At 47.7% G+C, this 56559-nt stretch carries 59 protein-coding genes and 3 pseudogenes (2 of these 62 cut by a window edge); 35 read left to right on the forward strand and 27 right to left on the reverse strand.

Translation table 11 applies throughout. The features are described from left to right. The 9 genes from G9F48_RS06085 to G9F48_RS06125 form a co-directional block, all read right to left on the reverse strand. A protein-coding gene (locus G9F48_RS06085; RefSeq protein ID WP_156735389.1) for a glycoside hydrolase family 1 protein crosses the window boundary here: on the reverse strand, positions 1 to 1119 show its 5' portion. Its footprint begins 282 nt before the window's first position; the window shows 1119 of its 1401 coding nt (coding positions 1–1119); the start codon lies at positions 1117 to 1119; its stop codon lies beyond the left edge, outside the window. A 29-nt stretch (positions 1120 to 1148) separates the two neighbouring features. Further along, positions 1149 to 2468, reverse strand: coding sequence for a PTS cellobiose transporter subunit IIC (gene celB, locus G9F48_RS06090; RefSeq protein WP_029972940.1), 1320 nt, complete (start codon positions 2466 to 2468; stop codon positions 1149 to 1151). Positions 2469 to 2486: 18 nt separating this feature from the next. Continuing rightward, on the reverse strand, positions 2487 to 2804 hold the full coding sequence (locus G9F48_RS06095; protein ID WP_156735390.1) for a PTS lactose/cellobiose transporter subunit IIA: 318 nt from the start codon (positions 2802 to 2804) through the stop codon (positions 2487 to 2489). Positions 2805 to 2818: 14 nt separating this feature from the next. Then, entirely contained in the window at positions 2819 to 3130 is a 312-nt protein-coding gene (locus G9F48_RS06100) for a PTS sugar transporter subunit IIB (RefSeq protein WP_003150851.1), read from the reverse strand. Between the two features lie 153 nt (positions 3131 to 3283). Further along, positions 3284 to 4582, reverse strand: coding sequence for an arsenic transporter (locus tag G9F48_RS06105; RefSeq protein ID WP_165409219.1), 1299 nt, complete (start codon positions 4580 to 4582; stop codon positions 3284 to 3286). 13 nt (positions 4583 to 4595) lie between these two features. Further along, positions 4596 to 4946: an ArsR/SmtB family transcription factor gene (locus tag G9F48_RS06110; protein ID WP_014306081.1), complete on the reverse strand. Its 351-nt coding sequence runs from the start codon at positions 4944 to 4946 to the stop codon at positions 4596 to 4598. Between the two features lie 102 nt (positions 4947 to 5048). Further along, positions 5049 to 5945, reverse strand: a complete 897-nt coding sequence (locus G9F48_RS06115; protein ID WP_165409220.1) for an ABC transporter substrate-binding protein — start codon at positions 5943 to 5945, stop codon at positions 5049 to 5051. Between the two features lie 16 nt (positions 5946 to 5961). Further along, positions 5962 to 6975, reverse strand: a complete 1014-nt coding sequence (locus tag G9F48_RS06120) for a FecCD family ABC transporter permease (protein WP_165409221.1) — start codon at positions 6973 to 6975, stop codon at positions 5962 to 5964. Further along, positions 6976 to 7974, reverse strand: a complete 999-nt coding sequence (locus tag G9F48_RS06125; RefSeq protein WP_224443738.1) for a FecCD family ABC transporter permease — start codon at positions 7972 to 7974, stop codon at positions 6976 to 6978. A 240-nt stretch (positions 7975 to 8214) separates the two neighbouring features. Between G9F48_RS06125 and G9F48_RS06130 the strand changes: the two genes are divergently transcribed. From G9F48_RS06130 to licH, 7 genes are all read left to right on the forward strand, one after another. Beyond that, on the forward strand, positions 8215 to 8805 hold the full coding sequence (locus G9F48_RS06130; RefSeq protein WP_032875710.1) for a DNA-3-methyladenine glycosylase: 591 nt from the start codon (positions 8215 to 8217) through the stop codon (positions 8803 to 8805). A 51-nt stretch (positions 8806 to 8856) separates the two neighbouring features. Then, on the forward strand, positions 8857 to 8991 hold the full coding sequence (locus tag G9F48_RS19915) for a hypothetical protein (RefSeq protein WP_369719122.1): 135 nt from the start codon (positions 8857 to 8859) through the stop codon (positions 8989 to 8991). Between the two features lie 146 nt (positions 8992 to 9137). Beyond that, entirely contained in the window at positions 9138 to 11093 is a 1956-nt protein-coding gene (licR, locus tag G9F48_RS06135) for a transcriptional regulator LicR (protein WP_156735393.1), read from the forward strand. Positions 11094 to 11191: 98 nt separating this feature from the next. Further along, positions 11192 to 11500 (forward strand): PTS lichenan transporter subunit IIB, encoded by a 309-nt coding sequence (gene licB, locus G9F48_RS06140; RefSeq protein WP_003150863.1) that lies wholly within the window; start codon positions 11192 to 11194, stop codon positions 11498 to 11500. A 15-nt stretch (positions 11501 to 11515) separates the two neighbouring features. After that, positions 11516 to 12874: a PTS cellobiose transporter subunit IIC gene (celB, locus tag G9F48_RS06145; RefSeq protein ID WP_156735394.1), complete on the forward strand. Its 1359-nt coding sequence runs from the start codon at positions 11516 to 11518 to the stop codon at positions 12872 to 12874. 18 nt (positions 12875 to 12892) lie between these two features. Further along, positions 12893 to 13225, forward strand: a complete 333-nt coding sequence (licA, locus tag G9F48_RS06150) for a PTS lichenan transporter subunit IIA (protein ID WP_003150867.1) — start codon at positions 12893 to 12895, stop codon at positions 13223 to 13225. Next, positions 13222 to 14550: a 6-phospho-beta-glucosidase LicH gene (gene licH / locus G9F48_RS06155; protein ID WP_003150870.1), complete on the forward strand. Its 1329-nt coding sequence runs from the start codon at positions 13222 to 13224 to the stop codon at positions 14548 to 14550. Before licA ends, licH begins: the two co-directional genes overlap by 4 nt. A 38-nt stretch (positions 14551 to 14588) precedes the next feature. Here licH and G9F48_RS06160 read toward each other — a convergent pair whose 3' ends face one another. The 6 genes from G9F48_RS06160 to G9F48_RS06185 form a co-directional block, all read right to left on the reverse strand. Next, entirely contained in the window at positions 14589 to 15680 is a 1092-nt protein-coding gene (locus G9F48_RS06160; RefSeq protein WP_032857213.1) for a branched-chain amino acid aminotransferase, read from the reverse strand. Between the two features lie 183 nt (positions 15681 to 15863). Further along, on the reverse strand, positions 15864 to 17042 hold the full coding sequence (dltD, locus tag G9F48_RS06165; protein WP_165409222.1) for a D-alanyl-lipoteichoic acid biosynthesis protein DltD: 1179 nt from the start codon (positions 17040 to 17042) through the stop codon (positions 15864 to 15866). Further along, positions 17043 to 17279, reverse strand: coding sequence for a D-alanine--poly(phosphoribitol) ligase subunit 2 (gene dltC, locus G9F48_RS06170; protein WP_003150875.1), 237 nt, complete (start codon positions 17277 to 17279; stop codon positions 17043 to 17045). 16 nt (positions 17280 to 17295) lie between these two features. After that, complete coding sequence (dltB, locus tag G9F48_RS06175; RefSeq protein WP_012118762.1) at positions 17296 to 18477, reverse strand: D-alanyl-lipoteichoic acid biosynthesis protein DltB; 1182 nt, start codon at positions 18475 to 18477, stop codon at positions 17296 to 17298. Continuing rightward, complete coding sequence (gene dltA, locus G9F48_RS06180) at positions 18474 to 19985, reverse strand: D-alanine--poly(phosphoribitol) ligase subunit DltA (protein ID WP_070082563.1); 1512 nt, start codon at positions 19983 to 19985, stop codon at positions 18474 to 18476. Before dltA ends, dltB begins: the two co-directional genes overlap by 4 nt. 15 nt (positions 19986 to 20000) lie before the next feature. Beyond that, positions 20001 to 20150, reverse strand: coding sequence for a teichoic acid D-Ala incorporation-associated protein DltX (locus tag G9F48_RS06185; RefSeq protein WP_003150882.1), 150 nt, complete (start codon positions 20148 to 20150; stop codon positions 20001 to 20003). Positions 20151 to 20593: 443 nt separating this feature from the next. Between G9F48_RS06185 and G9F48_RS06190 the strand changes: the two genes are divergently transcribed. From G9F48_RS06190 to G9F48_RS06200, 3 genes are all read left to right on the forward strand, one after another. Further along, positions 20594 to 21529, forward strand: coding sequence for a 1,4-dihydroxy-2-naphthoate polyprenyltransferase (locus G9F48_RS06190; protein ID WP_003150884.1), 936 nt, complete (start codon positions 20594 to 20596; stop codon positions 21527 to 21529). Positions 21530 to 21660: 131 nt separating this feature from the next. Further along, a complete protein-coding gene (locus G9F48_RS06195; RefSeq protein WP_102422064.1) occupies positions 21661 to 22293 on the forward strand; it encodes a GTP pyrophosphokinase in 633 nt (210 codons plus the stop codon). Between the two features lie 260 nt (positions 22294 to 22553). Then, complete coding sequence (locus G9F48_RS06200) at positions 22554 to 23414, forward strand: glycosyltransferase family 8 protein (protein WP_003150888.1); 861 nt, start codon at positions 22554 to 22556, stop codon at positions 23412 to 23414. 56 nt (positions 23415 to 23470) lie between these two features. On the opposite strand, the gene G9F48_RS06205 is transcribed toward G9F48_RS06200, so the two are convergent. Then, positions 23471 to 25216, reverse strand: coding sequence for a S8 family peptidase (locus G9F48_RS06205; protein WP_165409223.1), 1746 nt, complete (start codon positions 25214 to 25216; stop codon positions 23471 to 23473). 161 nt (positions 25217 to 25377) lie between these two features. Here G9F48_RS06205 and celB (G9F48_RS06210) point away from each other — a divergent pair, with 161 nt between their 5' ends. Then, positions 25378 to 26712: a PTS cellobiose transporter subunit IIC gene (celB, locus tag G9F48_RS06210; RefSeq protein WP_015387525.1), complete on the forward strand. Its 1335-nt coding sequence runs from the start codon at positions 25378 to 25380 to the stop codon at positions 26710 to 26712. Positions 26713 to 26739: 27 nt separating this feature from the next. On the opposite strand, the gene G9F48_RS06215 is transcribed toward celB (G9F48_RS06210), so the two are convergent. Further along, a complete protein-coding gene (locus tag G9F48_RS06215; protein WP_003150894.1) occupies positions 26740 to 27123 on the reverse strand; it encodes a VOC family protein in 384 nt (127 codons plus the stop codon). 94 nt (positions 27124 to 27217) lie between these two features. Between G9F48_RS06215 and G9F48_RS06220 the strand changes: the two genes are divergently transcribed. Beyond that, complete coding sequence (locus tag G9F48_RS06220; protein WP_165409224.1) at positions 27218 to 28405, forward strand: class I SAM-dependent rRNA methyltransferase; 1188 nt, start codon at positions 27218 to 27220, stop codon at positions 28403 to 28405. 184 nt (positions 28406 to 28589) lie between these two features. On the opposite strand, the gene G9F48_RS06225 is transcribed toward G9F48_RS06220, so the two are convergent. The 4 genes from G9F48_RS06225 to G9F48_RS06240 all read right to left on the reverse strand — a co-directional run bounded on the left by G9F48_RS06225 (position 28590) and on the right by G9F48_RS06240 (position 30854). Next, positions 28590 to 29351 (reverse strand): MerR family transcriptional regulator, encoded by a 762-nt coding sequence (locus G9F48_RS06225; RefSeq protein WP_165409225.1) that lies wholly within the window; start codon positions 29349 to 29351, stop codon positions 28590 to 28592. A 154-nt stretch (positions 29352 to 29505) separates the two neighbouring features. Then, positions 29506 to 29700, reverse strand: coding sequence for a YwbE family protein (locus G9F48_RS06230; RefSeq protein WP_003150901.1), 195 nt, complete (start codon positions 29698 to 29700; stop codon positions 29506 to 29508). Between the two features lie 105 nt (positions 29701 to 29805). Then, on the reverse strand, positions 29806 to 30486 hold the full coding sequence (locus G9F48_RS06235; protein WP_012118753.1) for a CidB/LrgB family autolysis modulator: 681 nt from the start codon (positions 30484 to 30486) through the stop codon (positions 29806 to 29808). Then, entirely contained in the window at positions 30468 to 30854 is a 387-nt protein-coding gene (locus tag G9F48_RS06240) for a CidA/LrgA family holin-like protein (RefSeq protein ID WP_007407725.1), read from the reverse strand. Before G9F48_RS06240 ends, G9F48_RS06235 begins: the two co-directional genes overlap by 19 nt. 106 nt (positions 30855 to 30960) lie before the next feature. On the opposite strand from G9F48_RS06240, the gene cidR reads away from it, so the two are divergent. The 6 genes and pseudogenes from cidR to G9F48_RS06270 all read left to right on the forward strand — a co-directional run bounded on the left by cidR (position 30961) and on the right by G9F48_RS06270 (position 35718). Next, positions 30961 to 31869, forward strand: a complete 909-nt coding sequence (cidR, locus tag G9F48_RS06245) for a cidABC operon transcriptional activator CidR (RefSeq protein WP_003150908.1) — start codon at positions 30961 to 30963, stop codon at positions 31867 to 31869. Position 31870: 1 nt separating this feature from the next. After that, complete coding sequence (thiM, locus tag G9F48_RS06250) at positions 31871 to 32689, forward strand: hydroxyethylthiazole kinase (RefSeq protein ID WP_165409226.1); 819 nt, start codon at positions 31871 to 31873, stop codon at positions 32687 to 32689. After that, positions 32686 to 33360, forward strand: coding sequence for a thiamine phosphate synthase (gene thiE / locus G9F48_RS06255; protein ID WP_003150910.1), 675 nt, complete (start codon positions 32686 to 32688; stop codon positions 33358 to 33360). The genes thiM and thiE overlap by 4 nt, the downstream gene beginning before the upstream one ends. Before the next feature lie 72 nt (positions 33361 to 33432). After that, positions 33433 to 33754 (forward strand): annotated as a pseudogene (locus G9F48_RS06260) (Efem/EfeO family lipoprotein); the annotation flags it as partial. Between the two features lie 18 nt (positions 33755 to 33772). Beyond that, positions 33773 to 35029, forward strand: coding sequence for an iron uptake transporter deferrochelatase/peroxidase subunit (gene efeB, locus G9F48_RS06265; protein WP_088056384.1), 1257 nt, complete (start codon positions 33773 to 33775; stop codon positions 35027 to 35029). An 86-nt stretch (positions 35030 to 35115) separates the two neighbouring features. Beyond that, positions 35116 to 35718, forward strand: a complete 603-nt coding sequence (locus tag G9F48_RS06270) for a DsbA family oxidoreductase (RefSeq protein WP_129093809.1) — start codon at positions 35116 to 35118, stop codon at positions 35716 to 35718. Between the two features lie 18 nt (positions 35719 to 35736). Here the strand turns inward: G9F48_RS06270 and G9F48_RS06275 are convergent, their stop codons facing one another. The 3 genes from G9F48_RS06275 to G9F48_RS06285 all read right to left on the reverse strand — a co-directional run bounded on the left by G9F48_RS06275 (position 35737) and on the right by G9F48_RS06285 (position 37470). Then, on the reverse strand, positions 35737 to 36411 hold the full coding sequence (locus tag G9F48_RS06275) for a glycosyltransferase family protein (protein WP_025649415.1): 675 nt from the start codon (positions 36409 to 36411) through the stop codon (positions 35737 to 35739). After that, positions 36411 to 37091, reverse strand: coding sequence for a class I SAM-dependent methyltransferase (locus tag G9F48_RS06280; protein ID WP_003150915.1), 681 nt, complete (start codon positions 37089 to 37091; stop codon positions 36411 to 36413). The genes G9F48_RS06275 and G9F48_RS06280 overlap by 1 nt, the downstream gene beginning before the upstream one ends. Positions 37092 to 37308: 217 nt before the next feature. Then, a complete protein-coding gene (locus G9F48_RS06285) occupies positions 37309 to 37470 on the reverse strand; it encodes an anti-repressor SinI family protein (protein ID WP_003150917.1) in 162 nt (53 codons plus the stop codon). 335 nt (positions 37471 to 37805) lie between these two features. Here G9F48_RS06285 and G9F48_RS06290 point away from each other — a divergent pair, with 335 nt between their 5' ends. The 5 genes and pseudogenes from G9F48_RS06290 to galT all read left to right on the forward strand — a co-directional run bounded on the left by G9F48_RS06290 (position 37806) and on the right by galT (position 40678). Further along, positions 37806 to 38429: a TetR/AcrR family transcriptional regulator gene (locus G9F48_RS06290; protein WP_003150919.1), complete on the forward strand. Its 624-nt coding sequence runs from the start codon at positions 37806 to 37808 to the stop codon at positions 38427 to 38429. 79 nt (positions 38430 to 38508) lie between these two features. Next, positions 38509 to 38895, forward strand: a complete 387-nt coding sequence (locus G9F48_RS06295; RefSeq protein ID WP_032857211.1) for a GtrA family protein — start codon at positions 38509 to 38511, stop codon at positions 38893 to 38895. Between the two features lie 52 nt (positions 38896 to 38947). Further along, positions 38948 to 39013: pseudogene (locus G9F48_RS20035) on the forward strand (galactokinase family protein); the annotation flags it as partial. Positions 39014 to 39051: 38 nt separating this feature from the next. After that, positions 39052 to 39147, forward strand: a pseudogene (locus G9F48_RS20040) (hypothetical protein); the annotation flags it as partial. Then, positions 39137 to 40678 carry a UDP-glucose--hexose-1-phosphate uridylyltransferase gene (gene galT / locus G9F48_RS06305; RefSeq protein WP_165409227.1) on the forward strand — a complete coding sequence of 514 codons (1542 nt, stop codon included), beginning with the start codon at positions 39137 to 39139 and terminating at the stop codon, positions 40676 to 40678. The pseudogene G9F48_RS20040 and the gene galT, both read left to right, overlap by 11 nt. Positions 40679 to 40694: 16 nt before the next feature. Here galT and G9F48_RS06310 read toward each other — a convergent pair whose 3' ends face one another. Next, on the reverse strand, positions 40695 to 40940 hold the full coding sequence (locus G9F48_RS06310; RefSeq protein ID WP_003150926.1) for a GlsB/YeaQ/YmgE family stress response membrane protein: 246 nt from the start codon (positions 40938 to 40940) through the stop codon (positions 40695 to 40697). Positions 40941 to 41442: 502 nt separating this feature from the next. Here G9F48_RS06310 and qoxA point away from each other — a divergent pair. Genes qoxA through qoxD form a run of 4 tightly spaced genes read left to right on the forward strand, consistent with a single transcriptional unit; the run spans position 41443 to position 45384 of the window. Further along, on the forward strand, positions 41443 to 42408 hold the full coding sequence (gene qoxA, locus G9F48_RS06315) for a cytochrome aa3 quinol oxidase subunit II (RefSeq protein ID WP_014306059.1): 966 nt from the start codon (positions 41443 to 41445) through the stop codon (positions 42406 to 42408). Between the two features lie 27 nt (positions 42409 to 42435). After that, a complete protein-coding gene (gene qoxB / locus G9F48_RS06320) occupies positions 42436 to 44385 on the forward strand; it encodes a cytochrome aa3 quinol oxidase subunit I (RefSeq protein WP_014419186.1) in 1950 nt (649 codons plus the stop codon). A 14-nt stretch (positions 44386 to 44399) separates the two neighbouring features. Next, positions 44400 to 45014 carry a cytochrome aa3 quinol oxidase subunit III gene (qoxC, locus tag G9F48_RS06325; protein WP_003150930.1) on the forward strand — a complete coding sequence of 205 codons (615 nt, stop codon included), beginning with the start codon at positions 44400 to 44402 and terminating at the stop codon, positions 45012 to 45014. 1 nt (position 45015) lies between these two features. After that, positions 45016 to 45384: a cytochrome aa3 quinol oxidase subunit IV gene (gene qoxD / locus G9F48_RS06330; protein ID WP_003150932.1), complete on the forward strand. Its 369-nt coding sequence runs from the start codon at positions 45016 to 45018 to the stop codon at positions 45382 to 45384. A 43-nt stretch (positions 45385 to 45427) separates the two neighbouring features. On the opposite strand, the gene ywcE is transcribed toward qoxD, so the two are convergent. Continuing rightward, positions 45428 to 45688 carry a spore morphogenesis/germination protein YwcE gene (ywcE, locus tag G9F48_RS06335; protein WP_003150937.1) on the reverse strand — a complete coding sequence of 87 codons (261 nt, stop codon included), beginning with the start codon at positions 45686 to 45688 and terminating at the stop codon, positions 45428 to 45430. Positions 45689 to 45942: 254 nt separating this feature from the next. Here ywcE and G9F48_RS06340 point away from each other — a divergent pair, with 254 nt between their 5' ends. The 4 genes from G9F48_RS06340 (at position 45943) to G9F48_RS06355 (ending at position 49847) form a co-directional block, all read left to right on the forward strand. Continuing rightward, entirely contained in the window at positions 45943 to 46440 is a 498-nt protein-coding gene (locus tag G9F48_RS06340) for a GNAT family N-acetyltransferase (protein ID WP_165409228.1), read from the forward strand. A 201-nt stretch (positions 46441 to 46641) separates the two neighbouring features. After that, complete coding sequence (locus G9F48_RS06345) at positions 46642 to 47829, forward strand: FtsW/RodA/SpoVE family cell cycle protein (protein ID WP_007407709.1); 1188 nt, start codon at positions 46642 to 46644, stop codon at positions 47827 to 47829. A gap of 103 nt (positions 47830 to 47932) precedes the next feature. Next, positions 47933 to 48682, forward strand: coding sequence for an oxygen-insensitive NADPH nitroreductase (gene nfsA, locus G9F48_RS06350; protein ID WP_021494748.1), 750 nt, complete (start codon positions 47933 to 47935; stop codon positions 48680 to 48682). A 163-nt stretch (positions 48683 to 48845) separates the two neighbouring features. Next, on the forward strand, positions 48846 to 49847 hold the full coding sequence (locus G9F48_RS06355) for an LLM class flavin-dependent oxidoreductase (protein ID WP_046560137.1): 1002 nt from the start codon (positions 48846 to 48848) through the stop codon (positions 49845 to 49847). Positions 49848 to 49888: 41 nt separating this feature from the next. Here G9F48_RS06355 and G9F48_RS06360 read toward each other — a convergent pair whose 3' ends face one another. Next, positions 49889 to 52300, reverse strand: a complete 2412-nt coding sequence (locus tag G9F48_RS06360) for a S8 family peptidase (protein WP_046560136.1) — start codon at positions 52298 to 52300, stop codon at positions 49889 to 49891. A 525-nt stretch (positions 52301 to 52825) separates the two neighbouring features. Here G9F48_RS06360 and G9F48_RS06365 point away from each other — a divergent pair. From G9F48_RS06365 to G9F48_RS06380, 4 genes are all read left to right on the forward strand, one after another. Next, the gene (locus tag G9F48_RS06365) at positions 52826 to 53140 is read left to right on the forward strand and encodes a hypothetical protein (protein ID WP_165409229.1); all 315 of its coding nucleotides are present in this window, start codon (positions 52826 to 52828) and stop codon (positions 53138 to 53140) included. Between the two features lie 23 nt (positions 53141 to 53163). Continuing rightward, the gene (locus tag G9F48_RS06370; RefSeq protein ID WP_003150954.1) at positions 53164 to 53994 is read left to right on the forward strand and encodes a PRD domain-containing protein; all 831 of its coding nucleotides are present in this window, start codon (positions 53164 to 53166) and stop codon (positions 53992 to 53994) included. A gap of 217 nt (positions 53995 to 54211) precedes the next feature. Further along, positions 54212 to 55594: a sucrose-specific PTS transporter subunit IIBC gene (locus G9F48_RS06375; protein ID WP_165409230.1), complete on the forward strand. Its 1383-nt coding sequence runs from the start codon at positions 54212 to 54214 to the stop codon at positions 55592 to 55594. Next, positions 55591 to 56559, forward strand: partial view of a sucrose-6-phosphate hydrolase gene (locus G9F48_RS06380; RefSeq protein ID WP_165409231.1) — the 5' portion only. 471 nt of this gene lie beyond the right edge of the window; only the first 969 of its 1440 coding nucleotides appear in the window; it begins with the start codon at positions 55591 to 55593; its stop codon lies beyond the right edge, outside the window. The genes G9F48_RS06375 and G9F48_RS06380 overlap by 4 nt, the downstream gene beginning before the upstream one ends.

A 56559-nucleotide genomic window follows, 5' to 3' on the forward strand; every position in this document is an offset into this window, starting at 1 on the left:
TCCCATGCCGTTCTCAGAAATAAAACATTCGATATTTCCGTAATGTTCTCTGAGATTGGTGAGAATGTCATAGATTCCTTTTTCGTAAATTTCCCACCCGCGGTGAGGGTTCATTTTCCGTCCGGGCATGACGTACGGATCGAAGAAACGCTCAGGCAGGAAAGGGGCATGTGGATTCGGAACATGTTCTTTTGCCTTGACGCGTCTCGGCTGGTAGTAGTTCACGCCTAACAGGTCAACCGTATGCTCCTGAATGAGGCGGAGATCTTCTTTCTCATAACGCGGCAGAAAGCCTTCCGCCTTGAGAATCTCGACAAGCTCCTCAGGAAATTCGCCCTTTACGGCGGGATCTAAAAATGAGCGGTTGAAAAAGGCATCGGCAATCCGGGATGCTTTCAGATCTTCAGGATGTGAGCTTCTCGGATAAGAAGGCGTGAGATTCAGAATGATTCCGATTTGTCCGTCCTGTTTCAATTCTCTGTAGGCTTTGACAGCCCTTGCATTCGACAGCAGGGTATGGAAGCCGGCCTGCACCGCTTCTTGAAAATTAACGTGATTCGGGTAGTGAAAGTCGTATAAGTAGCCGCCTTCAATCGGCACAATCGGCTCGTTGTGAGTGAACCATTTTTTCACTTTGTCACCGAATAGCGAAAAGCAGGTTTTGGCGTAATGTTCAAACGCGTCAACGGTGTCCCGGCTGACCCAGCCTCCCTTACGCTGAAGGGCAAGCGGCATGTCAAAGTGAAACAAATTGACAAACGGCTCAATGCGATGGGCAAGCATTTCATCGATGACGTCCTGATAAAACGCGACCGCTTTCTGATTGACCTCGCCAGTTCCGTCCGGAATCAATCTTGACCAGGAAATAGACAGCCGGAAGGAGTTGTGGCCGATTTCTTTCATCAGCCGGATATCCTCCTTGTATTGATCATAAAAACGTGACGTGTCGCCGGGGCCGACGCCGTTAAAAAAACGGCTCGGCTCTTTTTCATACCAGTAATCCCATATGTTTTGGCTTTTTCCGTCTCTGTCGGCGGCGCCTTCTGTTTGGGTGGCGGAGGCGGAAGACCCCCACCAGAATCCTTCCGGAAAACGATATTGAATATTTGATTCAGTCAATTGATTTCTCTCCCTTACTGCGATTTTGATTACATACTCATGCTGTCATCCCGGGCATGCTGCTCGGTCTCGGCTTCTTTTTCCTTTGCCATATTTAATTTGTCCAGCGCTTTAAGAAACGGGAACCAGATGACAAACACAATACAGAGGTTGACCAGTTGCATAATGCCGCCCATGACAGAATTGGTCGCCATAATCCCGTTAATGAAAAGGGGGACGGTCCAGGGCACGGTCACGCCGGTAGGAGGGGGCACGATCCCCGCCGACATGGCCAGGTAGGTGACGAGCGTGACAACCATCGGTGCGATCACCCACGGAATGATAATGATCGGGTTCATCACGATCGGCAAACCGAAAATAACCGGCTCATTGACGTTGAAAATGCCCGGCGCGAGACCGAGTTTGGATATCTGTTTCATCTGTTTGCTTTTCATAAAAAGCAAGATGGTGATCACTATGGCCAATGTCATTCCGGTTCCGCCCATTCCGACGGTGTAAATCTCCATAAACGGCTTAGAAATAATATGGGGAATCTCTTTTCCCGCTGTATACGCAGCCAAATTTTCGACCTGTAATGTATTCCAGATCGGGTCCATCACGGAATTGATAATGATCTGTCCGTGAAGTCCGAAAAACCATAAAATCTGAATAAAGAAAACAGCGATTAATGTAGGAATGATGCCGCTTCCAAGTCCGACAAGCGGGGCTTGGACCGTATGATAAATGACATCATGCAGATTGGTGTGAAAGATCTGGGTGACAGCCGCATTGATCAAGAGGAAGACGGTAAGCGTGATAAAAGCCGGAATCAATGCGGCGAACGATTTAGCAACAGCCGGAGGAACACCGGCAGGCATCTTAATCGTTAAGTTTCTCTGGACGATTCTTCTGTAGATTTCACCTGACAAAAACGCGGTCATCATGCCGAGAAACATCCCTTTTGCTCCAAGCCGGTCAACCGGAATGACGCCTGCGACCGCTTTGCCCGTTTCCGGTTCTAAGACGAACGGGGTGAGCAGCAGAAAAGAAACCAATGCGATCGCTCCGCCGAATACGGCCTCCACTTCGTAGCTTTTGGAAAGGTAATAGCCGATCCCGAAGACGACAAAAATGGACATAATCCCCATCGTCGCCGTCGAAGCGCCGCCAAATCCGGATTGAAAGACAGACAGGGCGGAGCTGCTCATGATTTTGTTTAAAAACGGCAGGTTCGTCAGCACGACGAACACCGAACCGAAAATGGTCAGCGGAAACGCCAGCATAAAAGCATCCCGTAAAACTTGCAAATAGCGGTTATTGTTTAATTTGCCCGCGATCGGAACAAGGAATTGGCTGATTTTCTCAAACACGTCTTCACCCCCGGCTTTTTATAAATTTTTTGATTGAAATAAGTCGAGCATTTCTTTGACGAGCTCTTTCATTGAAAGCGCTGACATTAAGTGATCTTCAGCATGCATAAAAAGCAGAGAGACATCCGTTTTGGTGCCGCCGGCTTCTTTTTGAATCATCTGAAAATGGATGTCGTGCGCTTTTCCCAGTTCTTCTTCAGCCTTTGTCAGAAAGGTGTCTGACTCATCTGGCCGGCCGTCTTTATAAGCGCGTATCGATTGAATAATACAGCTGCGGGCATTGCCGCTGTGAAGAATCAGCTGAAAACTGATCTGTTCATCCGTGTACGTTTCCATGCTTATCGCCTCCTTTATTTGTTCTCTATCAAGGCAACGGCCTGTTCGTATGCTTTTTTGCCGTCTCCCATGCCGTATGCCATCATATCAATCACATCAACGGTGATGTGAAGCGGGTCCGCCTCTTTTTGAAGCTCGCCTTTTAAAAAACTCATCTGCGGGCCGATCAGTACGACGTCTGCGTCTTTCATCGCTTCTTTTGCTTTATCCTGTCCGACTGCCCAAATCTCGGCCTCCTCACCGATGGAGCTGGCGTAATTCTGCATTTTCGTGACAAGAAGGCTGGTGGACATGCCTGAGCTGCAGGCTAATAAAATTCTTTTCATGAGGAATCCCTTCTTTCATAAAGTTAAAACGTTTTCATGAATATTATAATCTTTTGAAATTAAATGTCTATACTTTTAAAATATAAAAGTTTAACTTTTCGGATTTTTGACACAAAAAAACCTTTTAAGATTCAACTTAAAAGGTTTTTCACCTCAAGCGAGCCATAACAGCCATAAATAAAGTCCGATCAGGGTGATGAATAACGTCGGAATGGTTAATATCAGACCTGTTTTGAAATACATTCCCCAGGAAATTTTCACGTTTTTCCGGCTTAGCACGTGGAGCCATAACAATGTCGCCAGCGACCCGATCGGCGTGATTTTCGGCCCAAGGTCAGAACCGATAACATTCGCGTAAATCAATGCTTCTCTCATCAGCCCGTGAGTGTCCGTTCCGCTGATGGCTATGGCGTCAATCATCACCGTCGGCAGGTTATTCATAACGGAGGAGAGGATCGCAGCGATAAAACCCATTCCGAGTGTGCCCGCAAACAACCCGTGATCCGCCGCTTTCTGAATAAGCTGAGAAAGAAGATCCGTCAGTCCGGCATTCCGCAAGCCGTACACGACAACATACATGCCGACAGAAAAAAACACGATGGCCCACGGGGCGTCCTTGATGACTTGTTTCGCAGGGACGGCGGGGCTTCGCTGCGCCAGAATGAGAAAAATGACCGCGATGGAGCCGGCAACGAAGGAAACGGGTATCGACAGCAGCGCGCTGACGAAATACCCGATCAATAAAACGGCCAGGACAGCCCACGATAACCGGAAAAGGCGCTCATCCTTAATGGCGGATGCAGGATATTTCACAAGGCCGGTGTCAAACCGTTTCGGAATGTTTTTTCTGAAATAGAGATACAGCACCAAAATGCTGGCCGCCAGAGAAAAAAGGTTGGGCACCAGCATGCGTGATGCATATTCAATGTATCCGATATGAAAGTAATCGGCGGATACGATATTGACCAAATTGCTGACCACGAGCGGGAGCGAGGTGGTGTCGGCGATGAATCCTCCGGCGATAATAAACGGAAAAACCAGTTTTTCAGGTAAATTCAAAGCCCGCACCATCGCCAGTACGATCGGCGTCAAAATGAGCGCCGCTCCGTCATTGGCAAACAGGGCGGAGACAACAGCCCCTAAGACCGACACATAGAGAAACATCCGCAGCCCGCTGCCTTTGGCCGCCATGGCCATATGCAGCGCGGCCCACTCAAAAAAACCGATACTGTCAAGAATTAATGAAATGATAATAATGGCGATAAAGGCGAGTGTCGCATTCCAGACGATCCCCGTCACTTCCGCGATATCGTGCAGGCTGACTGCTCCGGCGATCAAAGCGAGGACCGCTCCGCCGCAGGCAGACCAGCCGATTGATATATGTTTCGGCTGCCATATGACAAACACAAGTGTCAGCACAAAAATCAGCGCTGATAAAACCGCAACTCCCAAGAATATATCCCCCTTACCGGCATGTAACAGTGACTTCTTTTTGCCGCAATGTCTGTAAAACTTCGTCCTTTTCATCTATCTGCTGCAGAATCGAGCAAACCAGCGCGTATTCCGGTCCGGACGGATGAATGGCATAGTACCGCCACTGGCCCTCGCGTCTTTCCCGCACAAGGCCGGCGTTCTTTAATTTCCGCAAGTGCTGGCTGATGCCGGGCTGACTTATATGAAAAATAGCCGTCAGCTCGCAGACACAATATTCTTTATCCTCCAGAAGCTTCAGCATCAAAAGCCTCGTCGGGTCGCTTAGAAGTTTGAGGCACTGGCTGATCCCTTCGGAACTTAAAGCATTATGCCGCCGTTCCATGCGCTCACTCCTTTTTTACACTATTATATAAGCGAATGTTTATATAAGTAAACGGTAATATAAAAAAGCCGGTCTTGCACTTTTCGCAAAACCGGCTCATGTTTATTTTTGGAACAGTTTTTTCGCTTCATCCATTGCTAATTTATTTCCCAGTGCCGAATAATCAAGCCAAGGCTGATCGGCAATTTTATAGACATGGTTTGCTTTCACGGCCTTAAGCCCTTTCCATACAGCGCTTTTTTGCAATTCTTTATAAGCTTGCTGTGACTTGTCGTCTCTGTTAACGACCACGAAAATCGCATCTGCGTTGTAATCAGGCAGCACTTCTTGAGAAATGACTTCATAAGGGCGGGAGGTGTTCATTTCTTTAATGCCGTCAGCCGGTTTCAGCTTCAGATCGTCAAACAGAATCGGTCCCATCGGGCGGCGTGTGCTGAAGACGCGAAGCTCTTTTGCGTTCACGCGGATCGCCATGACTTTGGCGTTTTTCCCTAATTCCTTATTCATCATGCATCTGACTTGTTTTGTTTCATCTTCGTAATCTTGAATAAATGTTTTCGCTTCTTTTTCACGGTTGACGATTTTTCCGATGTCTTTTAAATGATCGCGCCATGTGCCTTTATCAAGGTCGAAAACGTGTGTGTTTCCGATTTTCTTGTATTTTGACACATCTTTTCCCGCAAATTCTTTATCAAGATAAATGTTGTCTGGATTCAGCTCAAGTAAAGCTTCCATATCCGGGTCTGATGCAGGTCCGAGTTTTTTCGTGTCTTTCAGCTGATTTTTCACATGAGGGAGAAAATCTTTTAATTCTCCGCCCACGACGGAACCGGCAGGTGTAACGCCGAGAGCCAGCAGATCATTTGTCAGGTGAATGGACATCGAAGCGATTTTATGATCACCGGATTTCTTTTTTGACTCCGGCTGTGATGAATCGGATTGGCAGGCAGCCAGTAAGAAAATACACATGAAACTGATGAGCGCAATTGTTTTTTTCATGGGAATACTCCTTGTTTTATGATTTGATTTTCATGACGAGATAGAGAAAATACGGCGCGCCGATGGCTGCCGCAACCACGCCGGCCGGAATGGCATTCGGCTGAAACAAAGACCGGCCGATGGTGTCTGCCGCGACAAGAATGACAAGGCCGATTAATCCCGCAATCGGAATAATATGCTGATGCATGGTGCCGACGAGCCGTCTTGCCAAGTGAGGGGCGGCAAAGCCGATAAAGCCGATTCCGCCGGCCATCGCGACGCTCGCGCAGGACAAGCCGACCGCTATGGCGATCAGCATGATCCTTTTTCTCTGCACGTGTGCGCCGAGCCCCGCCGCTGCCTGGTCACCGAGCATTAAAATATTCAAAGACCGGGCGTTTAGCCATGCAAGCGGTGCGAGAATGCCGATCCAGGGCAATAGCGACCACACGTGAATCCAATCTCTGCCCCAGACGTTTCCCACCAGCCAGCGGGAAGCGAAGGTATAAGTTTCTTCATTCAGGCGCAGCGACATAAACAATGTAACGGCGCTGAAGCCCGCGGAAACGGCGATCCCGACCAACAGCATGCGGATCGTTAAAAAACCGTTCAGCCTGTCGTACGTAAGCACTACGATCAGCAGGGCGGCGAGTGTTCCGCCCGCAAACGTAAACAGCGGGATGAACATCGACGCCTGCGCCTCCAGGGAATGAAAGAATGTGATATACATCATCAAACCGAAGGAAGCGCCGGCATGCAGTCCGAGAATGCCCGGATCGGCAAGCGGATTTCGGGATACACCCTGCAAAACAGCGCCCGACACGCCTAAGCCGATGCCGGCCAGCATCGTCACCAGTATCCGGGGGAGCCGGTAATCGAATAAAACGGTTGTGCTTTGAAACGTGCCGTATCCGAACAGCGTTTTTCCCACGGTGAGGGGAGAAAGCCGGAATGAGCCCGTGTGCAGCCCGATCAGAATAATGCAAACGGCGATGACCAGCAGAACGAGACCTGCCGACGCCGCTTTTTTTGTTTCTTTCTGCACTTTCATTTATAAGTCTCTCCCTTCCTTGCGGGCAATATAAAGAAAGAAAGGGACACCGACAAGTGCGACCATGATGCCTATCGCCAATTCTCTCGGGGGACTGACCGTGCGTGAGGCCAAGTCGGCCAAAATCAAAAGAATCGCGCCGAGCAACGCGGACATCGGAATAATCAGCCTGTACGTAACGCCGACGATCTTGCGGGCGATATGAGGAATGACCAGCCCGACAAAGCCGATCGCGCCGGCAGCGGAAACAGACACACCGGCAAGAACGACGGCGATCATTAATCCCGCGGCACGCGTCAGAGCCGTGTTCACCCCTAAATTCGCCGCCACGTCATTTCCCATTGAGAGAAGGGTGACGGACCGGCCCATGAATGTCGCGAGAATGATGAAGACCGCAATCACGGGAACAAGGACTTGTAAATGAGCCCACTTGATCCCCGACACCCCGCCGGCGTACCAGAAGGCCAAATCCTGGCTTAAATCGTAATAAATCGCCACACCGGTACTGAGTGAATGTAAAAGCGCGGCCACGACCGCCCCGGCAAGCGTCACCTTTAAAGGTGTCATGCTGCCTTTTCCCGCCGCACTGATAAAGAAAATCAAGCCGGTGCTTGCCAGTGCTCCCAAAAATGACATCACCATCAGCAGGGCGTATGACAAATGAGGGAAAAAAGCAAAGCTGAGCGCAACAACAAACATGGCGCCCGCATTTACGCCTAAGACACCCGAATCGGCAAGCGGGTTTCTCGTGACACCCTGCATGAGGGCGCCGGCTGCGGCAAAAGCGGCTCCTGTAACGGCCGCGCCGAGCACTCTCGGAAGACGCAATTCATGAATGATCTGCTGGCCCGTCATGTTCGGATTGTAATCAGCAACAGCCGACCAAACCGTATGTAAAGTAATGTCTTTCGCGCCGAATGAGACGGCGAAAAAAATAGAAACAAGCAGCCCGATCACCGCGATCAGGAAGAAAACCCCGTTTTTTAAGATGCTGATCAGACGGCTTGCGGACGTGACAGAATCGCTCAAAAATCAATTCACCTACTTTTATGATCATTGTCCGGTATTTATTGAACATGAGAATCATTTTCATTTGAACCATCATATTATACCGGGCCGATTTTTAAAACGCAATAGAGTGTTCAACAATGATGCCTTTTTTCTTTCATGTTTATATTGTAAAAAAGAAGTGAAAAACGTGAAAGAGGAAATCGCTATATTCAGAAAGGGGGGAGACAAATGGCGGGAGAACGAAAGCCTTTGCCGATTGAATTTTACCAAAGGCCGTCAGTGGAGCTTGCTCCTTTATTGCTCGGCTGTCTCTTAGTAAAAGAGACGGATGAGGGAACGGCTTCAGGTTTTATCGTAGAAACGGAAGCTTATATGGGAGCGGATGACCGGGCGGCGCACAGCTTCGGCAACCGGCGCACGAAACGGACGGAAATTATGTTCCATGAGGCGGGCCGCATTTATACATACGTCATGCACACTCATACATTAATGAACGTCGTCGCCGCGGACATCGGCATTCCGCAGGCCGTGTTAATCAGGGCGGCAGAGCCTCATGAAGGACAGTTCCTGATGGAGAGCAGGAGACCGGGCAGACCCCCGAGAGAGTGGACAAACGGCCCGGGAAAACTGACGAAGGCGATGGGCATTTCAATGAACGACTACGGCGGCATGATCACGGAACCGCCGCTGTATATTACGGAGGGCTTTACGCCTGAACATATATCAACAGGCCCGAGAATCGGGATTGACAACAGCGGAGAAGCCCGGGATTATCCGTGGCGCTATTGGGTGACGGGGAACCGGTATGTCTCACGCTGACCATGTTTATAAACGCTGATAACAGGGGAAAGACAAGGTAAAAGAAAGGGGATTCAGACATTGAAAAAATTTTTCAAAACGATTATCAAATGGGCGCCCGTCATCTATCCGATCATCAGAAAAATCATAAAAGAACGGAAGGCATCTAAGCGGAACCGCATGTCCGCATCCCGAACAGCCGGCTGATCCGGCTGTTTTTTTACGGGCTTGGCATCGGATTGCCGCATTGACTTGAAATCCTCCCCATTATAGAATTTACATACATTTACCCCTTCCTCATTCTTTTTGCCCATTTTTCACGTCTGCATCTGATCTGATAGGAGGTTTTTCTCATGCTTCATGGGCGGCTTCGTGAACTTCTGCGCTTGCTTTTAGCTGCTGAAACACCGGTTACAAGCTCAGTCATCGCTGCAAATGTAAAGGTAACGACGCGGACGGTCCGCAATGACATAAAGGAACTGCAAACCATTGTAGAAAAACACGGCGCATCCATTCAATCTGTCAGGGGGAGCGGCTATAAGCTGCTGATCCGGAATGAGCAGCCGTTTAAAAACTGGCTTCAGGACAATTTCCAGCAGAACAGCACCGTGCCGATTTTTCCCGATGAACGGATAGATTACCTGATGAAAAGAATGCTTCTGACCGACGGCTACCTCAAGCTGGATGACTTGGCGGAAGAACTGTTCATCAGTAAATCCACACTTCAATCTGATTTAAAAGAAGTCAAAAAACGGCTCCGCCCCTATGACATCATTTTGGAAACAAGGCCGAACTACGGCTTTAAGCTGCGCGGCGAAGAGCTCCGCCTCCGTTATTGTATGGCGGAATACTTAGTGGACGACCGCGAGCCCGAGCCTGATCTCCTGAGTGAAAAGGCCGGTATTCTGCCGAAAGACGACATTCATGTGATCCGCACAGCCATTATGAAGCAGGTTCGAAACCATAAGATCCCGCTTTCTTTCTTCGGCCTGAACAATCTCATCATCCATATCGCCATTGCCTGCAAACGAATCCGGACAGAAAACTATGTATCTCTCATTCCGGAAGATCTTCATGATATTAAGCTCGAAACAGAATATCAGTCAGCGGAAGCCATTGTAAAAGAGCTTGAATCTGCGCTTTCGGTCACCTTTCCCGAACAGGAAACCGCCTATATCGCCATTCACCTGCTCGGGACAAAGCGCATGACCCAGTCACAAATGGAAGGAAAAGAGCTTACAAGGCTGATAGACGGGGAAACCAGCCGTTTGACGGAGGCCATGATTGAAGCCATTGAGCGGGAGCTGAAGCTCGGAATCACGGACGACAATGAGCTGAAAGCGGGTCTTGCGCTCCATATCAAGCCGGCGATTAACCGAAACCGGTACGGCATGAACCTGAGAAACCCGATGCTCTCCGCCATAAAGGAGAATTATCCGCTCGCATTTGAAGCGGGAGTGATTGCGGGAATCGTGATCAAGGAGCAAACCGGCATTGATATTCATGAAAATGAGATCGGATATTTGGCGCTTCATTTCGGAGCCGCCATTGAAAGGAGAAAGACGGAACGGCCGCCTAAACGCTGTCTGATTGTCTGTGCGTCCGGCGCCGGCAGCGCGCAGCTTTTAAGAGAAAAGCTCCGTTCCCGGTTCGCAAAACGTCTTGAAATCGTCGGAACGGCTGATTACTGCAGCCTTGACCAGCTTTCCTTTGAGTCGATTGATTTTGTGATCAGCACAGTGCCGATCAAAAAAGACCTGCCTGTTCCCGTATTGAAGGTTCATACGCTGCTGGGCGGCGGGGATTTTACAAAAATCGACGCCATGCTGGAAGAAAAGCGGGAACAATTGAACTTTCTGAAACCGGAGCTGGTATTTTTGCAGCAGGATCTGGAGACGAAGGAGGACGTCATCCGTTTTCTCGGACAGCAGGTTGCAGAAGCCGGCCTCGCTTCTGATTCTCTGACCGATTCTATTTTTGAAAGGGAAGCGATTTCTCCTACGAGTTTCGGCAATCTTACGGCGATTCCGCACCCGCTCGTTCCGCAGACAGACACTACGTTTTGGGCGGTATGCACGCTGAAGAAGCCGATTGACTGGGCGGATAAGCGTGTCCAATTTGTCTGCCTGCTCTGCGTCGAGAAGGAAAGCAAAGCCGACCTCCAGCATATGTACAAATGGCTCGGCGGGATGTTGGATGATCCGGCCGCGGTAAGCCGTCTCTTAAAATGCACAACCTATCAGGAGGTTTTACGAGTATTCAGAGACAAACGATCAGAGAAAGACCGGGATACACCTTTTTTCCGTTAGCAGCGGAAAAAGCCTGAGTAGTTATGAAAGCGATTTCATAATATGATGGTACTAACATCGAGACATACAAAATATCAAACTTTCAGGAGGTCTTTTACATGAATATATTACTCGTTTGTGCAGCAGGGATGTCAACAAGCTTACTCGTCACCAAGATGGAAAAAAGCGCGCAGGAACAAGGAAAAGAATATAAAATCTGGGCGGTGTCAGGCGATTCAGTCAACCAGCATATTGATAAAGCGGACGTATTGCTGCTTGGGCCTCAAGTCCGTTATTTGCTTCCGCAGCTGAAAAAATTGGGTGAATCAAAAGGAGTGCCGGTTGAAGTCATCAATACCGTCCATTACGGCACTTGCAACGGAGCGGAGGTTCTGAAATCAGCGGAACAGCTCGGAAACGCATCGTAGAAAGGGGCGGGCCGTGTGAATAAGGTGAACCAGTTTTTAGAAGAGAAAGTCATGCCCATTGCCGGAAAAATTGCCTCCCAGCGGCATCTGCAAGCACTGCGTGACGGAATCATCCTCACCATGCCGCTTATCATCATCGGTTCGTTTTTTCTGATCATCGGCAACCTGCCGATTCCGGGATATGCGGATTTCATGGCAAATACGTTCGGAAGCGCCTGGTCTCAAAAACTGCAATATCCGGTTGATGCGACCTTTGAAATCATGGGCCTTGTCGCTGCTTTCGGAATCGCCTACCGCCTGGCTGAAAAATATGGGGTGGACGCTTTATCGGCCGGTGCGATATCGTTGGCGGCGTTTCTCTTGGCAACGCCGTACAAAATTCCGTTTCTGCCTTCCGGCGCCAAAGAGGAAATCATGGTGGGCGGCGGCATCCCGCTGTCTCTCATGGGAAGCAAAGGGCTGTTTGTCGCGATGATCATCGCCATGCTGTCGACGGAAATTTACCGCCTGATCATCCAGCGGAATTTCGTCTTCAAAATGCCGGACGGCGTGCCTCCGGCGGTCAGCAAATCATTTGTCGCTTTAATTCCCGGCTTTGCCGTCATTTTTCTGATCTGGGGTGCGCGTTTAATTGTCGAAGCGACGCCGTTTGAAAGCCTTCATAACATTGTAAGCGTTGTACTGGGGACGCCGCTCTCGATTCTCGGGGGAAGTCTCGGCGGAAGCCTGGTAGCCGAAGCGGTTCAAATGCTCTTGTGGGCGTGCGGATTACATGGGGCGAACATTGTCGGCGGCGTCATGGCACCGATCTGGTTCGGAGCGATGGATGCCAACCGGGTTGCGTTTCAGGCTGGTGATGCGCTGCCGAATATTTTCACCCAGCAGTTCTTTGAAATCTGGATCAACATCGGCGGAAGCGGCGCGACACTGGCGCTCGTGGTCACCATGTTTCTCCGTTCGCGAAGCAAGCAGATGAAGCAGCTTGGGAAACTCGCCATCGGGCCGGCTGTCTTTAATATTAATGAGCCGATTATTTTCGGAATGCCGATCGTCATGAACCCGATGCTTCTCATTCCGTTCATCATCACACCGCTTGTCACACTGGTCTTTACCTATATCGGCATGAGCACAGGCCTCGTCGCCAAACCTGCCGGCATTGCCGTCCCATGGACGATGCCGCCGATTTTCTCCGGCTATCTTGCCACGGGCGGAAAAATATCAGGGGCTGTCATGCAGGCGATTAATATCATCACAGCCTTTATCGTGTACTATCCGTTCTTCAGAATGTGGGATTCGCAAAAGCTGAAAGAAGAAAACGAACTTGAACAATCGCAGGCGCCAGCCGTACAGGGAGACGAAAAAGCCGTGCTGTAGAGAAAGGGAGTGAAACACATGAATGAAAAAATGGAACAGACCATTTTTCAGATCATCCTGCATGGCGGCAACGGCAGAAGCGCATCAATGGAAGCCATTGCCGCCGCAAAGCGGGGGGACAGAGCCATGGCCGAGGAAAAGCTTCAGGAAGCCGCAAGGGAACTGACCGAAGCCCATCATTACCAGACAGAATTGATCCAAAATGAAGCCGGCGGAGAAAAAACAGACATGACGCTTTTAATGGTGCATGCGCAAGATCATTTAATGAATGCCATGACCGTGAAAGACTTGGCCGCTGAGTTAGTCGAAATTTATGAAAAAGTGAGTTTGCAAGGGGGAGCAAAAATATGACAAAAGGAATTAAAATTGTAACGATCGGCGGAGGTTCAAGCTATACACCGGAGCTTGTGGAAGGCATCATTAAGCGCTATGAGGAACTGCCTGTCAGAGAATTATGGCTCGTCGACATTCCCGAAGGCGAGAAAAAACTCAATATCGTCGGCACGCTTGCAAAACGCATGGTCGAAAAAGCGGGTGTTCCGATAGAGATTCACCTGACGCTTGACCGGAGAGAAGCTTTGAAGGATGCGGACTTCGTGACGACTCAATTCCGCGTCGGCCTTCTTGAGGCCCGCGCCAAAGATGAACGGATTCCGTTAAAATACGGCGTAATCGGCCAGGAAACAAACGGTCCGGGCGGTTTATTCAAAGGGCTGCGCACCATCCCGGTTATTCTGGAAATCGCGAAAGACATCGAAGAGCTTTGCCCGAATGCATGGCTCGTGAATTTCACAAACCCTGCCGGCATGGTTACCGAGGCCTTGCTTCGCTACTCGAATCTGACAAAAGTCGTCGGCCTCTGCAATGTGCCGATCGGCATTAAAATGGGCGTCGCAAAAGCATTGGATGTGGATGTCAGCCGGATCGAAGTGCAATTTGCCGGGCTGAATCACATGGTCTTCGGATTAGATGTTTTCTTAGACGGCGTCAGCGTGAAGGATCAAGTCATTGAAGCCATGGGAGACCCGGAAAACGCCATGACGATGAAAAATATTTCCGGAGCGGAATGGGAGCCTGAATTCCTGAAGGCGCTCGATCTGATTCCTTGCGGCTACCACCGCTATTATTTCAAAACGAAAGAAATGCTCGAGCATGAAATAGAAGCGTCACAGACGGAGGGCACACGCGCCGAGGTCGTGCAGAAGGTTGAGAAAGAACTGTTCGAACTGTACAAAGATCCGAATCTCGCCATCAAACCGCCGCAGCTGGAAAAACGGGGCGGAGCGTACTACAGTGACGCGGCCTGCAACCTGATCAGCTCCATCTATAACGACAAACATGATATCCAACCCGTCAATACGATAAACAACGGCGCGATCGCCAGCATTCCGAATGACTCAGCGGTCGAAGTGAACTGCGTCATGACGAAAGACGGTCCGAAACCGATCGCCGTCGGTGATCTGCCGGTGTCTGTCCGCGGACTCGTCCAGCAAATCAAATCATTTGAGCGCGTCGCCGCTGAAGCAGCCGTCACGGGAGATTATCAAACGGCGCTTCTTGCGATGACGATCAACCCTCTTGTCCCGTCAGACTCCGTGGCAAAGGCCATTCTGGATGAAATGCTTGAGGCCCACAAAGAACATCTGCCCCATTTCTTTAAGTCGATTGAAGCATAAGCAGTAAAAAAACCCGGATTCGCTTCCGGGTTTTTTGCTTATTTTGATTCGCTTAGTGAGGCGACTTTCGTCGTCCAGCCGAACACGTCGGCTTCCGCGCCTTTTTGAATGCCTGTAATGGTATCATACAATTTCTTCGAGATCTCTCCGGTTTCACCGCTGCCGATGACAAGACTTTCATCATTCCAGATCAGTTCGCCGACCGGAGAAATGACCGCCGCCGTACCGGTTCCGAATGTTTCTTCCAATCGGCCGTCACGATGCGCCTGGATGATTTCATCGATCGAAATCTTCCGCTCAGACACAGTCAGTCCCCAATGTTTGAGCAGGGTGATGACGGAATTTCTCGTAATTCCTTCAAGAATGCTTCCGTTCAGCTCGGGCGTCACAATTTCGCCGCTGATTTTGAAGAAGATGTTCATGCTGCCGACTTCTTCGATGTATTTTTTCTCAATGCCGTCAAGCCATAAAACCTGGGAAAATCCCTTCTCTTCCGCAACCTGCTGCGCTTTCAGGCTTGATGCGTAGTTGCCGGCGGTTTTCGCGTTTCCGGTGCCGCCTTTGACGGCGCGCACGAATTCGTTTTCCACGGCGATTTTTACCGGTTTAATGCCTTCTTTGTAATAAGAGCCGACCGGGGAAAGAATGATAAACAGCTTGTACGTGTGGGATGCCGCTACACCGAGGAAAGGCTCAGTCGCAATAATAAACGGACGGATATAAAGGGAAGTGCCTTCCGCTTTCGGAATCCAGTCTTGGTCGATGGCTACGAGCTGTTTCAGGCCTTCAAGAACAAGCTCTTCATCAATGAGCGGGATGCAAAGGCGGTCATTTGACTGGTTCAGGCGCTCCATATTTTTCTCCGGTCTGAACAGAAGCACTTCCTGATCCTTCGTTACATACGCTTTAAGCCCTTCAAAAACGGTTTGGCCGTAATGATAAACCATGGCCGCAGGATCCATTGAGATGGACTGATAAGGGATAATTCTCGGATCATACCATCCTTGATCGGCGTCGTAATCCATAACAAACATATGGTCGGTGAAAATTCTGCCGAACGCAAGGTTATGGGGGTCCGGTTTCGGTTTTTTGGCTGAAGTCAATTCAACACGAATGTCTTGTTTCATAATGTTCTGTCTCCCTATTGGTGTTATTGTCAAACTTATTTGAAAATAATTTATATTCTATTGTATACCTTCAACAAATATTCGCAATAGTTTTCCTCAAATTTGTGAAAAAATCAAATCACATAAAAAGCAGGGGAGAGAATGCCCCCTGCGTGTTCGTTTTTACGTATTCTGTCATCACCGTGCTCAGTGAACCGTCACCTTGCCGGTTTTGTAAAACTGCTCCATTGCTTTATCGACGTACACCCAGCCCTTCCAGGCGATATGGATGGTGTCTTTCATAAAGTACGGATCATATTCGTGCCCGGATAAGTCGGCAACCTGAAAGCCCTTCGCTTTAATTTGCTTAGTGACTTTTTTGTAGTAATCAGTCCGGCCTTTTTTCGGGAAGCCGGTGTAGTCATACCATTTTCCGTTGACCGGAATAACCACGAACATCGGTTCAGCGCCGGCATCTTTCAGAATGTCCAGCATATCCTCAAAGTCGTGGTATTCGACTGATTTGGCGTACGTTCTTCCTTTGTTGATTCCTTTCACTCTCTTTACTTTCTTCTTAATCTTTTTATAAGAAGCGTCATCGATATAGAAAGGATTGGACTTGGAGCTCCGTTCTCCTAATTGAGCGGCGGCTGTTTTTAACTCTGACCACGATTTCCCTTTCAGGTTTTCAGAGATCGTCCGTTCAGGGCCCTTGGTTTCTCCCATTGAATAATAAAGATCTTTTTTCTCAAGCAGAGAATAATAAGCTTTGGCAGCCGGCATGACCGCTTTCACTTTCCATGATTGTCCGTTGACCATTCCCTTGTATAATTCAGAAAGGACGGCATCATGCTGAACAACTTTAAAACGGAGCATGCGCTTCATCATGTTCTTTTTGACCGCGGGATCAATCTGGTTATTAAATGCTAAATCCAATGCCTGAAGTGATGAAAAATTCGGCGCAAAGTGCTGTTCATCAGAACCTTTTTTGATAAACCATTGCGGAGAAACAATGAATACCAGCTTTTTGCCCTTCAGCTGCTGATAATGCGCCGCAAAGTTCACGGCGTGTATCAAGGATTGGTCTCCGCCTTTTCCGACAAGATAAGGCGTAAAGCCTTGGTTGTTCACTTGGAAATAGTTGGACGGGTGAAACTCATCCAGTCTTGAAAGCTCGGAAGAACCGAAAATCGGCATATACTTCGTGTCTTCGAACATTTTGTTTTGCAGATAGAGCCCCTGGAACATATTCGGATTTAAGGCTGCCGCCGACTCTTCGACACGTTTTTCAGGAATGAAGCGCGTAAGCCATGAAGCCGGAACTGCGATAGCTCCGACAAACAGGACAAACGCTAAAATAATTGGTCCAAAGAAACGCTTTTTCATTTACTTCAACTCAGTCAGTTTGTTTACAATGTTGTTTGGCGTATTCCACTCGTCACGGTCAAATTCAGTGATCGGCACTGTAATGCCGAAGCGGTTTTCGATGGCGACAAGCAGTTCTACAGTTCCGAAAGAATCAAGCAGTCCTTCTTCAAAGATTTCAATATCAGGATTTTCTTTTACAGCGTCCTCCTGACAAACTTCAGCTAATACGTCTAATACTTCCTGTTTAAATTCCATGTGTTTTCAATCTCCTTTAGTGATGAAATGGTTTTCCTGAGAAAATATAAAATCCGAAACATACGAAATGGAATGTGATGACGATGGCTAAAAAGGCCGTAAAACGATTGGCGGGCAGCCACTTGTATTTCTTATTCCATTTCTCAAAAAAGTTATACCCGGTCATTAATACGGCGTGGTACAGGCCGTATACAATATATTGCAGGGCGAGTCCGTGCCAGACGCCCATCAGCATGAACAGCAGGAAATACCCGATGTTCGAGACGGCCATCCGGTTCTTTATCCATTTTTTCTTTGTCATCCAGAATACAAAGCGCATAAATACGTAGTCTCTGAACCAGAAGGATAAGGACATGTGCCAGCGGTTCCAGAAGTCTTTAATGTTTTTGCTGATAAACGGCTTATTAAAGTTTTCCGGAGATTTGATACCCATAATATAGCTTACACCGACGGCAAACATCGTGTAACCCGCAAAATCAAAAAACAGGTACAAGCTGTATCCGTACATGTACAGCACATTACCCCACAGTTTGCTGTGGGTGATATGAGACAGATTCATAATGAAATACGTGTTAATCGCATATCCGATAATGAATTTGTACAAGAAACCGATAAAAATTTTATGAATGCCGGTATACAGTAAATCAGCGTATTCTCCCTTTGTCCATACTTTCTGTTCGTCCTTGGCAAATCTGCGGTATCTGTCGATCGGGCCGGAAGAAATGGTCGGGAAAAACATAATAAAGTACAAAAGGCGGTGAAGCGGCATTTTTTCTTTAATCAGTCCGTCTCTCGTTTCCATGATCAGCTGGACGCCTTTAAATGTCAAATAAGAAATTCCTAAGAAACTGATCAGGTTATGAACCGGATGATGAGGCGCCGGCGGGAAGAAAAACGGCCATAATTTAGATAAAAACAGGGGTAAAATGGACGCGATCACGGCCATACTGAAGACAAAGCCGCTGTTGGCTTTCAGTCTGTAAGCGAGATAACCCCTGATTAAAAGCACCTGCCACAGCGTAAAGATACATAGTGCGATCACGCCGTGCAGATCATGCGCGAAAATCAAAGCCAATACGATGATGGATATAAACATGTTGTATCCTTGGAATCTCTTGCCGTTCAGCCCTAAAATAATCGTCGGCAAAAGAAGGATTCCAAGTAAGATAAAGAAGAAAAACGAGCTGTAAGGCGTCATACAAGAACCTCTTCGCCAATGCGTTTACGGTCGATTTTTCCGTTCGCAGTCATTTGAATGTGATCCTGATAAATGAATTTTCTCGGAATCATGTAGGCCGGAAGCGAAGCGGCCAGTTCTTTCTTAATGGCGCTTGTCAGCTGGAATTCTTTTTCAAAATCATGTTTTTCAGGCACGATGGCGGCAATTAAATATTCGACTGGTCCGTTAGGCTGATACGGGATGACAACCGCCGTGCGCACATATTGAGACTGCCTTACATGTACTTCGATTTCCTCCAGCTCCATGCGGTAGCCGTGAAGCTTAATCTGGAAATCAAGGCGTCCTTGGCAGAAAATCTGACCATCCTGAACATAACCGGCATCACCCGTGTGATATGCCCACTGGCCGTCAATTGAGAAAAACGCTTTTTCCGTCAGAGACGGTTCACCGAGATAGCCTTTGCTCACGCTCGGGCCGGCGATGATGATTTCCCCTTTTTCTCCGTCCGGAAGCTTATTCCCGTTTTCATCCATGATGAAGATATTCATATCGGGTTTTGCAAAACCGACGGGCAGGGATTCATTTTCATCGATGATCTGCTGCGTGATTTCAACGGAGGTGACGGCAACCGTTGTTTCAGTCGGGCCGTATGTATTGAATACGCGGGCCTTCGGAAAACGGTTTAACAGTTCCTGTGCCACGGCAGCCGGAAGCGCTTCTCCGCAAAACATAAATACTTCTGCCTCAGGCAGGAGCTCCTGCGTAAAGCCGGGGTCCATCAGACACATTTGGACGAAAGACGGCGTCGATGTCCAGACGTTCAGTTTGGATTTCTCCAGCTCTTCAAATAGTACTTTCGGTTTATTGATTTTGTCTTTCGTTACGCAGTGTAGCGTACCTCCCGTTTGAAGCGACGGGAAAATGTCCATGACAGATAAATCAAAAGAAAACGGAGCTTGGTTTAAGAATGTCTTACCCCCGCCCACAGGAAAATCCCTGCAGATCCAGTCAGTGAAGCTTTGCAGGTTATCAGCCGATATCTGTACGCCCTTCGGATTTCCCGTGCTGCCGGACGTGTAAATAATATAAAACGTATCCAGCTCTTTTACCCAGTTCTCACGGCTGAGGTCTGCATCTCCGTCAGCTGCAAGCTCTTCGGGCGTAACGGTTTTAATCAGATTGCTTCCCGTATCGACTGCATCGCCCGATACGCTGATAAGCAGCTCTGCGCCTGAGCTTTCAATGATTTTGACGATCCGCTCCGCCGGAATGGAAACATCGACAGGGATGTAAGGGCGGCCCGCTTTGACGCTTCCCAAGAAAGAAACGATCATATTCGGCTCCATATGTCCGTAAACCAGGACAGGCGCTTTCGAACCGTCAGCCGTATGTTTTTGAATGCCGGACGCAACCCGCTCCGACAAATCCCATAATTCCCCGTAAGTGAGGGAATGATCTAAGGAACGAAACGCTATGGCCTGCGGCTTGGCGTCTGCGTATGTTTTTATAGCATCAAGTAGTTTCATAGTTATCCTCCCCGATTAGAAATCGTTGTAAATATAAGTGCCGGTATTCGCTGTATGAAATCCATACATCCAAAAGAGCAATACTAATATCAGAAAATAAAAGCCCGTATGAAACGTCCATTTGATCAATGTATTTTCATAAGCACGTTTTAATTTTTGCATCATATTCAAAATTCCTTCCCCGCGTATTCAATAATTACACCAGTATATGACGATTAGATTAACAAAAAGTTTCAAAATATGTCTAATATCCTAAGCTTAAAATTTCCTTAAAAATGAATGAGAAACAAAAGGATGGAAAACACGCATGTATAAATTGGAAAATGATCATACTAAAAAAGCGCTGTTCAGGCGGGATTTTTAACTTATCGTAAATATAAACGAGGTAAAAAAATTTTGGCGGCTTTTTCTTAAGCAGGCTTGTGCCGAACCCCAATGGAGAAGGGCGAAAAGCCGTTTCCGGCAGGATAGCTGATAAAGCGCCGCATCTTGTGAAATGAGGAAGAAATTATTATGATAGATAAGGTAGCAGAAAACGTGAAAACCCCAATTCAACACTACTGTTATCGGCTGACTGTGAAAGCCTTTTAATAGAAAGGAAGAGGAAAATGAATCAAAACAATATGGGGGGCAGCCAAAAGACGCCCGAGAAAGAAAGCATGGGCCGCATTTTGTGGCAGCTAACCCGCCCTCATACATTGACGGCATCGTTTGTGCCCGTACTTCTCGGCACCGTATTGGCGATGTTTTACGTAAAGGTTGATTTCCTGCTGTTTTTGGCCATGCTGTTTTCCTGCCTTTGGATCCAGATCGCCACGAACTTATTCAATGAATATTACGATTTTAAACGCGGTTTAGATACGGAGGATTCCGTCGGTATCGGCGGAGCGATCGTCCGCCACGGCATGAAGCCGAAAACAATTCTGCAGCTGGCGCTCGGCTCTTATGCGATTGCCCTCGTGCTCGGTGTTTATATCTGCATGAGCAGCAGCTGGTGGCTTGCGGCTATCGGCCTTGCCGGCATGCTGATCGGCTATCTGTATACGGGCGGCCCGCTGCCGATTGCGTATACACCGTTCGGGGAACTGTTCTCCGGCATTTGCATGGGCTCTGTATTTGTCCTTATTTCTTTCTTCATTCAGACAGGCAGAATTAATGAACAGAGCATTTTGATTTCCATCCCGATCGCCATCCTGGTCGGAGCGATTAACCTGTCCAACAATATTCGTGATATTGAGGAAGATAAAAAAGGCGGACGTAAAACGCTGGCCATTTTGATGGGGCATAGAGGGGCCGTTATGATACTGGCCGCATCTTTTGCCATCGCTTACATCTGGATCGTCGGTCTTGTCATCATGGGTTACACAAGCCCGTGGCTGTTCCTGGTCTTTTTGAGCGTGCCGAAACCCGTTCAGGCCGTGAAAGGCTTTGTGAAAAACGAAATGCCGATGAACATGATTATTGCGATGAAATCAACGGCGCAAACCAATACATTCTTCGGATTCCTGCTTTCAATCGGACTCCTGATCAGTTATTTCCGCTGATCAAATGCAAGGGCAAATGCCATAACCGGCATTTGCTTTTTTTTATGACATAATCTTCACGATATTGTAAAGAACCTGACCGCGGACTGACCCGTCTCATATATGGACAGCAAAGCAAGGAGATGAAAAAAATGGACTTGTCAACAGCCCATATGGATGATTTAAAAACGGTCATGGAAGATTGGAAAAATGAATTATTAGTTTATAAATTCGCTTTAGATGAGCTGGATACGAAGTTTTCTATCATCAGCCAGGAATATAATCTGATTCACGGGCATAACCCGATCGAGCATACAAAATCACGCGTGAAAAGTTTTGAAAGCATCGTCAATAAACTGATGCGAAAAGGCTGCGATGTGACGACGCAGGAAATGAAAGAGCATATTCATGATATCGCGGGTGTCAGGATTATCTGTTCCTTTATTTCCGATATTTATAATATCGCTGAGGTTTTGAAGCAGCATAAGGACCTGAAGATCGTAAAGGTGAAGGATTATATCAAACATCCGAAGCCGAACGGCTACCGCAGTCTGCATTTGATTATTGAAATTCCCGTTTATTTGACGAATCGTGTGGAATATGTGAAGGCGGAAATTCAAATCCGCACCATCGCCATGGATTTTTGGGCGAGCCTTGAACACAAAATTTATTACAAATTAAATAACGAAGTCCCAAAGCATCTGACCGACGAGCTGAAGGAAGCGGCGGACATCGCCCATTATTTAGACGAAAAGATGCTTGGGATTAAGAAAGAAGTCGATTAAACGATTGGACCCGTCACAACCAGCCGGACCGCTATTATACGCAGTCCGGCTGGTTGTTTTTATGTTTAGGTGTTTTCGCTTTCCCGCACGATGTATTCTGACGATGATTCAGGCTGAAATTCTGATTGAATTTGAACAGAGAATGCGAAAGATATCAAATCGCAAACAGCACATTCCCGCAGAAAAAATGTGTAAGATCGAGGTTTACTTTTTTAAAAAAGGGAAAGACATTTGTACAACAAAAAGGGAGATGAATATCAGTGGGAAAGAATGAAACAATGCATATCGTATCATGTGCCGATGATAATTATGCTCGTCATTTGGGTGGGATGTTCGCTTCTTTATTGATGAATATGGATAAAACAAGGAATGCCAAATTATATGTGATCGACGGCGGAATTACTGCCGAAAACAAGGACAAGCTTGAACAGACTGCGATGTCATTCGGGACGCCGCTTGAATTTTTAGAAGTAGACGCTGATCAATACAAGCATGCAGTCGAAAGCAGCCACATTACAAAAGCGGCTTATTACCGCATTTCTATCCCTGATTTAATTAAGGATGAGTCTGTAAAGCGGATGATTTACATCGATTGCGATGCAATTGTGATGGAAGATATTTCGGTTTTATGGGACTTGGATATTTCCCCGGCAATAGTTGCGGCGGTAGAAGATGCCGGACAGCATGAAAGACTGAAAAAAATGAATATCAGCGACACTGCCAAGTATTTTAATTCCGGTATTATGATTATAGATTTCGAACCTTGGAGAAAACAGAATATTTCTAAAAAAGTGATTGATTTTATCAATGATAACAGCTCGGAGGATTTTCTCGTGTTTCATGATCAGGACGCGCTTAACGCGATCTTATATGATCAATGGCATGAACTGCATCCGCGCTGGAACGCGCAGACGCATATTATCATGAATGAGAAAACGCCTCCTGAACTGATCGACCGTATACGTTACAGAGAAACACGTGCCGAACCGGCCATCGTCCATTTCTGCGGCGGGGACAAGCCTTGGAATACAGGCACCTCGCACCCGTATCGTGACCATTATTTCCGATATATGTCCTTTACGAAATGGAACACGATTGACCGCCCGGCCATGAACCAATAGGCAGGTGTGATGAAAACGCTTGTGAAGCCGTTGACCGGCTCACAAGCGTTTTTTTATTATTTCACCCGAATCGCACGCACGCGTTTTTGCAGGCTGGTCTTTTCGGCAGACGGCTTCAATCGGCTGACTGCCGTTTGCGCCGCTGATTTTGCTTTTTTCGTCTTGGTTTTTTCCGCCGTTTTTACTTTGTCCCTTGCCTGCTGCCGGTTGAGTTTATCTTTTATCCGGCCAAGCCGTTTTTCCAGAGCGGTTTTTTCTTTTCCCGGCTGGATTTCGCTGACTGCTTTTTGGGCTTTTGCGGTGTTGGCTTCAGAGGTCTTTTTTTCCGCCTGCTTGACGCTGGCCTCAGCTGTTTTCAAAAGGCTTGAGTTGACAGCGTTCAGCCGCTTTTGCAGCCCTTTTTTCTCTGAACCGGCCGGTAATTTGCGGATGGCGCTTTGTGCGGCGTTGACGGCGGTCTTTTTCTTTTGTTTTTCGGCAGTCCGGACTTTGTCTCTTGCGTCCGTCACATTTCTTGCCGTCTGAACTTTATTGATCCGCGCCTCGAGAGCGGTTTTTCCCTTTGACTTGGACAGTTTGCTGACTGCCGTTTTTGCTTCATTGATATCTGCCTGCTTTTTCGTCTTTTCCGCTTTTATTACGGCCCGTTCGGCAAAGCTCTTTTGCTTTGTGTGATATTGCACCAGGCCGTACCCGAATCGGCTGTCACGTCCGGGAGCACCCAGATCTTTGACGTTCTGCTGCATCTGCTGCCGGAGCTGTGTATTTGTTTCCTCCGGATATTTCTGCATGAGCAGCGCGAACATGCCGGTGACGTGCGGCGCGGCTTGAGATGTGCCGTCAGCTACGGCGTACATTTGATTCAGATACGTGCTCGTAATATTGGTGCCGGGTGCGGCAAACTCAATTTGTTTTCCGGTCGTGGAAAAAGACGCGAGCCCGTTTTTTTCAGTTGACGCTGAGACTGCCGTTACGCTGCTGTAGGCGCCCGGATAATTGACGGGTTTATTGTTGCCGTCGTTTCCTGCGGCGGCTACGATCACGATTCCTTTTTTGTAAGCTTTGTCAACGGCGTTGTGAAGACTTTTGCTGTCTGCGTTTGTCCCGAGGCTCATATTGATGATGTCCATTTTATTGGCGATCGACCAGTCGATCGCTTTAAGAAGGCTTTTAAGATCTCCCGCACCTTTTCTGTCCAATGCTTTAACCGCATATAACCGGACATCCGGCGCGATGCCGTCAATGCCGTATCCGTCATGTTTGGCCGCAATGATTCCGGCGACATGCGTCCCGTGTCCGTTGTCATCTTTGTATGAGGAAGTATAACTGACTGCGGAATAGCCTCCGGCAATGGAAAGGTCATCATGAGGGTAAATGCCGCTGTCAATGACAGCCACTTTCACCTTTTTTCCGGTCAAGCCTTCTTTCCACGCCTGCTTGACCTGAGTCGGTTCGATATCCCATTGCGGCAGCGCGTAACTGCTGCTTTGGGCCGCTGATAACGGGCGGATATCAGAACCGCCTGCTGCCTGAAAGGATACATTGTCTTCTACATATAAGATGTCAGGGTCCTGTTTCAGGTCTTTCACCGTTTGCGAATCGGCTGACACGGCGACTGCCGGGAGATGCTGATAGGTCTGTTCCACATCCGCTCCGCTGTCTATGGCGGATTCCTTGCCGTTTTGATTTTTGTACACCACGATAACGTCCCGGTCGTGCGTCTCGGCGTGCGCGGGCGCCGCGGCGGAGAACAGTCCGACGCACAAGGCCGCGGCCATTATCGGTTTCAGGGTGTGATACATTGCAATTCCCCCTTTTTCTTTATATATCGGCAGTGCGGAATTCTTTTTTTCCTGAGGGATAAGGAAAATTTCTGTATGCAAATGTAAGCGTTTCCAAAATATGATGGAGAAAATGCTTTAAGACATCTGCGCAATGAACTCAAAAAGGGGGTTTTTGATAAATGAGTACGTTCAATCGGGTCATGGAAGAAAAAATCATGCCTGTCGCCGGAAAAGTCGCCGGCCAAAGGCACTTAAGAGCTTTGCGGGACGGCATTATTTTGACTATGCCGCTTATCATCATCGGATCGGTTTTTCTGATTCTGACGAGTCTTCCGATTCCCGGTTATGCCGATTTTATGGCTGGTCTTTTCGGTGAAAATTGGGTTGAAAAGCTCGGGTATCCCGTGAATGCGTCCTTTGACATTATGGCGCTTGTCGCCGCCTTTGGGATTGCTTACCGGCTTGCGGAAAGCTATGAGGTGGATGCCCTGTCGTCGGGAGCCATTGCCCTTGCCGCCTTTTTATTGGCGACGCCGTATCAGATTCCGTTTATCCCTGACGGCTCGTCAACAGAGATTATGGTGGGAGGCGGCATTCCGATTTCGCTGCTCGGAAGCAAAGGTCTGTTTGTCGCGATGATCATTGCAATGCTGTCTACGGAAGTGTACCGGTTTATTATACAAAGAAATATCGTCATTAAGATGCCTGACGGAGTGCCGCCTGCGGTCAGCAAATCGTTCGTCGCGCTCATCCCCGGTTTCATTATTATTACGCTTGTATGGCTGGCCCGTCTGTTTATTGAAATAACTCCTTTTAAAAGTCTCCACAATGTCGTAGGCGATCTGCTGGGCACCCCGCTGTCTATTTTGGGCGGGAGTCTCGGCGGAAGTCTTATCGCCGAATTCGTGCAAATGCTGCTATGGTCGTGCGGCATACACGGCGCGTCCATAATCGGCGGCGTCATGTCGCCGATCTGGTACGGGGCGATGGACGCCAACCGTTTGGCTTTTCAGGCGGGAGAAGCGCTGCCGAGCATTTTTACGACACAGTTCTTTCAAATATGGATTAATGTCGGCGGAAGCGGAGCGACGCTTGCCCTTGTGCTGACCATGCTTGTGCGATCCAGAAGCAAACAGATGAAACAGCTCGGCCGTCTCGGCATCGGGCCCGCGATTTTTAACATTAACGAACCGATTATTTTCGGGATGCCGCTCGTCATGAATCCGCTGTTAATCGTGCCTTTTATTGTTGCGCCGCTCTTGACCATTACGGCGACGTACATCGGGATGAGCACGGGGATGGTGGCAAAACCGGCGGGAATCGCCGTGCCGTGGACGATGCCGCCGCTGATTTCCGGTTATTTGGCGACGGGCGGGAAAATCTCCGGTTCGGTCATGCAGCTGATCAATCTCCTGATTACATTTATCATTTATTATCCGTTTTTCCGAATTTGGGATCTTCAAAAATGGAGAGAGGAACGGGCGGCGGAACAAAACGTCACAGAAGAAACATAAAAAAAACGGGCGCTTTCGCCCGTTTTTTTAACGCTGGAAAAATTCGATCCATTCGCCGTCAGGTCCTTCAATGTAAAAGTAGCGGTACCCGTTCGGAAGCGTCGTGATTTCTTCATCAATGAATACGGCGCCCTGACGCTTCGCATGCGTGAACTCCGCTGCGATATCTTCAGTCAATAAAGCAACATGGTGCACTTTTCCTTCTGCGGGAAGCTCGCTGCTGTAGCCCTGGATCAGCTCAATTTCTGTCTCCGGCCCTTCTTGAAAGCCGAGAAAGGCAAGTTCAATAATGCCGTTCGTATGAGTGATACGATCCTTTAACTGCATACCGAGAACGTCTTGGTAAAAGGCGATGGATGTTTCAATATCTTTGACCATAATGCCTGTATGGTCGATTCTTTTGGCTGTCATGGTTTTCCCCCTGTTTTGAATTTTTCGGGACAATGCGGTGTTGATCATGTTTTATGGTACGATAAGAGAAAGCAAAACGAAAGAGGAATGCACAATGAAGCTACTTACAGTGAAAGATACATTTGCCAGAAAGCTGAAAAAAGGATTCCCCCTGATTGAAAAAGACGCTCTGTCCGGAAGCTCGGCTCATTTAACAGAGGGCGATCTTTTTGATGTGACATCCGAGAAGGGTGAGTTTATCGGAAAAGGCTATTACGGTTTGCAGAATAAAGGAGTCGGCTGGGTGCTGTCCCGCGCGAGAGATGAACGGATCGACGGACGTTTCTTTCTGGACAAGCTGAAAAAAGCGGCTGAAGCAAGAGCCCATCTGTTTAACGCGCCCGATACGACGGCGTTCCGGCTTTTCAACGGTGAGGGCGACGGCATCGGCGGCGTCACGATTGACTTTTATGACGGTTATCTGCTGATTCAATGGTACAGTAAAGGCATTTACGCTTATAAGGACAGCATGATTGAGGCGATTGACGGACTGGAGCTTTCTTATAAAGCGATCTATGAAAAGAAACGATTCGATACTGCCGGGCAATACGTGGAAGACGACGATTTTGTCAAAGGCGAAAGAGGAGCTTTTCCGGTCATTGTTCAAGAAAACGGCATACGGTACGCGGCGGATTTAAACGATGGGGCGATGACGGGCATTTTCTTAGACCAGCGTCATGTACGCAAAGCGATTCGGGACAAGTATGCAAACGGCAGACGGGTGCTGAATACGTTCTCTTATACGGGGGCATTTTCCGTTGCGGCGGCGCTTGGCGGAGCTGAGAAAACGACAAGCGTCGATGTCGCCAACCGCAGTCTCGCAAAAACGATTGAACAGTTCAGCGCCAACGGAATTGATTATGAGGCGCATGACATTAAAGTCATGGATGTTTTCAAATACTTCGGCTATGCGGAGAAAAAAGGGCTGGCGTTTGACCTCATCATCCTTGATCCGCCTTCTTTCGCCCGCACAAAAAAACGGACGTTCAGCGCGGCGAAAGATTATAAAAACCTGCTGAAGGAAACGATCGCCATCACCGCAAAAAACGGCATCATCGTCGCTTCGACAAACAGCAGCGCCTTCAATATGAAGAAATTTAAAGGTTTTATAGAGACCGCCTTTAAAGAAACAAATGAGCGTTACGACATTTTGGAAGAATACACGCTTCCGGAAGATTTCAAAACGATTCCCGCGTTTAAAGAAGGGAACTATTTGAAGGTTGTTTTCTTGCGGAAAAAATAGGATGATCATTTATAGCGTGGAAAGAGGGGAAAAGAAAACCCTCTTCCATCGCTCTAATACGGGATAAATAATCTTCATATCTTACTGTTTAAAGAAAAAAAACCGCTATTACTTAGTATCTCATCTGTGCCAAGTAAAGTGGCCTCACTAATCCCTCCGCCCAATTGTATCCTCGATAATGATTTTAATGGGCACCACCCTTTTTTTGAGTATCTATATAAATTGTAATGGCATCACTCATGAGCTTCGCCAACCCTTCACCATACCGGTCGATGTTCTTAGTGAAGCGTTCATCTTCAATATAGAGTTGACCTAATCCGTAAAAGGCATCAAAAGAATATTCACCAAAATTTTCATTGAGAAAATCAAACCACTCTTTGATAGCTGTTTGTACGTCTGGGGACTCGGGAGATTGGTTAATAAGGAGTGCAAATTTATTGAACATTGCAGTCCACTTATCAGATAAATCTTTTTGCTCACCATCAGTCATGTTTTTCAATCTAATATTTACCTTATCGACAGGTTGATCACCCCACCGTTTGCGGGCTTCTTGTTCATAAAGATTATGATTGAAGTTCATTCCCTCAAACCGCTCTTTGTTCGTCATGCAAATCTCTCCCATCATATGTTTGATTGATTTATCGATGGTTTCAATCATCTTATCGACTCTATTCCGTTTCTCAATCAACATTTTCTTTTGTAAAATGAATGCCTCCCTTCGGTTAAATGAAGGATTAGTAATGATTTCTTTAATCTCTTTTAAGGAGAAATCGAGCTCCTTGAAAAATAGTATCTGCTGCAGCTGTTCAAGATTCTCTTCAGAATAAAGCCGATAACCGGAATCGGTCGTTTCCTGAGGAGTCAATAATCCAATTTGATCGTAATGATGGAGAGTGCGTATGCTTACTCCAATCAGTTCAGCTACTTCTTTTACTTTCATACCCATACGTTTGCCGCCTCCTTAATGGCTACTCTAAAGTATTACGCAACGTAAGAGTCAATAGTTGGTTAAAAATTTTTTGTATATAAAGGGAGAACATATGAGGATTTCATTGCTGAAATTAAAGAAAAAAAGCCGGGCGTGAAGCTCCGGCTTTTTTCTATTCAATAATGTGCTGCACCCGGCCGATTCGCCCGTCTTCAAGGCGGACCTTAATGCCGCGCGGGTGGAAGCTTGAGTTCGTCAAAATATCCTTGACGATTCCTCTTGTCAGCTTTCCTGAACGCTGATCGGCTTTCAGGACGATATCGACTTCAAGTCCTTTTCTGATGCTGCTTCGCTGCTGGCCGTTCATATGACACATCCGTTCTTCAGTCTTTTCACTTCATGTCTTATCATATCGTGTTTTCGTCTTTTTATGAAGCAACTAAAAAAAGACCGCTCTGTAAGGAGCAGTCTTTTATGACATAAACGAAAGCAAAATCGGGGCCGCGCACAGTGTCATAATCGCGGCGAGAATCATGGACACGCTTGAGATCGTTCCTGATACGGAGCTGAGCTCAAATGCTTTAGATGTTCCCGCTCCGTGCGCGCTAGTTCCGAGCAGCACGCCCCGGGCAATTTCGTTATCAATGCGGAAATAGCGGATGACCATCGGCCCGATGATCGTTCCCAATAAAGCCGTTAAAATGACGAAAACCGCTGTAACGGCCGGCATCCCGCCGATCATTTCTGAAACGTTCATGGCAATCGGCGTCGTCACGGATCGCGGCACGAGACTGTCGACTAAGCTGCTGCCGAGATGGAACCATTTTGCGATAAAGGCTGTTGACAGAATGGCGATACATGAACCGACCGCTACGTTCAAAATAATTTCCACGGCGTATTTCTTTAAAATCGGGAAATATTTATAAAGCGGGATGGCGAACGCCACTGTTGCCGGCTGAAGCATATCGGTCAGCAGTCCGCCGCCGAGATTGTATGTCTGATACGGGACATTGACAAGAAGCAGCAGGACGACCAAAACAGCGGGCGTAATCAGAAGCGGCGACGTATACACCCGCGGAAAACGAATGTAGAGTTTTTTCGCGCCCAAATACACTAAGACAGTTAAGAATAAACTTATGATTCCGATGAACACGTTTGTTTTTTCTCCTTTCTTTTTGCTATCAGCTGTGTAAGCGTACCTGTTGAAACCATCACGACAAATGTGCTGATGACGACGACAAGTAAAATGCTTACGCCGAATTTAGACATAATATCTCCGTATTCAATCACTCCGACGGCAGACGGGATGAAAAACAGCAGCAGCTCACCGAGGAGCCATGCTGCGCCAAGCTCAATCCATTCAAGTTTGATAATCTTGAAGTGCAATAATGTGAAAAGAATCACAATCCCGATTATACTGCCGGGAATATTTATATGAAGAGCCGCCGTGACCCAATTGATCAGACGCGCAAATATAAACAGCAGAGCGATTTGAATAACGGTAAGCAGCAATTTTTTCATAATGATGCCTCCCTTATATTTATATTGTACAGAAGGTTTTGCTATAGGTAAAATACATATAAAGAATAATGTGTATTCCTTTTGTCTATAGAAAGGATGAAATGTAATGGATATTCGGCACTTAACGTATTTCTTGGAAGTGGCCCGTTTGAAAAGCTTTACGAAGGCCTCACAGTCGCTGTATGTTTCACAGCCGACAATCTCAAAAATGATTAAAAACCTGGAGACGGAGCTCGGCATTAAGCTGTTTTACCGCAATGGCCGGCAAGTTGAACTGACTGACGCCGGGCAGAGCATGTATGTGCAGGCGCAGGAAATCACAAAGTCATTCCAAAACCTGACGTCAGAGCTGAACGATATTATGGAAGTGAAGAAAGGGCACGTCCGCATCGGTCTTCCGCCGATGATCGGGTCCGGCTTTTTCCCGAGAGTGCTCGGTGACTTCCGCGTCACATACCCCGATGTGACGTTTCAGCTTGTTGAGGACGGCTCTATTAAAGTGCAGCAAGGGGTGGAGGACGGCTCGCTTGATATCGGGGTCGTCGTGCTTCCCGCGAATGAAGAGATTTTTCATACATTCACAATCGTCAAGGAAACCCTTATGCTCGTCGTCCATCCGTCACATCGGCTCGCTGACGAGAAAGAATGCAGTCTTCATGAATTGAAAGAAGAGCCGTTCATATTTTTCAGGGAGGATTTTGTCCTTCATAATCGAATTATGACGGAATGCGTGAAAGCCGGATTCAGGCCGCACGTCATTTATGAAACGTCACAGTGGGACTTTATCAGCGAAATGGTATCCGCCAATCTCGGTATCGGTCTGCTGCCGGAAAGAATCTGCCGCGGTCTTGATCCTGACAAAGTCAGAACCATTCCGCTCGTTCATCCGGTCATTCCGTGGCATTTAGCCATCATTTGGCGGAAAGACCGCTATATGTCCTTTGCTGCCAGAGCCTGGCTGGAGCATACGAAATCGTATTTATGGAATCCGAAAAAGAGAAAAAAGGATGATTAACATGGACGCACAAACCGCAGCTCAACACTTGAGTAAAGTGCGGGATCAAAACCCGCTTGTTCACAGTATCACCAATAATGTCGTCACGAACTTCACCGCTAACGGACTGCTCGCGCTCGGCGCATCGCCCGTTATGGCTTATGCAATTGAGGAGGCCGCCGACATGGCGAAAATCGCCGGAGCGCTCGTCCTGAACATAGGCACCCTCAGCTCGGCATCGGTTGAAGCTATGATCGCAGCCGGAAAATCGGCCAATGAAAACGGTGTTCCGGTCATTTTTGATCCGGTAGGCGCCGGCGCCACGCAGTTTCGGACGGCATCAGCCCGCAAGATCATACAGGAGGTCCGCTTGTCCGTTATTCGCGGAAATGCCGCGGAAATTGCCAATATTGCCGGCGCCCCTGATTGGAAGATAAAAGGCGTGGATGCGGGGGAAGCCGAAGGAGATGCGGTTCAGCTCGCTAAGACGGCTGCAAGCAGGCTGAAGACGGTCATTGCGATTACCGGAAAAACCGACGTCATCTCCGACGGCACCGACACATACGCCGTACATAACGGTGATAAACTGCTGACGAAGGTGACGGGGGCGGGATGCCTGCTGACGTCTGTAATCGGAGCCTTCTGCGCAGCGGGGCAGGACGTTCTGCAAGCGGCCGTTTCAGCCGTTTCTGTATACGGAAGCGCCGCTCAGCTTGCCGCTTTGGACACCTCCCATAAGGGGCCGGGCAGCTTCCAGATTGAGCTTTTAAACAAGCTGGCAAGCATCTCAGAACAAGAAGCGGCCGAGCTTGCTGCAATTGAAAGGGTGACAGAAAAATGACGCGTATTTCTCGGGAAATGATGAAGGATATGTTATCGGTTTATTTTATTATGGGGTCAAACAATACAAGCGCAGACCCGGTTTCCGTGGTGAAAAAAGCCATTGAGGGCGGCGCTACGCTTTTTCAATTTCGGGAAAAGGGGAGCGGTTCTTTAACAGGGGATGAACGTGTCCTGTTCGCGAAGCGGGTGCAGGATGTCTGCAGGCAGGCCGGGATTCCTTTCATCATTAATGATGATGTCGAATTGGCCTTGCGCCTTGAGGCGGACGGAGTGCATATCGGACAGGATGACGCAGACGCCGAAGAAACGAGAGCGGCAATCGGCGATATGATTCTCGGTGTGTCAGCACATAACGTCTCCGAGGTGAAGCGGGCGGAAGAAGCCGGAGCCGATTACGTCGGAATGGGCCCGGTCTATCCGACCGAAACAAAAAAAGATGCTGAAGCCGTGCAGGGCGTCACATTGATTGAAGAGGTAAGGCGTCAGGGCATCACCATTCCGATTGTAGGAATCGGCGGCATTACGGCTGACAACGCGGCGCCCGTCATTGAAGCGGGTGCAGACGGCGTCAGCATGATCAGCGCCATCAGCCAAGCCGAAGATCCAAAAGCGGCGGCGCGGAAGTTTTCAGAGGAAATTCGGCGCTCCAAAGCAGGGCTGTCCCGATAGGGCGGCCCTTTTTCTGTGTGCGCAAAAAGGCAGTGACGGACTTGGAGAATATAAGCCGTATGTCAAGAACAGAGCAATCAGCTTGCAATATCGACCGAAGCGTTTGACGGCTCTATCGCTTCTCTCAAAGTGACGCCTGAACCAATCACCGCCGGCGCCGAAGGCTCAAAAGCCCTCTATAAAACAGTGAATAGCGCCAGTGAGAGATCATTTCGAGGTCACGGAAAAACTTAATGCAGAATTCAGCGAATTTGAAGTTTTGATGTCGAAATACAAAACGTGCGATCAATCGTATACGTCTTGTGATACATTAAGTACAGATCAAATCAGAGAGATAAGCACGAAGCTGACGGCCCTTTCTGAAACCATGTCGAAGATTGCCGATGTGCTTTAAAAGGAGTTAAGACACAGCATGAGCGATGAACATAACAAGGAAAAACAGATCCACAGACGGGATGTCCTGAAGTGGGGCGCCGTCGCGGGCGCAGCCGTCGCTGTCGGAGCGAGCGGCCTCGGAGGACTCGCGCCGCTCTTCAAACCGGCGGCCACCGCTTCAAAGAAGAATGATGAAAAACATGATCGTGATCAAATCGTTCCTTTTTACGGAAAGCACCAAGCAGGAATCACAACAATGCATCAGACGTATGTGTATTTTGCGGCGCTTGATGTCATGTCAAGCGACAAAGCCGATGTCATCTCCCTTTTCAAACAATGGACAAGCTTGACGCAGCTGCTGACTTCAGGCGCCGTCCCGTCAGGCGAACAGAAAAATAAATATATGCCTCCGCAGGATACCGGGGAGTCGCAGGATCTGGCACCGGCGAATTTGACCGTTACCTTCGGCTTCGGCCCCGGGTTTTTCGAGAAAGACGGGAAGGACCGCTTCGGACTGAAAGATAAAAAACCGAAGCACCTCGCCGATATTCCGCCGATGCCTAACGACAAGCTCGATAAGAAACAAGGCGGCGGTGATATCGTCATACAGGTCTGCGCGGATAATGAACAAACGGCGTTTCACGCGGTGCGCAACCTGATGAAACAGGCATCGGGTGTGTGTGAAGTCCGCTTTCTCAATAAAGGTTTCTTAAGCGGCGGAAAAAACGGAGAAACACCGCGCAACCTCTTCGGATTCAAAGACGGTACCGGCAACCAAAGCACGAAGGATGAAAACCTGATGAATTCGATCGTTTGGGTTCAATCAGGAGAGCCGGACTGGATGACGGGCGGCACGTACATGGCGTTTAGGAAAATTAAGATGTTTTTAGATATATGGGACCGTTCATCCTTGAAGGAACAAGAGGACACGTTCGGGCGGGTGAAAAGCTCGGGCGCGCCTTTCGGACAAAAAAAGGAAACCGATCCCGTGAAGCTGAATCAAATTCCCGCCGACTCGCATGTCAGCGTGGCAAAATCAACCGGCAGACAGATCCTGCGCCGGGCATTTTCCTATACGGACGGAATTGATCCGAAGACGGGCTATGTTGACGCAGGCCTGCTGTTTATCTGCTTTCAAAAAGACCCGGACCGCCAATTTGTCCCGATGCTGAAGGCTTTGGCGGCAAAGGATGCGCTGAATGAATACACACAAACGATCGGCTCTTCCTTATTCGCCTGTCCCGGCGGCTGTAAAAAAGGAGAATATATCGCCCAAAGGCTGCTGGAATCGTGACACCTTCCATATGGAGGGTGTTTTTTAAAAAAACACTTGTAACTATAAAAGTTACAACTTAAAATGATAAGGAAAGGAGACTTACAATGACACTGCAGATTAAAGTATATTCTGATTATGTATGTCCGTTTTGCTATGTCGGCAAAGCGGCGTTTGAAGAAGCAATCAAGGACAAGGACGTACAGGTGGAATGGATGCCGTTTGAATTGCGTCCGAGCCCCTCGCCGAAACTTGATCCGGTGAATGATCCCGCCAAGCGGCAGATGTGGAAAAACTCCATTGAGCCGATGGCGCAGTCGTTAGGCGTTGAAATCACGTTCCCCCGCGTGTCACCGCATCCTTACACGGATTTGGCATTTGAAGGCTTTCATTTCGCAAAGGAACACGGGAAAGGAAGCGAATACCATACACGCGTTTTTCAGGCGTTCTTTCAGGAAGAACAAAATATCGGTGACGTTGGCGTGCTGACAAAGCTTGCGGAAGAAGCCGGACTTGACGGCGCTGCCTTCAAAGAGGCGCTTGAGACAAGAGCGTACAGACACGTACAGCGGGAAGCGCTCCGCCATGCTTATGAGGAAGCCGGCATTACGGCAGTGCCGACGTTTATCATCGGCGATGAGAGAATCCCTGGCGCGGCGGGGAAGGAAACCTTTGAACAAATCATTGAGCGGGAACTGAATAAACGTTAGTAAAAAGCCCTCTTTGCATCAGCGAGAGGGCTTTGCCATATAGTGTTTGACAAATGTTTGTCTGTCCGCTTCATATGCCGCGGCGTCAAAGGAGTCGCCGCAAAAATGAAGGCACCAAGGGTCTTTCTGGCAGGCGACGCCGACTTGATAGCCGTGTTTTTGAAATTCGAGCGACTGTGATGTGTCGTAAAAATGAAAGCCGCGAAACAAATCCTCCCGCCACTCCACGTCATATTGAGCGGCCATTAACAAGCCGTCAATGGCGTCAGCGGGCGTAAACAGGCCGTCTTCATCACCGTGCTCAAAATCCAGCGGGTGATAAGCATTCCCCCGGTATTCAATCACTTTTCCCATCCGCTGCCCGCTTTCCCACCAAATGCCGTTCGGCGGCAAGGTTTTGCAGCCGGCGACACCGAGAAGGCCGAGCTCCTGATGAGATTGAAAGATATGAAGCATGTCATGAAGGATATGCTGATGAATGATAAAAGTATCCTGATGCAGATAAATTTTATATTTGGAGGGGTGTTTCAGCGCTTTGTTGTAGGACGAGGCCATGCTTGCTGAATCGTATATCGGCATGATATCAACGGAGTATGAAGGGGGGACGGTAAGCTGCATGATATGGCTCTTGCACCGGGAGTACAGCGACTCATCATTCACACAGACGACAAACAGAAATGAATGTGAATCCATTACATGCTCCTCTCGGCCTCAATCACATATTGATAGGCCGATGCTTCTGTCATAAAGTCATGCCTTATGCCAAGCTGTACGCATACTTCGTGCAATGATGCGATGGCTTTGTGGTAAGAAGGGTGATCAACGCGGATCGCCTCAATGCGTTTGACCTCATAGCCGGCGGCTTTAAATAATGAAAGAGTCTCTTCCCGGGTAAAAAAACGCAGGTGGGTCTGATCCATTAATCCGGCGTCACTGTAAGTCCATTTGCCGGCTAAAAGCTCCAGCACGACTGAGATGTGGCCGACATTCGGTATGCATGCAAGCACCGTGCCGTCTTTTTTTACATAAGGACGAAGCTTTTTCAGCACTGTCCACGGGTCGATAAGATGCTCAAGAACGTCTCCGAACAGCATGCAGTCGAATTGCTCTGATTCGTACGGAAGAATGGCGGATTCAATGTCGCCGCAAAGCACGTGGCTCAATTTGCTTTCCGCCTTTTTTGCGGCTTCGGGATACGCTTCAATGCCGTAAACCGTTATTCCGCGGTCTTCGATCGCCGCTCCTAAATTGCCCGTTCCGCAGCCGACATCAAGCACTGTCCGCCAGTTTTCGTCTATTTTGTTCAATAAATAAGGATTCAGGCCTTCGTAGTAGTTCTGTTGTTTTTCATCATAATAGGGATTCGTATCCATCTGTGTATCACCTCATAAATGGGCATAATACACAAGATATGCAGCGGGGGGATCTCATATCACCATGTTTGGCTGTTCAATTGCGGAATACGGACGGGAATGGTTGTCCGGTATACGGTTTGTTCTCTGATTCCCCTCTTATTGCGGGTGTTCCTTTGAAAACTCGGGTGCGGGCGGACTGTGGCAGGTCATATAGTAAAAGGATCCGCCTGTAATCTTACCGCTGGCGGATGGTGTTTTTCATTGGTGTTTTTTTCTTCACCGCTTTTTCAGTATTTAAGAAGCGCCTCACATCGTCAATGTGCAAACCCATGATTCTAGCCTCTTGAATTAACAATTGCCAATCTTGATCTATATCTTTCATTACATGAGTTTTCATAAGAACCTCCAATTGAAAAATTGATTTGCCCAGCTACAGCAGCCAATGTATAACAAATATCACACATAGTTGGCCGGTAATCCCAAATTGAAGATGAATTCACCTACCTATTCCCTAAGAAAATGACTGAAATAACCAAAATCCTTCAAGAATTCTTACATATAATAATAAACAAATAAATACTGACTGGATAGTATGCAAATAAAAATAAACCATATGACCTATTAACATTTACCCTCAAAACGTCGATTAGCATATTCTTTTTGCATAAAAAATACCGCAAAAGAATGATTCGGTGTAAGATAAAGTGAATGATCAAACAGCTGGGGTAAAAAATGAAAAAAAACAAATTTCAAATTAAGAGAGAAGAAACATTTGAAAGTTTTATTGACGCAGGCCTTCATCTCCTGATTGAAAGAGCTTACGATTCAGTCTCAATCGATGACATCAGTAAAGCGGCGGGTTTCAGCAAAGGGGCGTTTTACGTTCATTTTGAAAGCAAGGAAGATTTTCTGAAGCATTTGTTAGAGAGGCGTCAGATTAAAAAAAGGATCATCACTGGCTATCTCGACGAATTAGAAAAGCAAACAGAGCGGCCGTTGACGCTTTGTGAAGCCGCGGCAAGCGCGGCCAGCCTGTTGATGCGGTTTGTAAACAGCAAGCCTGCCTGGAATGTTGTGTCTTTTGCCGTTCATATGCCCACTTACAAAGTCGTCAGTGAATATGAGGCGTATATCCGTCTGTATAAGTTATGGATAGAAGAAAGCACCATGTACATAAATTGGCTCAAATCGAGAAATTTAATAGAAGACCATATAGATACCGAGCATACCGCTAACATGATGTGCGCGCTCATCGACGGGATGATTAAGCAATCCAATGTGCTGGGAAGGCCGGTTACTTTCCGCAGCATGTTTGACGCGCTCTATGTTTTTGTCAGCGGCAGAAAATCAGGGTAACGTTCTTCTTGATTTGACAAAAGGTTTAGAAAAGTCTTTCAGAAAGCGAGGAACTGCCATGCGCTACAGAGAAATTATGATGTATATCATTATGGGGATATTCACGACCATCGTGAATATCGTCAGTTTTTACATTCTGACGTCGGCATTTGAGATGGATTACAAGGCGGCGACTGTCGCCGCTTGGATTCTGTCCGTTCTATTTGCTTATGTTACGAATAAACGGTATGTCTTTCAGCAAAAGACCGCGGGGATGCGGAGTCTGATGAAAGAATTAACGGCCTTTTTCAGCGTGCGGGTACTGTCTCTCGCCATCGATCTCGCCATGATGATTCTTCTGGTCAGTCAATTTCATATGAACGAAACATTGGCGAAAATCGCCGATAACGTCATTATTGTAGTCGTCAACTATGCGGCCAGCAAATGGATTGTCTTCAGAAAAGCGAAAGAAGAGGGCGTGTCATAACGGTTTCTTTCCGCGCCCCGGGGGGAAAGTGTAATGGTGGAAGGGGATGCGTATGAAGCACAAAATAAAGAAAGCGTTTGCTGATGTATTCGGGGAATCGGAGGACCTGCGCGTTTTCTTTGCGCCCGGCAGAGTGAATCTCATCGGAGAGCTAACGGGGGCCGCTATGAGGAGAAGACAGGGAGAAAAGCTGACTTTTACACGGCGGATATCGGAGCGAGAGAACTAAAGGGGGATGACGATGGCAATTGAGCGGCACGTGGAACGTTTAATCCGGTACGGATTGCAAAAAGAGCTGATTTCATTTCTTGATATTGAATATACAAGAAACCGTTTATATGAAACTTTGCATATTACCCATCCGGAGGCTTCAGAACAGAAAGAAAATGAATCGTCGGCATCATTGCCGGACATATTGGCCCCGATTTATGAATGGGCGGCAGAAACGGGCCGGATTGCAGCCGATACAGACACCTATCGCGACCTGCTGAGCGCGAAGATCATGGGCTGCTTTGCCCCGCAGCCGTCCGAGATTGTCCGTCGTTTTGAAGAAACAAAGGCGGTGCACGGGCCGGAGCAGGCGACAAAGGCGTTTTACCGATTTTCAGAGGATGTGTATTATATCCGTTCGGACAGAATACAGCGGAATGTCGGGTGGACGGCTGAGACGGCTTACGGAAAGCTGGACATCACGATCAATCTTTCAAAACCGGAAAAAGATCCGAAAGCAATTGCCGCTGCCAAAGAGCAGCCTCAATCCGATTATCCGAGATGTGTTCTTTGTAAAGAAAATGTCGGGTACGAGGGGAGACCGGATCACCCGGCGCGTCAAAACCTTCGTGTCATTCCGGTCATTCTCGGCGATGAGCAGTGGTTTCTGCAATTTTCTCCGTATGTGTATTACCGGGAGCATTGCATCGTTTTGAAAGACCGGCACGAACCGATGAAGATCAGCAAAAAAACGTTTGACCGGCTGCTGTCGTTCGTCAGCCAGTATCCTCATTATTTTCTCGGTTCCAATGCTGATCTGCCGATTGTCGGCGGCAGTATTTTAAGCCACGACCATTTTCAGGGGGGCCATTATGAATTCCCGATGGCGCGGGCGGAGACAGAAAGCCGGTACAGGCTGCCTGACTATCCGAAAACGGTGCTGGGAATTGTGAAGTGGCCGATGTCGGTCATCCGCCTGCAGAGCGAGAGCGCGTCTGAGCTTTCCGGCGCGGCGGATGCCATCCTGCGGGCATGGCGCGGTTATTCCGATGAGGAGGCTGATCTCCTCGCCTGTTCAGGAGAAACACCGCACAATACAATTACGCCGATTGCCCGGCGGAGAAACGGTTTATTCGAATTAGATCTCGTCCTCAGAAATAACCGCACCTCTGATGAGCATCCGCTGGGAATTTTTCATCCCCATCAGGAAGTTCATCACCTGAAAAAAGAAAATATCGGACTGATTGAGGTAATGGGGCTTGCGATTCTGCCGGGCCGCCTTGAACAAGAAATGAAATACACGGCTGAAGCGCTGTGCTCACCGGACCCGGAAGCGGTCTTAACGGCAGACCCTTCTGCGGCAAAGCATAAAGATTGGGCGCTCAGTGTGCTGCATAAGCGGAAGGTAACGAAAGAAAACGCGGAACAGATTCTGAAAGAGGAAATCGGCCATGCCTTTGCGCGGATACTGGAGCATGCCGGCGTCTTTAAACAGACAGAAGAAGGCAGAGCGGCTTTCCGGCGGTTTATCCGCCATTTGGGCGCTCTACCGGAAAAAAGCCCCATCCCATAAGGGACGAGGCTTTTTTTTATCCTCTGCTTCTGGCGATCAGGCTGAATAAGAATACCACGATCGCAGCTCCGATGATTGCCGGAATGATGGCAAAGCCGGCAAGGTGAGGACCCCATGTGCCGAGCAGTCCGTGCCCGATCCATGCGCCGATCAGACCGGCGATCATTGACCCGATGATTCCCCCGGGCATACTGCCTTTTACAAATAAACTTCCGATCCAGCCGATAATAATAGCGACAATCAGAGATACGATAAAACCCATAAATATCACTTCCTATTTTTTATTATTTATGCCTATATGTTTCCTTCGTTTTGTCCATATTAAACATATGAATGCGTTTTTTATAATGAACATATCAAGGCGCGTTCCGGTCTTTTTTTTCACAATGCGTTGCGTTAAAATGGAAACCGTGTGAAAAGGTGTGAGCAAAGGAAAAAATATTTCTTTTGTAGAATGTTTAACAAAATGAAACTTTTTGTTGACCAGCGATTTTTATTATGGTAAACCTTTATTTGGTATTATTCGTTCTCGCTATCTTTTTTCTCTATATATGCTAAATGATCTAAAACTTTTTATGTTTGATTTACGCAAGTGGAAAAAGTTCATGCATTTTTTGACGATTTTGTGACATTAGGTCGAAAAAAAGATGAACTTTAGAAAAAAATAAAGCTAATAAGGGCAGATTTTGATAGCATAACAAGGTAGATAGAGAAAAGATTTTGAGAAAGTACATTTCAGATTCACTACATCAATAGGAAGGATGGTGATCTTCTTGTTCAGAGCATTTAAACCGTTACTTTTATTAGCGATGTTGGCTGTTGTTTTCGTACTGGGCGGATGCAGCGACATTTCCGTTTTAGATCCGAAAGGACCTGTAGCAGACCAGCAGAAAGATCTGATTCTCTTGTCAATCGGATTTATGCTGTTCATTGTCGGCGTCGTATTCGTACTATTTACAATCATTTTAGTGAAATACCGCGACCGCAAAGGCAAAGACAGCGGAAATTACAAGCCCGAGATGCACGGCAACACGTTCTTAGAAGTAGTCTGGACAGTGATCCCAATTTTAATTGTTATTGCACTTTCTGTGCCTACCGTACAGACGATATATTCGTTAGAAAAAGCGCCTGAAGCGACAAAGGATAAAGAGCCTCTTGTTGTTTATGCTACTTCGGTAGACTGGAAATGGGTATTCAGCTACCCTGAGCAGGATATTGAGACGGTTAACTACCTGAACATTCCTGTAGACCGTCCGGTTTTATTTAAAATTTCTTCAGCAGATTCAATGGCATCGCTATGGATTCCTCAGCTTGGGGGACAAAAATACGCGATGGCGGGAATGCTGATGGATCAATACTTACAGGCTGACAAAGTGGGGACATATGAAGGCCGCAACGCGAACTTCACCGGCGAACACTTTGCCGACCAGAAATTCAACGTAAAAGCTGTTACGCAAAAAGACTTTAACAGCTGGGTGAAAAAAGCCCAAAGCGATTCTCCAAAGCTGACGAAAGAGAAGTATGACGAACTGATGCTTCCGGAGAATGTCGGAAAATTAACGTTCTCTTCTACACACTTAAAATACGTTGACCACGGCCAAGATGCCGAATATGCGATGGAGGCGCGCAAACGCCTTGGCTACAAAGCCGTATCACCGCACTCTAAAACAGACCCGTGGGAAGATGTAAAGAAAAACGAATTTAAAGTATCCGACGATAAACAAGATTGAAATTGAACAAGAAAGGAGGAAGCCCGAATGAAATTGAGATGGGATGAATTTTTTGTAACAGGTGACCCATTAATTCTGGGCGCACAAGTTTCCATTGCGCTTTCCACTATCGCTATCATCGTTGTACTCACATACTTCAAAAAGTGGAAATGGCTCTGGTCTGAATGGCTGACGTCTGTAGACCATAAGAAACTTGGAATCATGTACATTATCTCTGCTGTTATCATGCTGTTCCGCGGCGGGGTCGACGGCTTGATGATGCGCGCCCAGTTAGCGCTTCCTAATAACAGTTTTTTAGACTCAAACCACTATAATGAGATCTTTACGACTCACGGTACGATCATGATTATCTTCATGGCGATGCCGTTTTTAATCGGTCTGATCAACGTTGTCGTACCTTTGCAGATCGGTGCGCGCGACGTAGCATTCCCTTACTTGAACAACCTGAGTTTCTGGACGTTCTTCGTAGGTGCGATGCTTTTCAATATTTCTTTCGTTATCGGAGGTTCTCCGAACGCAGGCTGGACGAGTTACATGCCGCTGGCAAGCAACGACATGAGTCCCGGGCCTGGTGAGAACTTCTACCTGCTCGGTCTTCAGATTGCCGGTATCGGTACGCTGATGACGGGTATCAACTTTATGGTGACGATCCTGAAAATGCGTACAAAAGGCATGACGCTGATGCGTATGCCGATGTTCACATGGACAACGCTGATTACAATGGTTATTATCGTATTCGCCTTCCCTGTTTTGACAGTGGCATTGGCGCTGTTATCATTTGACCGTTTGTTCGGCGCTCACTTTTTCACGCTGGAAGCCGGCGGTATGCCGATGCTTTGGGCTAACTTGTTCTGGATTTGGGGACACCCTGAAGTATATATCGTTATCTTACCGGCATTCGGTATTTTCTCTGAAATTATTTCAGCGTTTGCAAGAAAGCAGTTATTCGGTTACAAAGCGATGGTCGGCTCAATTATCGCCATTTCCGTCCTGAGTTTCCTTGTATGGACTCACCACTTCTTCACAATGGGGAACAGTGCGTCTGTTAACTCTTTCTTCTCGATTACAACGATGGCGATTTCGGTTCCGACCGGGGTTAAAATCTTTAACTGGCTCTTTACGATGTATAAAGGCCGGATCAGTTTTACAACACCGATGCTGTGGGCGCTTGCGTTCATCCCGAACTTCGTTATCGGCGGGGTAACAGGGGTTATGCTTGCGATGGCTGCAGCGGATTATCAATACCATAATACGTACTTCCTCGTATCTCACTTCCACTATGTGCTGATCGCGGGTACGGTATTTGCATGTTTCGCAGGATTTATTTTCTGGTATCCGAAAATGTTCGGCCACAAGCTGAACGAAAGAATCGGAAAATGGTTCTTCTGGATCTTTATGATCGGATTTAATGTATGTTTCTTCCCTCAATACTTCTTGGGGCTGCAAGGTATGCCTCGCCGTATTTACACTTACGGACCGAATGACGGATGGACTGCATTGAACTTTATTTCAACTGTCGGAGCCTTCATGATGGGTGTCGGATTCTTAATCCTTTGCTACAACATCTACTACAGCTTCCGCTACTCTACTCGCGAGATCAGCGGAGATTCATGGGGCGTGGGACGTACGCTTGAGTGGGCGACTTCATCTGCGATTCCGCCGCATTACAACTTTGCGGTGCTTCCTGAAGTGAAATCTCAAGATGCGTACCTGCAATTGAAAGAAGACAAAACGGATATTCATCCGGAAAGCAAGTTCAAGAAAATCCATATGCCGCACAACTCCGGAAGACCGCTTATTATGTCAGTGGCGTTCGGTATTGCAGGCTTCGGACTTGTGTTTGAATGGTTCTGGATGGGCATTGTCGGCTTGATCGGCATTCTGCTTTGCATGGTGCTTCGTTCATTTGAATATGACAATGGCTACTATATACCTGTTGAAGAAATAAAAGAGACGGAAAGAAAGATTTCCGAATAAAGGAGGCGTGATTTATGGAACATGCAGAACACGGCAATTCTAACGCGCCTATGGAATATCAATCTGAAACCGGCAGACTCAATATTCTCGGGTTTTGGATCTTTTTAGGGGCAGAGATTGTGTTGTTCTCAACACTATTTGCAACCTTCTTCGTTCTTCAAAGAAGAACAGCAGGAGGAGTCTTACCGGCTGAATTATTTGAAGTGAAGCTTGTCATGATCATGACATTCCTGCTTCTGATCAGCAGTTTCACCTGCGGGATCGCTGTTCATGAAATGCGTCGCGGAAGTTTAAAAGGCGTCGTCATTTGGACGATCATTACGCTTCTTCTTGGTGCGGGCTTCGTCGGATGTGAGCTTAACGAGTTCATCCACTATGTACATGAAGGAGCATCTCTCGGTACAAGTGCTTTCTGGTCTGGATTCTTCGTCCTTCTGGGAACGCACGGAACGCACGTAACGATCGGTATCTTCTGGATTGCCGGCATCTTACTGCAATTGAAGAAACGCGGATTAACGCCGCAGACGTCTTCAAAAATCTTTATCTCAAGTTTATACTGGCACTTCTTAGACGTTGTTTGGATCTTCATCTTTACAGGCGTCTATCTCATCGGATTGGGGGGACTATAATATGGCAAACAAATCTGCTGAACACAGCCACTTTCCGTGGAAGCATATCGTAGGTTTTGCGTTGTCTATTATTCTGACCCTGCTGGCCCTTTGGGTTGCGGTATATACGGATTTAAGCTCATCAGCAAAACTGTGGATCATTTTCGGATTCGCATTTATCCAAGCCGGTCTTCAGCTTCTCATGTTCATGCACATGACAGAAAGCGAAAACGGCGGAATTCAAGTCGGAAACACGCTCTTCGGATTTTTCGGAGCGATTGTTATCATCCTTGGTTCCATCTGGATCTTTGCGGCGCACTACCATCACGGTGACCATATGGATGGAAACCCTCCTGGCGGTGCGAAGCAACATTCCGAACATCAGGAATAAAAAGAAACCCTCTTCGTTCAGGCGAAGAGGGTTTTTTGTGCCTTTATTGGCTTCTTCTCCGGCGCAGGCGCGGAAGGCCGTAAATGATAAAGGCGGCGATATGGGCAACGATGACGTTGACGGCAAACAGGATGATCATGAGTGTGTGGCCGAGAGGGGACAGGCTGCTGGTTGCGTAAAAGTAGAAGAAAACCCACATGAGAATAATTGGCGGTATGGCCGAAAGAGCGACTTTTTTGTTATCCAGCCAGATAAAGAGGGGTGTTGCGCTTGCGACCAGTAAATAAGCAAAAAACATGTCCATCTTACATGTCTCCTTTCATTTTATGGGAGCGTTTCCAAAATGAAATACAGAGAATAAAATGTGTCTGTTTTGTGGTCGTTTTTTGAACATTTTGTTACAATTATTATACCATGTTTTCCAATTTTTGATACCGCTTTTTCGAGAAATGTATTGCAACTATTGCCTCATTTTTGGATAGGTACAAGAAACCGGAAAGATCAAATACCCTGTCACATTTCCGTACAAGGGAATGGCACAGGCTGTGAACCTTTGCTATGTTCAAAGAAAACATGCACAGCAAGGGTGGTTTTGAAGTGGACGTAACAAAAGACGATGTCACAGCGCCGGACGTCATTGCGCTTTTGCAGGAGCATCTGAAGAGCATGACCATGCATTCTCCCCCGGAAAGTATACACGCGCTCAATGCGGACCGGCTGCGTCAGCCTGACGTTACGTTTTGGAGTGCGAGGGAAGACGGCGTCCTGCTCGGCTGCGGCGCCTTAAAGGAGCTAAACAGCCGGCACGGTGAGATCAAATCAATGAAAACCTCTCCGCATCATGTCAGAAAAGGCGCAGCCAACCGGATCCTCCGCCATATGCTTGAAGAAGCAAGGCGGCGGGGCTATGAGCGGATCAGCTTAGAAACCGGTTCTATGGAGGCTTTTCTCCCCGCCAGACGCCTGTATGAAAAAGCCGGGTTTCAATATTGTGATCCGTTTGCACATTATAAAGAGGACCCGAACAGCTTGTTTATGACGTTAAACATAGGCTGAAACCCCTTTTCTGACGAGAAGGGGTTTTTTATCGGAAAAGTTTCATCATGACCGAAACATTTCCTTTTCTGACACGTCATATGTCGTGTAGTCCCCAAACCGTAAAAAATAAAAAGGAAGCAACCTCATCATGTTTTCTTGAACGGTGTTCATGTATAATAAACAATAGTGACTTCCGATGAAAATGTAAGGCGGGATAGAATGAGTCGATATAAGAAACAGCAAAATCCCTATTATCAGGGGGATTTGATTTTTATATTTGGTGTGTTTTTAATAATTAGTGTTGCGGCGATTTATGCGGCCGGACAGTTCGGGCAGTATGGAGGCAGTGCCTGGATGAAGCAGATTGTCTTCTATGTTATAGGTGCGGGATTCATCGGATTATTGCTGTACTTTGATTTAGAGCAGCTTGAGAAACTGAGTCTGTATGTATTGATTGCCGGCGTGCTGTCGCTGCTCCTTCTGCGTGTGGCGCCGGAATCCATCGCGCCGATTAAAAACGGAGCGAAGAGCTGGTTTCAAATCGGAAACTTTACCCTCCAGCCCTCTGAGTTTACGAAAATAGGAATTATGATGATGGTCGCGTCCATTATATCGAAGGCGGGCCCGAAGGATCAAAGATCACTTCGGGAAGATGTGAATCTGCTTTTGAAAATTGCGGCATGGACGGTTATTCCGATCGGGATGATCGTTTTGCAGGATGCCGGAACGGGTGCGATCTGTCTGTTTATCGTTATGGTGATGGTGTTTATGTCAGGTGTAAACTGGAAGCTGATCACCATCATCGGCGGTTCGGCCGCGCTTGTGCTTGGCCTATTCTTAGTGCTTGTAATTGAATTTCCCCATGTGGCGAATTCGATCGGTATTGCGGATTATCAAATTAACCGGATTACATCGTGGATGTCTGACTCCAGTGCGGCAACGACTCAGGCCGAGAGCGATAAAAGCTGGCAGGTGGATCAGGCCGTTATGGCGATCGGATCGGGCGGCATTACCGGAAACGGCGTTCATAATCTGAAAGTGTACGTACCTGAGGGACAGACTGACTTTATCTTTGCGATTTTGGGTGAAAGTTTTGGGTTTTTAGGCTGCGCCATTGCGGTTGTCATGTTTTTCTTTTTAATTTACAGGCTTGTGGTGCTGATTGACCGCTTGCATGCGTTTAACCGATTTGGCGCGTTTTTTTGCGTAGGGTTTACTGCACTTATCGTGATTCACACCTTCCAGAACATCGGGATGAATATCGGCATTATGCCGGTTACAGGTATTCCGCTGCTGTTTGTCAGCTATGGGGGGAGCTCGGTGCTTTCTACATTAATCAGCTTCGGGATCGTATATAACGCAAGTGTGCAGCTGACGAAATATAAAAGCTACTTGTTCAATTCTTAATGTGAGACGGCTCGTTTTTCGGGCTGTCTTTTTTTTGTTTAGAGCATTTCGCTTTTGGCATGATACTCTTTCGGATATGATATATAGAGAAGGAGGCTTTTATATGAACAATACCATCGAAACCATACTTAATCATCGGTCGATCCGATCATTTACTGACGAGCTTCTGACAGCAGAAGAGATAGATACATTAGTGAAAAGCGCCCAGGCGGCGTCAACGTCCAGTTACGTGCAGGCTTACTCCATCATCGGCGTAACCGATAAGGAGAAAAAGCGGAAGCTGGCGGCACTGGCCGGAAACCAGCCTTACGTCGAAAATAACGGGCACTTGTTTGTGTTTTGCGCTGATTTGTACCGCCATAAAAAACTTGCTGAGGAAAAAGGCGAAAACATTACCGAGCTTCTTGAGAATACGGAAATGTTTATGGTCAGCGTCATTGATGCCGCACTTGCCGCACAAAATGTAAGTGTTGCCGCGGAATCAATGGGACTCGGCATTTGTTATATCGGAGGCATTCGAAATGAACTTGATCAGGTGACGGAAGTGCTTGGTACACCTGACCATGTGCTGCCGCTGTTCGGCTTGGTAGTCGGTCATCCCGCTCATCCGTCCGGTCAAAAGCCGCGCCTGCCGAAACAAGCCGTATATCATGAAAACACGTACGATACGAATGAAGAAAACTTCCGCAGTTATATGAAGGAATATGATGAAACCATTTCCGATTATTATGATAAACGGACAAACGGCAAGCGGGTTGAAACGTGGTCTGATCAAATCCTGCAGTTCATGAAACAAAAACCGAGAACCTATTTAAATCAATATGTAAAAGATAAAGGTTTTCAAAAGAATTAAGAAAAAACCTCTCCTGACCGGGAGAGGTTTTTTTATGTTTCACGTGTAACATATTTCGACAAAATGGAACAAGGTATATAAATGTTTATCATCAGGGATGCTTATAAGCATACAGAAAGAAAAAACGGCTTAGCAGTGGTACGATGTTGATGAGGTGACAGTGATGATTTCATTAAGTATATTGGATCAATCTCCTGTATCAGAAGGGTGTTCTGCGGAAAGTGCACTGCGGAATACAGTAAGACTGGCGCAGGAGGCGGAAAAGCTCGGATATAAGAGGTTTTGGGTGTCAGAGCATCATTTTTCAGAGCGGTTGGCGGGTTCAAGCCCTGAAGTGCTGATCAGTCATATTGCGGCGAAAACGAATGACATTCGGGTAGGATCAGGCGGTGTCATGCTTCCGCATTACAGCGCATATAAAGTGGCGGAGAATTTCCGCGTGCTCGAAGGGTTGACGCCGGGCAGAATCGATCTCGGATTAGGGAGAGCGCCGGGCGGAATGCCGATCGCATCATGGGCGCTGAATGACGGAGGGAAGCGTAACGCTGATCAATATCCGCAGCAGCTTCGTGAGCTGGCGATGTATTTGCATGATGCAGCTGATGACAATCACCGTTTTCCGAATCTGACCGCATCACCCCTTATTAAGACGGCGCCGGAAGTCTGGCTTCTCGGTTCTTCGGGGGAAAGCGCGCTTCTGAGCGCAGAAATGGGAGCAGGCTATATGTTTGCCCACTTTATTAATGGAGAAGGCGGAGAAAGCACGACAGCACAATATAAGCGCAGATTTAAACCTTCTGTATTAGGAAAAGAACCAAAAACAGCCGTGGCGGTGTTTGTGCTGTGCGCGGATACGGAGGAGAAAGCGGAGGAACTCGCGGCCGTCATGGATTATACGCTGCTTGCGGGTGAACAGGGGATTCCGCTTCACGGCGTACCGTCTTACGAAACCGTCCGCGGCAATACGTATACACCGTATGAACAAAGACGAATTGCCGATAATCGGAATCGGATGATCATCGGAACGAAGCAGCAAGTGAAGGAACAGATTTTGGCTCTCAGTAAAGCATATGGAACGGAAGAAGTGATGGCTGTAACCATTACTCATCATTTTGAAGATAAACTTCAGTCATACCGTCTGCTTCGAGAAGCTTTTGCCGAATAATCAGAAAGAAACCCTGCTGATGCTCCAGCAGGGTTGTTCGGTTATTCAATGATAAAAGGTTTTTCAGTCAGCACCTGGCTTGATTTCCCTTTGTTCGCGGCATAGGCCAGCATATAATATTCTCCTGCCGGAAGTGCGGTGTCACCATTGACTTTGCCGTTCCAGTCGAAATATTGATAGCCTTTATCCTGCTTTTTGTAGATGCCGGCTTGGCCGACAAAGTCAAGATTACTGTCATATACAAGGAAGGCAAGCTCTTCGGCTCCCGCCGGAAGATAGGTTTCAATTTGGTAGGTTCCCTGCGTTGTGCCGTCCTGTACGTCGATTGACGTCACGCGCGGATAGTCCGGCTCTTTTACAATCAGGAGCGTCGGCACTTTTGCGACTGTTTTTCCGCCTTCACGCACTGTGACGGTTCCCTCATAGGTGCCCGCCTTTACTTTTTTGGCATTGACCTTTACTTTCGCATTGACCTTTCCGGTTTGATGAGCGGGGATCACGACCCGGTCTGTGCCCGAAACGGTAATGCCCGTGCCGTTGAAAGAATACTCGAGCTGATATGATTTTCTGATGGACGATTGGTTTTCAATCGTAAAGGTTTCTTTTTTCGTTTCATTGCCTTTGTCTTTCATAAACGTTCCGTAAGAATAACTTCCCGGGGCGACAAGGGAGTCTGCTTTGATCGCCTTCATGATTCTGATGCTTCCGGCGCCTTGCGCATTATGCGGGTATACGTCACCGTCCGCGTCCGTTAAGGTTTCCGCCGTGTTCATGAGAGCGGCTTTTATTTGTTCCGGGCTCCATTTCGGTTTGGCCTGCTTGATGACGGCAGCTGCGCCGGCTACATGCGGGGAAGCCATGCTCGTTCCCTGCTTCGATCCGTAGCCGTACGGGTCGGCCGGATCATGGGTCGGAATGGTGCTCACGATGTTTACGCCGGGAGCAGAGACGTCAGGTTTAATCATCCACGTGTCCATAACCGGGCCGCGTGACGAAAAGTCTGCCATTTGTTCAGTGAGCGATTTAGCGACGGATAAATGGAATGTCGCTTTTGTGCCGCCCGCTTTTAATTGGCTGACGAGTTTTTCGCCGTCTTCTGATGAAAGCTTAACCGTCGGCACGGACATGCCCGGTACATTGGCTTCAATTTCTCCCGGAGCATTGTTATACACAACCATACCGATCGCGCCCGCTTTTTTGGCGTTGTCTGCTTTATCCACAAAGGCGATGCTGCCCCTTTTGACGACCGCGACTTTTCCTTTCAGATCTTTGCCTTCAAAATCCTTTTGCTCGCCGATACCCGCCTCTATGAGCTCTGTTTCTTTTTTATTCAGTGCTTTTATGTCATCTTCTTTGTTGTAGCCCATTACTTTCGCTGAGGAGTAGGAACCGAAGGAGACGGCGTACTCGTTCAGCGGCAGCTGTGTCGCTCCGACGGAGATAGCTTCTCTGGACGTTCCCGGAGAGCCGACGGTCCAATTGTTCGGCCCGCTGTTTCCGTTTGATGTAACGGCCGTGACGCCTTCTGACATCGCCCAGTCAAGCGCCGTGCTTGTCGCCCAGTCTGGGTTATTCACAGAATTGCCGAGAGAAAGGTTCATGACATCCGCTCCGTCCTGTACGGCGCGTTCAATGCCGGCGATGACGTTCTCCGTTGTTCCGCTTCCGCCCGGACCGAGCACACGGTAGGCAAGGAGTGTAGCATCCGGTGCGACGCCTTTAATCGTTCCGTTTGCCGCTACCGTGCCCGCGACATGGGTTCCGTGGTCAGTCGACGCGCCTCTCGGATCACCGGACGGCGTTTCTTCAGGATCGTAATCGTTATCCACAAAATCGTATCCTTTATATTGTCCGAAATTTTTCTTTAAGTCAGGGTGTTTATATTCGACACCGGTGTCAATAATGGCCACCTTGACGCCTTTCCCCGTATAGCCGAGCTTCCACGCGTCATTTGCCCCTATATAAGGGGCGCTGTCATCCATCTGCGGAGACACGGCATCCTTAGATAGGGTGATGTCTTTATCTTTCAGCTGATCGGTATGATAGGTGACGTTCGGATAAACCGCTTTGACATCCTGATCACTCAGCAGTTTCGGAATTTCATTTGCCGGGAGTTTCATGGAGAAGCCGGAAAACACTTGCTCATATTCCCTGTTGATTTTTCCGTGTTTAATGGTTTTGAGCGCTTTCTTTTTCACCTTTGAGCGTTCGCTTTTCAGCTTGCTTTTTGTCTGTGCTTTGCCGAGTTCCTTTGCTTCCGCCAGTGACTTTTCCTTCAGCTCGACGATGACTGTCGTTTGTTTGCCGGTGGTCATATCAATGTCACCAAATACCTCAGCCTTCTCAAGATCAGGAGTTTGCGGTTTTGAAGCCGGCGCAGCCTGTGAACTTGTGGATAAGGTAAAGGATAAGACAAAAGCCGGAAGCAGATAACGGATGATTCCTTTTTTCAATCGTGTTTCCCCCTTTTTCTTTATCTGAATTAGAAATCTAGTATATATTTCTTGAAAATTCAAAATAATCCTTGTGACATATGACTCATTTATGGAAATTGGTCTGTGAATAAGGAGGGAGTTATACACAGAATCCTGTGTATAACTGAATAAAATTGTGTATATATATTGTTGGGAACGAGTGTTCCTATACAAAATATAGATCGAGTTTGTGGATATGTGGATATACCCTGTGTTTAAGCTGTGCTTAAACAAGGGATAAGGTGTGTATAACTTTTTTTATCGGCTTTTCCATTTTTCAGGTCATTTCCATCAGCTTTCAACAAAACTTCTGAAAACTAGTTTGTTTTTTCACTCATATTGTGACAAACAATTCGCCCGGCCGCGTCTATCATAGAGTCATAGGGTTGCTAGACCCGCTAGTTTTTAGCGGAGAAGGATCGGCCGCCTTTTCCGTTAAAGCGGAGAGAAAAACAGGCCTGCGAACAAGCTGTCTGTCAAAAAGAAGCGGAGGGATGATTTGCAATGAAACGTTTGCTAGTATCTTTACGGGTGTGGATGGTCTTTCTGATGAACTGGATGGCGCCGGGTAACGGAAGATATCCATTAGCCGCCGTGTACGGAAACCAAGCGGCTTATCATAAGAAAGCGAAGCCGACGTCTGGGGCTTTTTCGTTTGTGAGCCGTGTCCGATCGGCGGATTTGACCGATGAAACGAAATCGGCCCGCGGCAGGCTGGATAAAAACCGATGGATGCCTGTCCGCAAAGAATTGCCGAAACGGGAGCGCGCGGGTCCGGCACCTTTACATCATATGAAAAAGAGGGTACAATCCCACTAAACATATGAACGGGAGCGAACCTCTTGAGAATAGACAAAGTATTAAATAACAATGCGGCGTTAATAAAAGAAGACGGACGGGAAAAGATCGTAATGGGTCCCGGAATCGCTTTTCAAAAGAGAAAAAATGATGTGATTCAAAAACATAAAATTGAAAAAATATTTGTCGTGCACGACGAAAATGAAAAGTTCAAACAAGTGTTAGAAACGCTTCCCGAAGAGCATATAGAGGCGGCTGAAGATATCATCAGCCATGCGGAGGGAGAGCTTGCGGCACCTTTGAACGATCACATCCACATTGCGCTGGCGGACCATTTATCCTTTGCGATCGAAAGGATTCAAAACGGCCTTCAGGTGCATAACCGATTGCTTCATGAAATTAAGGCGCTTTATAAAAAAGAATATGAAATCGGCCGCTGGGCGGTTGAACACGTGAAACAAACCCTCGGTATATCATTGCCTGATGATGAGGCGGGGTATATCGCGCTTCATATCCATACTGCCAAGGCGGATGCCAAAAGCATGTATTCGGCGATGAAGCATACAACCATGATCAAAGAAATGATCGAAAAGATCGAATCCTTTTTCGAACAGAAGGTGGATGAAGACAGTATTTCCTATCAGCGCCTCGTCACGCACTTGCGGTATGCGGTCAGCCGGTTGGACTCAAATGAAGCACTCCATTCCATGGACGAGGAGATGCTTTATTTCATCCAAAAAAAGTATCCGTTTGCTTATCGGTGTGCGCTTGAACTGGCGGCGTTTTTAAAAAATGAATATGATTTGGAACTGCCGGAATCCGAGGCCGGCTATATTACGCTGCATGTCCAGCGTCTGCAAAAAAACCCGGAATAACGCGTCTGTTTCGAGAAACAGACTTTTTTTTTGAAAACATATTGACGAAAGCGCTATCATGAAATAAAATGAAAGCGCATTAAAAAACTGAATCGGCGGGATTGTGACTGGTAATGCAGGCAAGACCTAAAATTTGCGTACATGAAAAAGGGATCATGCTGACCTTTTTCGTTGGCGAATTTTAGGTCTTTTTTGATTTTAGAAAGGGGGATACATCATGAATTATCAAGAAACGGCAAAACAGCTTATCAAACATATCGGAGGGAAATCAAATATCATCAGCGCGACACATTGCGCCACACGGCTCAGACTCGTCATTCAAGATGAACAGAAGGTCAGCCAGGCCGATATTGAAGAGACAGAAGGAGTAAAAGGGGCTTTCAGCAGCTCGGGGCAATATCAGATTATATTCGGCACCGGCCTTGTGAATAAAGTGTATGACGCTTTTTCAAAAGAAGCCGATTTGGGGCGGGAGGATCGTGAGACACATCAGGACGCGGCGAAAAAAAAGCTGAATCCGGCCGCAAGATTTGCGAAAACACTGTCTAACATATTCGTTCCCATCATTCCGGCTATCGTGGCAAGCGGACTTTTAATGGGGCTGCTCGGCATGATGAAGGCTTTCCACTGGGTGTCTGAACAATCATCGCTGTTTAAGCTTTTAGACATGTTTTCAAGCGCGGCGTTTATCTTCCTGCCCGTATTCATCGGGTTCAGTGCGGCGAAGGAATTTGGCGGCAATGCCTATCTCGGTGCCGTGCTCGGGGGGATTATGATCCATCCGGCGCTTTTGAATCCGTGGGGGCTTGGGAATGCATCGCCTGATTTTATGCAGCTCTTCGGCTTCGACATTGCGCTGCTCGGCTACCAAGGGACGGTCATCCCCGTACTGTTAGCCGTTTACATTATGAGCAAAGTGGAAAAGGGCACGAGAAAAATGGTGCCTCACGCATTCGATTTATTGGTCACGCCGTTTGTCACGGTGATTGTCACAGGATTTATTACCTTTATCGCAATCGGTCCGCTTGGCAGGGCGATCGGATCAGGCATTACCGTCTCGCTGACATATGTGTATGATCACGCGGGCATTGTTGCCGGACTTCTTTTCGGCGGTCTTTATCCGCTTATTGTGCTCACAGGTGTGCATCACAGCTTTCATGCGATTGAGGCCGGCCTCATCGCTGATTTGGGCAGAAACTATATCCTTCCTATCTGGTCGATGGCGAATGTCGCTCAGGGCGCGGCGGGACTGGCTGTATTTTTCCTGACGAAAAAAGCGAAAATGAAAGAAATCGCTCTGCCTGCCGCATTTTCCGCTTTTCTCGGCGTAACCGAACCAGTTATTTTCGGTGTGAACCTAAGGTACCGGAAGCCGTTTATCGCGGGAATGATCGGCGGAGCGCTGGGAGGGGCCTATGTCGTGGTGACCGGTGTCGCCGCCAATGCTTACGGTCTGACCGGAATTCCGATGATTGCCATCACGGCTCCGCTCGGTTTAGGAAATCTTATAAACTATCTGATCGGAATGGGCATCGCCTCTGTTTCGGCGTTTATTGCCGCTTACATTATGGGAGCTAAAGAAAAGGAGGCCGTCAAATGAGGACACCGGATCAAGAGCTGCGCCTGCAGGCTGAGGAAGCGAAAAAGAAGCGGCAAGAAACAGCCGCGTCAGATCCATACCGCCAGAACTATCATGTTATGCCGCCGGTCGGGCTTTTAAATGATCCGAACGGCGTCATCCATTGGAACGGCGCATATCACTTGTTTTTTCAATGGCAGCCATTTCATACGGGGCACGGCGCGAAATTTTGGGCGCATGTGACGACGAAGGATTTCGTTGAGTGGAAAGAGGAAGAAATCGCGCTTGCACCGGGTGAGTGGTATGACAAAAACGGCTGTTATTCCGGAAGCGCCATCGAAAAAGACGGGCGGCTCTGCCTGATGTACACAGGCAATGTCCGTGACGGAGAAGGAAATCGGGAAACGTATCAATGCCTCGCCGTATCCGAAGACGGGATCGTATTTGATAAAAAAGGAGTCGTCGCGCGTCTCCCGGAAGGCTATACCGCTCATTTCCGTGATCCGAAGGTGTGGGAGAAGGACGGGGCGTATTACATGGTGCTCGGCGCGCAGACAGAAAAGCTCACCGGAAGCGCTGTGTTGTTCACGTCAGAGAACTTGACGGATTGGACGTTTCTCGGTTCGATTGCGGGGGCGGACTCGGGCGGTCTCGGGTCATTCGGCTATATGTGGGAATGTCCCGACCTGTTTTCCCTTGACGGAACCGACGTGCTGCTCGTATGTCCGCAGGGGCTTGAAGCCGACGGGATAAAATATCATAACAGCCACCAGGCGGGCTATTTCCTCGGCAGGCTGCATACAGAGCCGCCAGAGTTTAAGCACGGTGAATTTACGGAGCTTGACAGAGGATTTGATTTTTATGCGGCGCAGACGCTGGAAGATGATAAGGGACGGAGGATTCTCTTCGCGTGGATGGGCGTTCCGGATCAGCATGAGGACAAACATCCGACACATGCGTATCACTGGATTCACTGCTTAACGATG

Source organism: Bacillus sp. EKM420B (genome assembly GCF_011065565.1).
In the GTDB taxonomy this organism is placed as follows: Bacteria; Bacillota; Bacilli; order Bacillales; family Bacillaceae; genus Bacillus; species Bacillus velezensis.

What these genes read in the sequence shown, in the direction of transcription:
- G9F48_RS06095 (WP_156735390.1), bottom strand. Translation starts at nt 2,804, where the DNA reads ATGGAAACGTACACGGATGAACAGATCAGTTTTCAGCTGATTCTTCAC.
- G9F48_RS06100 (WP_003150851.1), bottom strand. Translation starts at nt 3,130, where the DNA reads ATGAAAAGAATTTTATTAGCCTGCAGCTCAGGCATGTCCACCAGCCTT.
- G9F48_RS06110 (WP_014306081.1), bottom strand. Translation starts at nt 4,946, where the DNA reads ATGGAACGGCGGCATAATGCTTTAAGTTCCGAAGGGATCAGCCAGTGC.
- G9F48_RS06115 (WP_165409220.1), bottom strand. Translation starts at nt 5,945, where the DNA reads ATGAAAAAAACAATTGCGCTCATCAGTTTCATGTGTATTTTCTTACTG.
- G9F48_RS06120 (WP_165409221.1), bottom strand. Translation starts at nt 6,975, where the DNA reads ATGAAAGTGCAGAAAGAAACAAAAAAAGCGGCGTCGGCAGGTCTCGTT.
- G9F48_RS06130 (WP_032875710.1), top strand. Translation starts at nt 8,215, where the DNA reads ATGGCGGGAGAACGAAAGCCTTTGCCGATTGAATTTTACCAAAGGCCG.
- licR (WP_156735393.1), top strand. Translation starts at nt 9,138, where the DNA reads ATGCTTCATGGGCGGCTTCGTGAACTTCTGCGCTTGCTTTTAGCTGCT.
- licB (WP_003150863.1), top strand. Translation starts at nt 11,192, where the DNA reads ATGAATATATTACTCGTTTGTGCAGCAGGGATGTCAACAAGCTTACTC.
- licA (WP_003150867.1), top strand. Translation starts at nt 12,893, where the DNA reads ATGAATGAAAAAATGGAACAGACCATTTTTCAGATCATCCTGCATGGC.
- licH (WP_003150870.1), top strand. Translation starts at nt 13,222, where the DNA reads ATGACAAAAGGAATTAAAATTGTAACGATCGGCGGAGGTTCAAGCTAT.
- dltD (WP_165409222.1), bottom strand. Translation starts at nt 17,042, where the DNA reads ATGAAAAAGCGTTTCTTTGGACCAATTATTTTAGCGTTTGTCCTGTTT.
- dltC (WP_003150875.1), bottom strand. Translation starts at nt 17,279, where the DNA reads ATGGAATTTAAACAGGAAGTATTAGACGTATTAGCTGAAGTTTGTCAG.
- dltB (WP_012118762.1), bottom strand. Translation starts at nt 18,477, where the DNA reads ATGACGCCTTACAGCTCGTTTTTCTTCTTTATCTTACTTGGAATCCTT.
- dltA (WP_070082563.1), bottom strand. Translation starts at nt 19,985, where the DNA reads ATGAAACTACTTGATGCTATAAAAACATACGCAGACGCCAAGCCGCAG.
- G9F48_RS06185 (WP_003150882.1), bottom strand. Translation starts at nt 20,150, where the DNA reads ATGATGCAAAAATTAAAACGTGCTTATGAAAATACATTGATCAAATGG.
- G9F48_RS06190 (WP_003150884.1), top strand. Translation starts at nt 20,594, where the DNA reads ATGAATCAAAACAATATGGGGGGCAGCCAAAAGACGCCCGAGAAAGAA.
- G9F48_RS06195 (WP_102422064.1), top strand. Translation starts at nt 21,661, where the DNA reads ATGGACTTGTCAACAGCCCATATGGATGATTTAAAAACGGTCATGGAA.
- G9F48_RS06205 (WP_165409223.1), bottom strand. Translation starts at nt 25,216, where the DNA reads ATGTATCACACCCTGAAACCGATAATGGCCGCGGCCTTGTGCGTCGGA.
- celB (WP_015387525.1), top strand. Translation starts at nt 25,378, where the DNA reads ATGAGTACGTTCAATCGGGTCATGGAAGAAAAAATCATGCCTGTCGCC.
- G9F48_RS06215 (WP_003150894.1), bottom strand. Translation starts at nt 27,123, where the DNA reads ATGACAGCCAAAAGAATCGACCATACAGGCATTATGGTCAAAGATATT.
- G9F48_RS06220 (WP_165409224.1), top strand. Translation starts at nt 27,218, where the DNA reads ATGAAGCTACTTACAGTGAAAGATACATTTGCCAGAAAGCTGAAAAAA.
- G9F48_RS06225 (WP_165409225.1), bottom strand. Translation starts at nt 29,351, where the DNA reads ATGGGTATGAAAGTAAAAGAAGTAGCTGAACTGATTGGAGTAAGCATA.
- G9F48_RS06230 (WP_003150901.1), bottom strand. Translation starts at nt 29,700, where the DNA reads ATGAACGGCCAGCAGCGAAGCAGCATCAGAAAAGGACTTGAAGTCGAT.
- G9F48_RS06240 (WP_007407725.1), bottom strand. Translation starts at nt 30,854, where the DNA reads ATGAAAAAATTGCTGCTTACCGTTATTCAAATCGCTCTGCTGTTTATA.
- cidR (WP_003150908.1), top strand. Translation starts at nt 30,961, where the DNA reads ATGGATATTCGGCACTTAACGTATTTCTTGGAAGTGGCCCGTTTGAAA.
- thiM (WP_165409226.1), top strand. Translation starts at nt 31,871, where the DNA reads ATGGACGCACAAACCGCAGCTCAACACTTGAGTAAAGTGCGGGATCAA.
- thiE (WP_003150910.1), top strand. Translation starts at nt 32,686, where the DNA reads ATGACGCGTATTTCTCGGGAAATGATGAAGGATATGTTATCGGTTTAT.
- efeB (WP_088056384.1), top strand. Translation starts at nt 33,773, where the DNA reads ATGAGCGATGAACATAACAAGGAAAAACAGATCCACAGACGGGATGTC.
- G9F48_RS06270 (WP_129093809.1), top strand. Translation starts at nt 35,116, where the DNA reads ATGACACTGCAGATTAAAGTATATTCTGATTATGTATGTCCGTTTTGC.
- G9F48_RS06275 (WP_025649415.1), bottom strand. Translation starts at nt 36,411, where the DNA reads ATGGATTCACATTCATTTCTGTTTGTCGTCTGTGTGAATGATGAGTCG.
- G9F48_RS06280 (WP_003150915.1), bottom strand. Translation starts at nt 37,091, where the DNA reads ATGGATACGAATCCCTATTATGATGAAAAACAACAGAACTACTACGAA.
- G9F48_RS06285 (WP_003150917.1), bottom strand. Translation starts at nt 37,470, where the DNA reads ATGAAAACTCATGTAATGAAAGATATAGATCAAGATTGGCAATTGTTA.
- G9F48_RS06290 (WP_003150919.1), top strand. Translation starts at nt 37,806, where the DNA reads ATGAAAAAAAACAAATTTCAAATTAAGAGAGAAGAAACATTTGAAAGT.
- G9F48_RS06295 (WP_032857211.1), top strand. Translation starts at nt 38,509, where the DNA reads ATGTATATCATTATGGGGATATTCACGACCATCGTGAATATCGTCAGT.
- galT (WP_165409227.1), top strand. Translation starts at nt 39,137, where the DNA reads ATGGCAATTGAGCGGCACGTGGAACGTTTAATCCGGTACGGATTGCAA.
- G9F48_RS06310 (WP_003150926.1), bottom strand. Translation starts at nt 40,940, where the DNA reads ATGGGTTTTATCGTATCTCTGATTGTCGCTATTATTATCGGCTGGATC.
- qoxB (WP_014419186.1), top strand. Translation starts at nt 42,436, where the DNA reads ATGAAATTGAGATGGGATGAATTTTTTGTAACAGGTGACCCATTAATT.
- qoxC (WP_003150930.1), top strand. Translation starts at nt 44,400, where the DNA reads ATGGAACATGCAGAACACGGCAATTCTAACGCGCCTATGGAATATCAA.
- qoxD (WP_003150932.1), top strand. Translation starts at nt 45,016, where the DNA reads ATGGCAAACAAATCTGCTGAACACAGCCACTTTCCGTGGAAGCATATC.
- ywcE (WP_003150937.1), bottom strand. Translation starts at nt 45,688, where the DNA reads ATGGACATGTTTTTTGCTTATTTACTGGTCGCAAGCGCAACACCCCTC.
- G9F48_RS06340 (WP_165409228.1), top strand. Translation starts at nt 45,943, where the DNA reads ATGTTCAAAGAAAACATGCACAGCAAGGGTGGTTTTGAAGTGGACGTA.
- G9F48_RS06345 (WP_007407709.1), top strand. Translation starts at nt 46,642, where the DNA reads ATGAGTCGATATAAGAAACAGCAAAATCCCTATTATCAGGGGGATTTG.
- nfsA (WP_021494748.1), top strand. Translation starts at nt 47,933, where the DNA reads ATGAACAATACCATCGAAACCATACTTAATCATCGGTCGATCCGATCA.
- G9F48_RS06355 (WP_046560137.1), top strand. Translation starts at nt 48,846, where the DNA reads ATGATTTCATTAAGTATATTGGATCAATCTCCTGTATCAGAAGGGTGT.
- G9F48_RS06365 (WP_165409229.1), top strand. Translation starts at nt 52,826, where the DNA reads ATGAAACGTTTGCTAGTATCTTTACGGGTGTGGATGGTCTTTCTGATG.
- G9F48_RS06375 (WP_165409230.1), top strand. Translation starts at nt 54,212, where the DNA reads ATGAATTATCAAGAAACGGCAAAACAGCTTATCAAACATATCGGAGGG.